Origin of the sequence: Bradyrhizobium sp. AUGA SZCCT0182 (assembly GCF_018130185.1) — a bacterium.
Lineage (GTDB): Bacteria > Pseudomonadota > Alphaproteobacteria > Rhizobiales > Xanthobacteraceae > Bradyrhizobium.
In genome coordinates this window covers 1-56344 of the sequence record NZ_JAFCLY010000051.1, presented here as the reverse complement: position 1 = coordinate 56344, position 56344 = coordinate 1, and the positions used below count along the sequence as shown (strand labels likewise).

The following is a 56344-nucleotide window of genomic DNA, read 5'->3' as shown; positions in this document are numbered from 1 at the left end:
CATGAAGCCGGTCGTTTCGACGATTTTCCAGCCATCGGATTTGAGCTTCTCCGTGGCGGCCCTGGTCGTCATCTGATGCATTCCGTTTCCTGCAGGCGGTCATGTCTCGACAGTCATTTCATCAAACGCGGGAGTATTGTAGTCAAGCGTCATGGCCCGTTCATTTGATGATGCCACCCGGCGAAATATCGCAGAGCTCGTTGCAGCTTTCTCGCGGGCGACGGCGGATGAGCCAGAGCCTGCGCTGAAGCGGGCCGCCGTGGTCATCGCGCTCACCGAAAGCGAGAATGGTGCGGAGGCGGCGTTTCTGCTGACGCGGCGTGCCGCGGGCCTGCGCTCGCATTCGGCCCAATGGGCGCTGCCGGGCGGACGCTGCGATCCCGGCGAGACGCAAGTCCAGTCGGCGTTGCGCGAGCTTCATGAAGAGCTCGGCCTGGCGCTCGGAGAGGGCGATGTGCTGGGCCTGCTCGACGACTATCCGACGAGGTCCGGCTATCTGATCACGCCGGTCGTGGTGTGGGTAAGCACAAAGGCCGCGCCGATGCCGAACCCGGCGGAGGTGGCTTCCGTGCATCGCATCGCGCTTGACGAGATCGAGCAGCAAGACGCGTTCAGCTTCACCAAAATTCCCGAAAGCACGCGCCGCGTGATCCGCTTTCGCCTCGCCGGCCAACACATCCACGCGCCGACGGCGGCGCTGATCTATCAATTCCGTGAAGTGCTGGCGGGCCGCAATACCCGCGTGGCCGAACTGGAACAGCCGGTGTTCGCCTGGAAATAGGGCTCCTTGAGTCCGTCATTGCGACCCGTTGGCTCGCAATGACGATGGGTAGGGTCGTCCGGAACGCGGGTTGCGGATGTCGGCTGTTTCAGCGACCATACGCCAACAAGAACAATGATCCCAAGGGAGTGCTGAATGCGCGGTAACGCTTTGGCCGTCATCATCGCCGTCGGTTTCGCCGCCAGCCTCAACAGCGCGCAAGCTCAAAACTATCCGACGCGAGCGATCACGCTGGTGATTCCGTTCGCACCTGGTGGTTCGACCTCGATCGTCGGCCGTGGCATCGCTGACAAGATGAGCGAACTGCTCGGCGAGAAGGTCGTGGTCGACAATCGTCCCGGCGCCGGCGGCACGATCGGCACCAAGGCCGTCGCCAAGAGCGATCCCGATGGCTACACGCTGGTGCTGGGCTATACCGGCACGCTGGCGATCGGGCCGTCGCTCTACAAGAGCGCCGGCTACGATCCGCGCAAGGATTTCGCGCCGATCGGCCTGATCGGCAATGCGCCGAATTCGCTGGTGGTGCATCCGTCGTTTCCGGCCAAGACCGTCGCCGAACTGATCGCGCACGCCAAGGCCAATCCCGGCAAGGTCAATTTCGGCTCGGCCGGCGCCGGCACGGTCAGTCACATCACCGGCGAATATTTCGCCCGCACCGCCGGGATCACGCTGGTGCATATTCCCTACAAGGGAACCGGTCCGGCGCTGACCGACCTGTTGGGCGGCCATATCCCGATGGCGTTCGCGCCGATCCCGGCCTCGCACCCCAACGTCTCGGCCGGCAAACTGCGCGCCCTCGCGGTGACCAGCACGACCCGCTCCAGCTTGTTGCCGGACGTGCCGACGATGGCGGAAGCGGGCGTGGCCGGCTTCGATGCGTCGCTGTATTACGGCCTCGCGGCGCCTGCCGGCACGCCGCGGCCCATCATCGACAAGCTCAACAAGGTGCTGCGCGACGCGCTTGGCTCCGACGAGGTCAAGAGGCAATTGGCCAATGACGGCACCGAGATCACACCCGGCACGCCGGAGGATTACGCCGATTTCATCGACAAGGATGAAAAGAAGTGGTCGCAATTGATCAAGACCAGCGGTGTCGAGCAGGAGTGAGCGGCACGGCGCTGCGCCGTTTCGGGGCTGACTTGAGCCCGACACTTGCTACAACAAGGCGATGCGCCTGCAATTGATTCGCCTCTATTTTTGCCTTGTCGCGCTCGCGCTTCCCGCGGGCGCGCCGCTGGCTTTGACCATGGACGCGCTGCCGGCCTCAACGGCGGATGCGATGGCGCAGGCGGCCTCGCCGCAGGCGATCGCGGAATATCGCCGCAAGTTGAAAGAGTATCAGGCCGCGCGCGCCGCATTCGAGCAGGAAGCCGAACCCTACTGGACCGCGATTGCCGAAAAACGGCGCGGCCGCAACGCCAAGCGGCGCGAGCGCCAGGCGATCACGCTCGATGATTATGTGCTGACGCAACCGCCGCTTTACGACGGGCCGAAGCGGCCGGTGGATCCGGAGCCCGACGACAAGCCCCGCGAGCGCAAGCCGCTTCCGGTGGTCGCCGATTTCCTGCAAGCCGCCGCGGCGCATTTCCAGTTTACGCCGCAGCGGCCGGCCAGCGAGGTCGAGTTCAAGCGCGCCTATGGCCGCGTCGCATTGGCTTCCGGCCTGACGCGCGAGCAGATCGTGCGGGTCTATTCGTTCGAGACCGGCGGCAACGGCAATCACGACATGCAATCCGGATTGAGTTCCTCGCGCCCGGGCTCGCGCGCGATCTCGACGGCGGTTGGCTACAACCAGTTGCTCACCACCAACACCGTCTCGCTGCTCGCCGAACAGGGGCATGACATCGTCAAGGCGTTGACGGAAAAGGCCTCCGGCCTGTCAGGACCGGCGCGCAAGGCGATGGACCACAAGCTGGCGGTGTTGAAGCGGATGGTGGCGTTCGCGCGCTCGGTGCCGGTGCAATGGTCGGAGCACGAAAAGCTCGCCAACACGCCGCAGGGCTGGGGGGTCCACGCCATGGTGCTGGACATCGACGTCGGCCCGCTGCTGCAGACCCACAAGCTGCTGACCTCGGTGCTGTTCGCGCGCGCCAAGGGCTATACCAGACCGCTCAGCGCCGCCGAACTCGAGATGATGAACCTGACCGGCGACAGCACCGGTCTCGACATGGTGACGATGCCGCAGGCGATGCGCGAGCAGGTGCCGACCTCGAATTTCTTCCAGCGCGGTGGCTACGAGCGCAACCCGGTCGCGATCCGCCACAACACGGTGGCAAAACTGCTTGCGATCACCGACGAGCGGATGGACGTCAACAGCAGCAAGCCAGGTGCGAAGGAACTGGCGGCGGCGTTTTAGTAAAGCTTGCGGTGTCGTCCCGGCGAAGACCGGGACCCATACGCCGAGTCCCATCGTTGGGCAGTGGCGTTAGATACCTTGCTTGAATTACTGGTGCCGCGGAGTATGGGTCCCGGCTCAAGGCCGGGACGACAAGCGGTCGTTAAACACGCCCCTCAATTCGCGCCGAACTTGAACTTGCCGTCGTCTTCGAGGTAGGGGCCGGTCCGCATGTAAAGCTGGCCGTTCTCGCCGACGAAGAACAGCGTGCCCTTCGGCACTTTCTTGGCGCCCTTCAGCAGCGTGCCGGCATTGCTGGTGCCCAACTTGTACGCAAGCGTCTTGCCGTCCTTGCCGTAGGCATAGCCCATGTCGGACTTCAGTTCCCAGGGCGTCGGTGCGGCGGCCTGTGCGAATGCTGACGACGTCAGCACGCTGAGCGCGGCCGCGATCAAAAAGGTTTTGGTTGAAATTCTCGTCATCGTCATCCCTCCCAGCGGCCAAATTGGCTTCCGTCCCATCTCATTGAACAAATCACGAACGTCATTATTCCGTCAATGGTACCTTTGCCGCATCACGCCTTCTCTGCGACTTTGTGATTTCCCGCCTTCGACTTCGCGACTATGTTCCGGTTTCCGGTTACACACGCGCTATTGCCAGAAACGTTTATAGGGATGATTCGGATGAACCTCGTCGTGAAGATCGGTTTTGGTGTTGCGCTGTCGTTCATGACGCTGGCCCCCGCGGTCCAGGCCGACGAATTCAAGCTCAGCAACAACCAGCGGATTGCCTGCAGCCGCGGCCTGAGCCCCGGCAAGCTCAACACCGCGACCTGCAGATCGTACGCGTATGTCTTCAACATCAAGACCTCGGAATATTTCCGCTGCCAGGTCACGCTGGCGCTGACGCGCGACAACAAGGAAGTCATCAACGTGCAGGCCGATGGCAACTGCGCCAAGAAGCCCCGCATCTTCGAGACCGATTCGAACTATTCGTTCGACGCCACCGAAACCGAACCGCCGAACACCAACTCGTTCTTCGGACCCGGCGGCTATGCGGTGTGGGCCAGCGACAACAATGCGCGCAAGGTGCGCGGCTGCATCATCATCTCGTCCGGCCTCGGCTCCGACATCTCGAAATGTCTCGACATGAAGTTCGATTGATGGGCGGCGGGCGTGACAGCCGCCCCCTCCGCGCCGGGCTCGCCACCACCGCCCTGGCCGTTTCCTGAACGGCTTCCGTTTGAGGGGCGCGCGGTGTCCCTCGAACCGCTTCGCGTCGGACACGCGGACGAACTCTGGCGCGCCGCGCAGGGCGCCGACGCGTCCTTTGCCTATTTGCGTTACGGGCCGTTCGCGCAGCAGTGCGACTTGCTGGCGCTGGTCACCGAATTGGCCGGGCGGGCGGATCAGCCGTTCTGGGTGGTGCGGCCCAACAGCAGCGGCGTGGCTCAAGGCTGGCTATCGCTGTGCGATATCTACCCGGCCGAGGGGGCGATCGAAATCGGGGCGATCTGGTTTTCGCCGCGGCTGCAGCGAACCCGGGCCGCGACCGAAGCGATCTTTCTCCTGATGCAATATGCGATGGAGGAATTGCAGTACCAGCGGCTGGTCTGGCGCTGCAACGCGGCAAACCAGGCGTCGCTGAACGCGGCGGCGCGCTACGGTTTTACGCCGGAGGGGACATGGCGTGGCTCGGCCCTCAGCAAGGGGCGTCGCTGCGACGTGGCGTGGCACTCGATCATCGCCGCCGAATGGCCGTCGCGCCGCGCCGCCATCGCCGCGTGGCTCGCGGACGGGAATTTCGATGAACATGGCCGCGCGCGCATGCGGCTGGTTCATCCGTGGGCCAGTTCTTGATGAAGTTCGGCTGAGTCGGGCCGAACGATCCCTCACGGCTTTTGCCCGGAGGGGGATGGCAGCACGGGGGGCGAGCGGGCAAATTTCTTGACCCCGAGCGGCTTGCTGAACAGATAGCCCTGGACCAGATCGAAGCCCATGTCATGCGCGGCGAGAAAATCGGTGCGGGTTTCGACCCCCTGGGCGATGGCGCGCGCACCATGGTCCTGCGCCAGCTCGACGATGTGGCGGCATACCGTCTGCTTCAAGCGGTCATCCGCGCAGCCGGTGACAAACTGATGATCGACTTTCAGCTCGACGAATGGAAAGTTCCGGAGCCCCAAGAGCGCCGGCCATTCCGGGCCGACATTGTCGACGGCAATCGCGATATTATGCAGGCGCACCTGTCTGGCGACGTCGATCACGAGATCCAGATTGTCCATCACCTCGGCGCTGTCGATCTCGATGATCAAACCGCCGAATGCGGGATGGTCGGGCATTCCGAGACACAGGTCGCGCACCGTCTCGCGGCCCCTTAAAAACGAAACCGGCAGGTTGATCGAGAGATCCACCGGACCTTGCTGCTCCAGAAGGTAATGCCAATCCTCGATCGCGCGGCCGATCACGAACTCGGACAGCGCGCGATAATGCGGATCCTTGTCGTCCGGAATGAAATACGCCGGTGGAACGACCCCCCAGGCGGGGTGTCGCATCCGCACCAGCGCCTCCGCGCCGCTCGGAACCAGGGTGCGCGCGTTGATCTTTTGCTGATACCACAATTCGAGCCACCCGGCCTTCAGCGCCTCGGCCACGTCCACCGCCGGGCTCGGCGCCGGTTCGGTGGGCAGCAGTGAAGCGACGCTGGCCCGCAACGTTCCGGCGCTGAAGGGCGTCGGCAGCGAGGGCAGCATCGCGATATCGTATTCCTCGGCAATTTGCCGAACCGCCTTTACCATAATCGAGTCCGGTGGACCGATGATGAGCACCTTGCCGCCGAAATTCTTCCGGACGAGAACTTCGAGAATTTCGCCGACCTCGGTCCCGTTGACGGACACGCCGAGCACGACGAGGTCAGGCTGTTGTGCGTCAAGCACTCCCGACAATTCGCTTGCACAAGCGCATGCGCTGGTGATGAAGCCGAGCTCCTCGAGCGCGTCAGAGAGGAACAGCCGCAGGTGTTTCTTGGCGTCGGCCACGCAGGCGCGGGGCATCACCCTTCGCAGTCCGAAGCCACCGGTGCGCGCATGCGCGTTAGCATTGATCAGATTCATTCCGTCCCCCTGCACAGATATCGACGCTAGTCGTACATCCGCGCAGCGGCGCTAATCATGGAGTTTTAGGGACGCGGTGATGAATGCGCGGGTAAGGTTAAAGCCGCCAATGAAATTAGAATTGTAACGAAAGCGGCAAGTCATCTGGCTGTAACATGGCAACTCGGAAGCCCGATGGAGACCCATCCGTTTGTCGTTGCCGTCGTGGCGTGCGCTATGAACGGATGCGTGCATTTGTGCGCTGTTTCATTGCTGGACGCGCGTTAACGCCTGTGGTCGCTTGTCGGCGCGACCACAGTTTATGTTCGCGCCGAACACAAGAATCGCTTCGACGCGCGGCGTCAGCTGAACGCGATAGTCACTCCGGCTTGATGCCGGCGAACTTGGCCACCTTGCCCCACTTCTCGGTTTCCGCCAGCACGTAAGCTTGCATGTCCGCGGGCGACCCGCCGGCAGGCTCGGCGCCGAGCTTGCGCAGCCGCGCGATGCCGTCGTCGGTCTTGAGAAACTTGTCGACGCTGGCGTTGAGCCTGTCGATGATCTCCTTCGACGTCTTGGCCGGCGCACCGATGGTGAACCAGGATGCCGCCTCGTAACCGGGTACGCCGGCTTCCGCGATCGTCGGCAGATCCGGCAGGCCCGGCCAGCGCCTGGCAGAGGAGACCGCCAGTGGGCGGATCGAGTTGGATTCGGCGAACGGCTGCGAGGCCGGCAAATTGTCGATCGTCAGTTGCACGCGGCCGGCGATCAGGTCGGTCAGCGCCGGTGCGCTGCCCTTGTACGGCACATGGGTCATCTCGACGCCGGTCATCGACTTGAACAATTCGGTCGAGACATGCGCGGTGCTGCCGAGCCCCGGCGTGCCGTAGAACAACTCGCCCGGCTTCGATTTGGCATAGGCGATCAGCTCCGCGACCGATTTCACCGGCAGCGAATTGGTGACCGAACAAAGATTGGGTACCCGCGCGATGATGATGACCGGAGCGATATCCCTGGCCTGGTCGTAGTTCATGTTCTTGAACACGAACTGGTTGATGGCGTGTGTGCCCGGCGTTCCCACCACGAAGGTGTAACCGTCGGGCTCGGCCTTCGCGACGAATTCAGCCGCGATGTTGCCGCCGGCGCCGGTCTTGTTTTCGACGATGAATTGCTGGCCGAATTCCTCCGAGACTTTTGCCGCGACCACGCGCGCCAGGATGTCGGTGGTGCCGCCGGCCGCGAACGGCACGACCAGTTTGACCGGCCGTGTCGGCCATTGATCGGCGCCCGCCCGGCGCGGCAACAGCGACATACCGCCAAAGGCAGCCGCGCCGGTCAGCACAGCGCGGCGGTTGAGGCGGTGCGGATGAATAATCTTCGAAGTCATGTCGGTCCCTCCAAAATTTCGGCGGACCGTATTTGTTAATCGGCGCGACCACCACCCCCGTCGGCGTCATGCCTCGGGGTCTCCGGCATCATGGCGCAAAACCCGATCAGGGCGACGTCAGCGACCGCAGCGAGAAGCAGCAAGCTCAAAGAAATGACCGCGGCCCTTGGCAGGCCGCGGTCAAATGCAATCAAGCAATTGCAGGCTGCCGGCTTAGCCGCCGATGCCTTTTTCCTTGAAATACTTCAGCGCACCGGGATGGAACGGGATCGGCGAGCGGTCCTGCACCTGGTTGTCGAGCGAGAAGCTCTCGGCTTCCTTGTGCACGGCAACGATGTCGGCCTTCTTCTCCACCAGCGTCTTGACGATCGTGTAGGCATCGTCGTTGCTCATCTTGTCGCCGGTCACGATCAGGTTCCAGACCTCGGTAATGGAATTGTCCTTGTCGTAGCCGGGATAGGAGCCCGCCTTGATCTTGCTTGACGTGTAGAGCTTGCCGTATTTGGCGTTCATCTTCTCGGCGAGATCGCCGTGGTCGACCAGCTTCATCTTCAAGCCTGGCGTTGCCGCGAGATCGGTCACCGCCGCGGTCGGGATGCCGCCGACCCAGAAGAACGCGTCGATCTTGCGGTCCTTGATGGCGTTGACGGATTCGGCAACGCCGAGCCGCTCGCGCTTCATGTCCTTGTCCTTGTCGAGACCGGCGGCTTCGATGACGCGGAACGCCATCACTTCGGTCGCGCCGCCCGGAGAACCCGTCGAGACGCGCTTGCCCTTGAGATCGGCCATGGTCGTGATGCCGGTACCTTCGACGGTCACCACATGCATGCGGTTCGGATAGACCACGAGCAGCGCCTGCAGCGGCACCTTGCCACTCTTGAACTTGTCCTGGCCCTGCAGCGCGTCGAGCGCGGCATCGGCCATGGTGAAGCCCATCTCGCTCTGCCCGGTGCCGATCAGCTTGAGATTGTCGATCGAGCCGCCGGTGACCTCGGCCGTGGCCTGCACGTTGGGAAGGGTCTTTGACAGCACGTTGGCGACGGCGCCGCCAAGCGGATAGTAGACGCCGCCGGTTCCGCCGGTGCCGATCGACATCGTTTTCTGCTGGGCGTGGACGATGCCGGCGAAGGCGAGTCCGGCCGCAACAGTCACAGCCAGCACGGCCACGGTCTTTTTCATTATTTTCATCTCAATTACTCCCTTGACCTTATCCTTGACGTTATTCTTGGACTTAAGTTGTAAGCGCCGGTCGTTTCGGCGACCGCGTTCTCGACTGCCACAGCAACACGCCGAAGCCGATGATCAGCCCGGGCACGTAAGTGTAGCTGATATCACGGCCGATCATCCATTCGACGATCGCCTCGATCAAACTCGGAAATACCAGCAGCAATCCGGATAGCAGAAGCAGGCCTCCCTCGACCCGCGTATTTTGTCGCAGCGCCCAGTTCTGGGCAACTGAGGCCAGCGCCAGCAGTCCCAGGGTGGTCTTGATCGTGATTTCGAGGATGTCGAGCCATGATCCGCCCTTGGGGATCGAGAGCAGCAATCCGACGCCCTGCGGATCGAGCACGAACACGAACGGCACCAGGAAAGCCGGCAAGGTGTATTTCCAGGACTGCAGCGTGGTCTTGTAGGGATCGCCGCCGGTGATTGCAGCCGCCGCGAACGGCGACAGCGCGGTTGGTGGCGATACCTCCGACAGCACGGCGTAATAGAAGATGAACATGTGCGCGGCGTAATCGGGCACGCCGAGTTTGATCAGCGCCGGTGCGGCGATCACGGCGCAGATGATGTAGGAGGCGGTCACCGGCACCGCGAGACCGATGATCCACACGATCAGCGAGGTGTAGATCGCCGTCAGCAGCAGGCTGCCGCCGGCATAGCTGATCACGATCGCCGAGAATTTGAGACCGAGGCCGGTCAGCGTCACGATGCCGACCACGATGCCGGCGCAGGCGCAGGTGGTCGCCGCGTTCAGCGCGCCGGTCGAGCCTTCAGCCAGCGCCTTGACCAGTTTGCTCGGCACCAGTGCGGTTTCCTTGCGCAGGAAGCTCAGCGCGAAGGTTACGACGATGGCGTAGAACACCGACAGCGACGGCGAATAGCCGATCACCATGAATACGACCACCGCGAGCAGCGAGATGAAATGAAAGCCATAGCGCCGGGTCATCTGGCCGAGCGACATCTCCGGCGTGAAGTTGACGTCCTTGGCGCCGAATTTTTTTGCGTCCAGTTCGACCATGAACAGCAGCGACATGTAATAGAGACAGGTCGGAATCGTCGCCATCCAGATCACGTCGAGATAGCTGATCTTGAGAAACTCGGCGATCAGGAACGCCGCGGCGCCGAGCACCGGCGGCGACAGGATGGCGCCGAGGCCGCCGGCCGCCAGCAAACCGCCGGCGGCGTTTTTCTCAAAGCCGGCCTTGGCCAGCATCGGGGAGGCCACGGTGCCGATCATCACGGTGGTGGCGACGCCGGATCCGGAGGGGCCGCCGAGCAGGAACGAGGACAGCACGACGGTTCTGCCGGCGCTGTTCGCCTTGCCGCCCATCAGCGCCAGCGAGAAATCGATGAAGAACTTGCCGGCACCGGATTGCGCCAGGAACGCGCCATAGATCGTGAACAGGATGATCAGGGTCGCCGACACGTCGACCGCGACACCGAAAATACCTTCCAGGGTGATGAAGAGATGACCGACCAGCCGGGGCAGATCGTAGCCGCGATGGGTCCATGGCGCCGGCAGATGCGGTCCAAGCATCGCATAGGCGATGAACAATACGGCCACGACGGGCATGATCAGCCCGGTGGTGCGCCGCGTCGCCTCCAGCACGAGCACGATGAAGACGACGCCGACGATGACGTCCCAGCGGTCGGGCGAGGTGGCGCGGTCGGTAAAGTCCTCGCCGCCCCAGAGTGCATAGACGATGGTCGCGACCGCAAAGATTCCCGGCACCACGTCCCACCAGCGCACCCGGTTGCGAAACCGCGTCGCCAGCGGAAACAGCAGGAAGCTCAGCACCAGCGTGAAGGCGACGTGGGTGTAGCGGAGCTCCTGGGTCGGAACGATCGCGTAGGCCGCATAGAGGTGGAACAGACTCATCACCACCGCAATGGTGGTCGAGATCCGCCCCGCCCATCCCATCAGGCGGTTGGCCGCGCCTTCCTCGGCCTCGATGAACAATTCAGCCTTATGCAACGCTTCGTCGGAAACGGCGATGACGTCGTCATTGGGCAAAGAATTGCCTGGTGGTTGACCCTGTGCGGCCATGCTTCCCCCGGAGCGCATTGATATCTCCCGGCTGGATCGCCGGGGCCTTTAACGGCGGCGCATTCATGCCGGTTTGGGGAGGCGTTGCAAGGGCATAAATCGAGAGATTTTGGGATGGTTACATCCATGCGAGGGTTGCATCGGCCGCCACGCGCTGGATGGGTTGACCGCGGGCACATGCCCGTTCAACTTCCCGTCCAAATCAAGGGGAGAGAAGTCGATGGAACGGCTCAAGGGCAAGACGGCGATGGTGGTCGGCGCGGGTTCGATCGGGCCCGGCTGGGGCAACGGCAAGGCGACCGCGGTGACTTTTGCTCGCGAGGGTGCGCAGGTGTTCTGCGTCGATCGCAACGCGGCGGCGGCCGAAGAGACCGTGAAGATCATCACGGGCGAGGGCGGCAAGGCGGCGGCCTTCACCGCCGACGTCTCGCGCGCCGCCGAAGTCGAGGCGATGGTGGCGGCGTGCCTGAAGACCTATGGCCGTATCGATGTGCTCGACAACAATGTCGGCATTGCCGAAATGGGCAGCGTGGTCGAGACGACGGAATCCGAATGGGACCGCGTGTTCGCGGTCAATCTCAAGAGCGCCTTCCTCGCCATGAAGCACGTTATTCCGGTGATGCAGAAGCAGGGCGGCGGCTCGATCATCAATATTTCGTCGATCGCCTCGATCCGTCACGTCGGCATTTCCTACGTCTCCTATGGGGCGTCGAAGGCGGCGATGAACCAGATGACGCGCACCACGGCGGTGCAGTTCGCAGCCGATCATGTCCGGGTGAACTGCATTCTGCCGGGCTTGATGAAAACGCCGATGGTCGAGCACTCCGCAGGGCTTGCGGCGAGTTATGCCAAGGGCGATGTCGAGGCGATGTGGCGGGCTAGGGATTCGCAAGTGCCGATGGGGCACATGGGCGACGCCTGGGATGTCGCCAATGCGGCGCTGTTTTTGGCTTCCGACGAATCCCGCTACGTCACCGGGCTCGAACTCGTGGTCGATGGCGGGATGACGGCGAGGTCCGCATAAGCCAAGCGCGGGTTCGGGCTTCCGCTACTGCGCCATCGCCAATATGCCGCCGGCAAAGGAGTGCCACATCGGCGTCATGCTGATCGGCCAGTTCAGCAGCTTCACGGCGATCAGCGCGGCGCCGCCATAGATATAGACCGGATGCGGGCGGCCACGCGTGCGCCAGTCGTGCACGATGGCAACTACGAGCAGCAGATAGGCGACGAAGGCCGGCGGGATGGTGACCGGCACCGGCGGCGGGCCGAGCGGCCCGGGAGGCGCCAGGAAGGTGAGAAACCAGCGCGCCACGGCCGCATCCAGCAGCGAAATGCCGGCCAGCAGCATCAGCCGCTTGTGGGTTTCGCCCCGGCGGATGTTCGCAATGGCCAGCGCGAACACCACCGCAAAGAAAACAATGCCGCTGAGCGGGACGATCGCAAACGCGACGCCTTCACCGGTCAGCCCCGCCGCCGCCGATCGCTTCATCGCGTTGACCGCAACCAGGAAGCCGAAAATCGTCATCGCGGTCGCCAGCGACACGCCGATCATTCCGATTGCGCGGTGCCGGGTGACATTTCCCGATGCGGCGAGCCAGGTCTGGAACGCAAAGTAGAGCGACCAGGCAAAAAACAGCAGGCCGTGAAAATGGACGACGGGCGAGGCTGACAGCGATCGCGACATCATCGGGAGCCAATAGGTCGGGGCAAAGCCGAGAAACGCGACGGCCGTGCAGGCCAGCGCCATGTAGAAGTAAAAATAGCCGGTTTGGGAATACGCGATCGCGCGCGGCGGAGTCGTGTCGGTCAGGATGGTCATGGATTTGAGTCGACCGGGAAGGGGAAAGGTTCAACGAAAATTCTTCAATGGATAGACACACTTGCACGCGAAAAGCGCGGCTTCCCGGACGTCATGTTTCAGCCAAAATCGAAATTCGCGTTAGCCGCTGTCGGAAGCGCACCTCGCTTGCTAGGATTGTCCGTCGTCGAGAGCGTTTTTCCGGGTCTGTTGATGCGAGGTTGTCCTATCATCCGCAATATTGTCGTCGCTTCCCTGCTGTGGACGGCGTTCGTGCAAACCGCCTTTGCAACCGGCGCTGAGCCAGCCAGGGATCCGCAAGTCGACCCCGCGCCTTGCATTGCGGCGGCGGCGGCCAATGACGACGACAAGACCATCAGCATTTGCGGCGCGTTGATCGGCAACGAAAAGACCGCGAGGTCCGACCGCATCAAGGCATTGATCGCGCGTGGCGGCGCCAACGATCGCAAGGATCTGATCGACCGCGCCATTGCCGATTATGACGGCGTGCTGCGGCTCGATCCGGCGCTGGCCGATATCTTCAACGCGCGCGGCGAACTCTGGCGCAAGAAGGGCGACCGGCCGAGGGCATTGCAGGACTTCGGCGTGGCGATCAAGCTCAACCCGGAGCATCCCACCGCGCGCGGCAATTACAAATCGCTGGCGCAGGAACTCGAGCGTCTCGGCGCGCTGATGGCGGTCTACAACAAGCCGAGCTTCAACTGCGCCACCACGAAGCAGCCGGTGGAAAAGGCGATCTGCGCCAGTCCGGACCTTGCCAAGTTTGACCGCGAGATCAGTGCCGTGAATACCAAGGTGGTCCGCGATGCGAGTGCCGACAGCCCGCGCGCCCGTGCCCTGCAGCGTGAGCAGGATGATTTCGTCGCCCGCCGCAGCGCCGCCTTCGGCCAGCCGGGTTACGATTTGCGGAGGGCCATGAAGGAACGGCTCGACCAATTGCTGGCGATCGAGTCGCGCTGAATGGTGGTCGGGCTTTAGCCGATCGCCAAGTTGTTCCGGCTTGATCTCGCGCCGCTTCCCGTGACAATGCGTGGCAAATATGATTGCCGCCCCGTCGTCATGGCCGGGCTTGTCCCGGCCATCCACGTCTTGCTTATCCAACTGGCAGCAAAGACGTGGATGCCCGGGACAAGCCCGGGCATGACGAGTGGGTGGGCCACGGGAGAAACGCCATGAACATCCACGGAAAGAGCAGGTATCACGAAATCCACGCCCGCTCGCTCAGGGATCCCGAAGGATTTTGGGCCGAGGCGGCGCGTGAAATCGACTGGATCGAGGCCCCAAAGAAAATCTTCGATTCCACGATGGGACCCTACGGCCGTTGGTTCACAGATGGCGTCGTCAACACCTGCTACAACGCGCTGGACCGCCATGTCGCGGGCGGCCGCGCCGATCAGGTGGCGTTGATCCACGACTCGCCGCTGACCAGCACGGTCACCAAATTTACATATGCGCAGATGCTGCAGGAGGTGCAGACGCTCGCGGCCGTCATGCAGGATTTTGGCGTCACCAAGGGCGATCGCGTCATCCTCTATATGCCGATGGTCGCGGAGGCGGTGTTCGCGATGCTGGCCTGCGCGCGGATCGGCGCTGTTCACTCGGTGGTGTTCGGCGGTTTTGCAGCCAAGGAGCTCGCGAGCCGGATTGAAGATGCAAAACCAAAACTGATCTTCTCGGCGAGCTGCGGTATCGAGCCCGGCCGCATCGTGCAATACAAGCCGCTGCTCGACGAGGCGATCCGACTGTCGAGCGTCAAGCCGCAAACCTGCATCATCCTGCAGCGGCCGCAACAGGCCTGCGAACTTAACGAGGGCCGCGACCACGACTGGGCGCAATTACGCAGCGCCGCGCTCGATGCCGGCAAGGCCGCGCCATGCGTGCCGGTCAAGGCGATCGATCCGCTGTACATCCTCTACACCTCGGGAACCACGGGGATTCCAAAGGGCGTCGTGCGCGACAATGGCGGGCATCTGGTCGCGCTGAAATGGTCGATGTTCAACCTCTACGGCGTCAAGCCCGGCGAGGTCTGGTGGTGCGGCTCCGACATCGGCTGGGTGGTCGGCCACAGCTACATCATTTACGGACCGCTGATCCATGGCGCGACCTCGATCATGTACGAGGGCAAGCCGGTCGGCACGCCGGACGCCGGCGCGTTCTGGCGCGTGATCTCCGAGCACCAGGCGGTCGCCTTCTTCACCGCGCCGACCGCGTTCCGCGCCATCAAGAAGGAAGACCCCGATGGCACCTTCATCCGGAAATACGACCTGTCGAAATTCCGTAACCTGTTTCTCGCCGGCGAACGCGCCGATCCGCCGACGGTGGAATGGGCCGAGCAGCAGTTGAAGGTGCCTGTCATCGATCACTGGTGGCAGACCGAAACCGGCTGGTGCATCGCCGGCAATCCGGTGGGGCTCGGCATGCTGCCGGTCAAGCACGGTTCGCCGACGGTGCCGATGCCGGGCTATCAGGTCGACGTGGTCGACGAGGCGGCAAGACCGGTGCCCGCGGGCACCATGGGCTCGATCGTCATCAAACTGCCGATGCCGCCGGCCTGCCTGCCGACGCTGTGGGAGCAGGAGGCGCGTTTCAGGGAAGCCTATCTCACTGAGTTTCCCGGCTATTACAAAACCTCCGACGCCGGCTACAAGGACGAAGACGGCTATGTGTTCGTGATGGGCCGCACCGACGACATCATCAACGTCGCCGGCCACCGGCTTTCCACTGGCGGCATGGAGGAAATCCTGGCCTCGCATCCCGACGTCGCCGAATGCGCCGTGCTCGGCATCAAGGATGCGATCAAGGGCGAGGTGCCCTGCGGTTTTCTGGTGCTGAAGGCCGGGGTTTCGAAGAGCCCGGCGGAGGTCGAGAAAGAAGTCGTGGCGCTGGTGCGCGACAAGCTCGGCCCGGTCGCCGCCTTCAAGCTTGCGATCACGGTCGGCCGCCTGCCCAAAACCCGCTCCGGAAAGATCCTGCGCGGCACCATCAAGAAAATCGCCGACGGCGATGCCTGGACCATGCCGGCGACCATCGAGGATCCCAAGGTGCTCGACGAAATCGGCGACGCGCTGAAGGGCAGGGTGTAGCTGCTAGCACCGTCATTCCGGGATGGTGCGTTAGCACCAGACCTCAGGTGCGCAATTGCGCACCGGGGAATCTCGAGATTCCGGGTTCGATGCTGCGCATCGCCCCGGAATGACGGGTTTCATTCCAGCAAAATGCCTTGATTTCGATGGATTGCCGGGTCAAGCCCGGCAATGACGAAACCGGACCCATGGATCAGTCATGCGACATAACCCCGCTCGACTTCTCATCGCGCTGCTACTCACCGCCCCGCTGCTCGCCGGCTGCCTGGAGAAGGGCCAGCCGACTATGGCCGATACCAGCGCCGACGACGATGCGTTCTGCCGCGCCAACAATGTGGCGCCGGGGTCGAACGACTACGTCATCTGCCGCAAGAACCGCGACGTGCAACGCGGCAATGCCAACGCCCGCACCGACCGTGCCCAGCGAAACCTCGCCGAGCAAATGCTGAACAACCCGACCAGGCCGTGATCAGGAGGTCATCATGAACGAAGACGTTTTCAACACCAGCCTGCGCGGCTTTCTCAAGAAGGTCGGCATCACCTCGCAGCGCGAAATCGAAAAAGCCGTCCGCGACGCCCTCGCCAGCGGCCGCCTCAAGGGCAACGAAAAACTGCCGGCCAAAATGGTTCTCACCATTGGCGGCATCAGCCTCACGCACGAGATTAACGACGAGATCGAATTGGGCTGAGCGAACGCCTTCCTTCCCCTCTCCCCTTGGGGGAGAGGGTGGCTGCGATGCGGAGCATCGCAGACGGGTGAGGGGTTGTCTCCGCGGATAGAAACCCCTCATCGGGCGCGCTTCGCGCGCCACCTTTTCCCACAAGGGGAGAAGGAAGAAAGAAGCACTTCAGCCTTTTTGGAAAGACGTAATTCATGGACATCAAGGTCAGAGATTCCAACGGCGCGCTGCTTGCCGAGGGTGACACCGTCACGCTGATCAAGGACCTGAAGCTGAAAGGCTCATCCACCGTGCTCAAGCGCGGCACCGTGATCAAGAACATCCGCCTCACCGACAACGAAGACGAGATCGAAGGCCGCACCGACAAGGTCAAGGACCTGGTGCTGCGCACGGAGTTTTTGAAGAAGGCGTGAGGAGTTTTGCCGCTACCCTCGCGGATGCAATCCCGCGACGGCTCGGCATCAACGGCGATCGGCGACGCAAGGCGTGTATTCCATCGCGACAAGGCTGGCATTGAAGGCTGTGCGCGGGTGAGCTGCACAGGGAACCGGATTGCGCTTGTCAGACCTCCTCAGAGACTAGATACTGAGAGGGCGAGTGATTTCATTGAAGAATCATCGGAAGAGATTCGAGCAGCAATTTAAACTTAATTGCGTATGCCGACCGGGTTTGCACCATGCGTTCGGAGTTGGCACAAACTGCACAAACGGATGCACCCTCGGGTTCCTTGTCGGTCGCATGGCCACCATGGGCCGTCTCAATCGCGGTCGCGGTCGCTTATTTCCTTGCAGCGCGTCTTAGCCTCGCTCTGACCGACAAGGCGGACGGCGTCGCGGTGTTCTGGCCGGCAGCGGGCATAGCGGCTGGATTCATGGTGGCGCTCGGTTCGACCGCGCGGTGGCCGGTCGTCGTCGGCGTGGTCGCGGCCACCTTCGCCGCCAATCTGCTCGGCGATCGCAATCTTGCCAGCACGGCGTTTTTCGCGGTGGCCAATGCGGGTGGAGGACTCATTGTCGCAGGGCTCATCCAGCGATTTTATGACGCGCCATTTGAGCTCAACAGGCTGCGTCGTGTCTTCGGATTGTTCGGCGCCACGATAGCTGCATCCCTCGTTAGCGGTATCGTCGGCACGCTCGGCTTCGTGTTCTTTGACCCGTCTAGCTCATCCGCCGTGACTATATGGCGCAACTGGGTAGCTTCCGAGACGCTGGGGAGTATTACAGTCGCGCCGCTTGTGATCGGGCTGGCTTCATTCCTGCGTGACGCTCCGCCAAGGCGCGAAATCGTGGAGGGCGCCTTCGCGCTCGCGATCGTCGGTACACTATGTTTGCTCCTGGTCTCTCTTCCCTATGCGCCCTGGACGCTCGAACTGGCGATTGCCTCGCTCTGTCCGCTGTTCGTGTGGATCGCCGCCCGCGTTCGCCCCGCCTTTACGGCCGTCGCAACATTCATGTGCGCGATCACGGTCGTATGGACGACAATATTTGCCGTCGGCCTCTTCGGCGATGCGCGGTTGCCGCTTGAGGAGCGTATCCTGTCCGCCCAGGCGACCATTTTGGCCATCTCGTTCGGCGCGCTGGTTCTGGCGGCGCTGTTCAGCGAGCGGCGGATACACGAAACCGTGATCGTCGAAAGAGAACAGCGGCTGGAAGAAGCGCTTCGGGCCGGCGGCGTAATAACCTTTGATTGGGATCTTCGTACAGGACTGATACGGCTCAGCCAGAACGCGGTGGAAATCCTGGGGCTTGGCCCGAAGCAATCGCTCAGCAGCGATGAATGGCTGCGACAGATCCATCCCGATGATCGCCGGTCCGTCACCGCTCGCTTGAACATCGCCTCACCGGACGAACGCTCGCATTCGCTGACATTCCGGTTTCTGCGGCCGGATGCAGGCGGCGAAGTGTGGTTGGAGCAGGTTGCGGTTACGCATTTTGATGCGGAGGGAAGCCCCGCACGTATCAACGGGCTGACGACCGACGTCACGACGCGGAAGCAGTTTGAACAAGAGGTTTCCCGCGCCTGGAAATCGGCGGCATCGGCAGACCAGGCAAAGACCAGCTTTCTGTCCGCCGCCAGCCATGATTTGCGACAACCGTTGCAAACGCTTCGATTCCTGCAATCGGCGCTTGAACCGCACCTGCCGCACGGGGAGGCGCGCACTCTCGTCGGCGGAATAGCGCGATCCCTCGACACCATGTCCAGCATTCTGTCGAGTCTGCTGGATGTCAATCGCCTGGAGGCCGGAGATCTCCGTCCGTCGAAGAGCGACTTCGCGATCAATGACGTGTTTGATTCTCTGGCAGCCGATTTCCTCAATTCCGTCGCTGACAAGGGGCTGCGGTTGCGCCTGGTCCGGTCCGAACTCACGGTCCGCAGCGACAAGGGGATGCTCGAAGCGATGTTGCGCAATTTGCTGTCGAATGCGGTGAGATACACCGATCGAGGGACAATCCTGCTGGGTTGCCGGCGCGCGGGCGACAACGTTCGGATCGAGGTCTGGGATAGCGGCGTCGGCATCGCGCAAGATCAGTTGCCTCACATATTTCAGGAGTATTATCAGGGTGCGCATGGCACCGAGCGCGGTGGTTTTGGATTGGGTCTGGCCATCGTCAGGCGTATGGGGAAGGTGCTGGACCACAGGATCGATGTGCGGTCTACGCCCGGCACGGGCACCGGGATTTCGATTGAGGTTCCGCGTGGAGACTTAAGCCGCGATGCTGCCGAAAGCGCGCAGACGCCAGGGTTGGAAGGGGCGGACCTCCCCGGCATGATACTCGTCGTCGAAGACGAGACGAGTGTGCGCTCCTCGCTGCACCGCCTGCTGAAAGCGCGCGGTATAGAGGCGATCATGGTTGCAACGGCGGACGAGGCGCTGGTTCGGATCAGCCGGCAGGAGGTTCGTCCCGACTTGCTGATATGTGACTACAATCTTCGCGGATCGGCGAACGGTGTGGACACCGTTAAGATCCTGCGCGCGGCACTTGGCTGGAGTGTCCCGGCCATTGTCATGACGGGTGACATCCGGTCGGAAGTCGTCGACTCGGTTGCTGCGCATGGCATTCCGATCCTGACCAAGCCGTTCCTGACGAGCGAACTGCTGCAGCACATTAAGCGGCTTCATCAGGGATCGGCTTCCAGCAATCCGACCAGTCTGGCTGGAGTGTGATCGCGTATACCGGTGCCGTTCATTACACCTTCGAATCGATGCTATAAGAAGCCCATGGAACCGATTGTCATCAAACTGCTGGGGTTTGCGGCCGCGACGTGCACGACGCTGGCTTACGTCCCGCAATTCGTAAAAGTCTGGCGAACCCGCTCGACGGAGGACATTTCGCTCGGAATGTTTCTCGTCATGGTGGTCGGCATCCTGCTGTGGCTGGTGTACGGCCTGCTTTCCGGAGATGGGCCGTTGATCGTCGCCAATGCCATCACGATCGTGCTGGCCGGCGGAGTTTTGTTCATGAAACTGAAATACGGTTGAGCACCTAGGCATTGAAATACAAAAGCCTGCCAATACAAAAACGCGGCAGGTTGCCCCGCCGCGTTTGAAATCCCGTAACCGGAATACGGGAAACCTATTCCTCTTCGTCGTCCTGCTTCTTGCCGCCGATCCCCTTCAACTTCGCAAACACCGCATCCACGTTGAGGTCGTCGCGCTGCTTTTCGGTCGGCTCGAATTCCGGCTCCTTCTTGGTGGTCTCGGAGGCCGGCAGCAGGGTGGCGCCGCCGTAGGCCGCGGGGACCGGCTTTTCCTTGGCGGCGCGCTGCACCTCGAAATCGAGCTCGATCTGCGAGCACAGGCCCAATGTCACCGGGTCCATCGGGGTCAGGGTCGAGGCGTTCCAGTGGGTGCGGTCGCGCACTGAGGCAATGGTGGTCTTGGTGGTGCCGACCAGGCGCATGATCTGGGCGTCCTTCAGCTCGGGATGGTTACGCACCAGCCAGAGGATCGCGCTCGGCCGCTCATGGCGGCGCGACACCGGGGTGTAGCGCGGGCCCTTTTTCTTGGCCGCCGGGGGCAGGGTAACCTTGCTCTCGCCGAGCTTGAGGCGGTAATTCGGGTCCTTTTCGCCCCTTTCGATCTCGTCGCGGCTCAATTGGCCGGTCGAAATCGGGTCCATGCCCTTGATGCCCTGCGCCGCGTCGCCGTCGGCGATGGCGCGGACCTCCAGGGGGTGCATTTTGGTGAAATCGGCCACCTGGTCGAAGGTCAGCGCGGTATTATCAACCAGCCACACGGCAGTCGCCTTTGGCATCAGCGGTGCATTGCTCATGGCAAATCTCCTTTGTGCCTCGCCCACCTCTTTTGGAGGCGAAGTCTGCGGTCATCGGGGATGACGGGAATTCCGGGCCTATATACCCCTTGAGGGCCTATTGGCGCAATGGCCTGCTAAAGTGCCTTGACAGCGCCCAAAAGCAGCCCCAAGTCCTTATACGAATTGGCCGTTCCCCGCCCACTGGCGAGGGGTGATTCGGTCCCTGAGATAGCCCCCATGTCTTCCTTGTCAGCGTCAGCCAAACCCGACCTGAAAATCGTGCTTTGTTCCCCCCGCGGCTTCTGTGCCGGCGTGGTACGGGCAATCGACACCGTCGAGCGGGCGCTCGCGATCTATGGCGCCCCCGTCTATGTCCGCCACGAGATCGTGCATAACCGCTATGTCGTGGACAGCCTGAGGACCAAGGGCGCGATCTTTGTCGAGGAACTGGCCGAAATTCCCGACAATACCAACGCACCGGTGGTGTTCTCCGCCCACGGCGTGCCGAAGTCGGTTCCGGCGGACGCCCGCGCGCGCAATTTTTTCTCGCTGGATGCCACCTGCCCGCTGGTCACCAAGGTGCACCGCGAGGCCGCGATCCATTTCAAGCGCGGCCGTGAAATCCTGCTGATCGGGCATTCCCATCATCCGGAAGTGGTCGGCACGCTCGGCCAGTTGCCGCCGGGCGCGGTGACGCTGATCGAGACCAACGAAGACGCCAAGACGTTCACGCCGAAGAACCCGGACAACCTTGCCTTCGTGACCCAGACGACGCTGTCGATCGACGACACCGCCGAGATCGTCGCGATGCTGAAGGAGCGTTTCCCGAACATCTCCGGCCCGCACAAGGAAGACATCTGCTACGCCACCACCAACCGCCAGCTTGCGGTGAAGAAGGTGGCGCCGGTGGTTGACGCCCTGATTGTGGTCGGTGCGCCGAACTCGTCGAACTCGCAGCGCCTGCGCGAAGTCGCCGAGCGCGAGGGCTGCCCGGTCTCGGTGCTGGCGCAGCGCGCCAGCGATCTCGACTGGTCGCGGTTCGAAGGCATCAAGAGCCTCGGCATCACGGCGGGCGCCTCCGCGCCGGAAGTGATCGTCGAGGAGATCATGGGCGCGTTCGCGGAGCGCTATACGCTGCATGTGGAGACGGTCTCGGCCGCGGAAGAAAACGAATTCTTCCCGCTGCCGCGTTCGCTGCGGCCCGACGCAGCTTAGGGCGCGTCTGCCATGGCGGTTTACACGGACGTTGCCGCCGAAGACCTCGCGGAGTTCCTCAAGAGTTACGATATCGGCGAATTGCTCTCCTACAAGGGCATCGCCGAAGGCGTCGAGAATTCCAACTTCCTGATGCACACCAGCAAGGGCGCCTATATCCTCACGCTGTATGAAAAGCGCGTGGCGGTGGACGATCTGCCTTACTTCCTGTCGCTGATGGCGCATCTGGCCGAGCGCGGCGTGCATTGCCCGCAGCCGGCGAAAAACCGCCAGGGCGAAGTCTACAGCCATCTCGTCGGGCGGCCTGCTGCGATCATCAATTTCCTCGAAGGCATGTGGCCGCGGCGGCCCAACGCCGCGCATTGCAGCGGCGTCGGCGGGGCGCTCGCCAAAATGCATCTGGCGGGCGGCGACTTTCCGATGTTCCGGAAAAATCCGCTGTCGGTCGAGGGATGGCGGCCGCTGTTCGACCTGTCGGCGCCACGTGCCGACACCGTGCAGCCGGGTTTGGGCGATTTCATCGCCCGCGAACTCGATCACCTCGAGGCGAACTGGCCAAAAGATCTGCCGCTCGGCGTCATCCATGGCGATCTCTTCAACGACAACGTCTTCTTCCTCGGCGACAAGCTGTCCGGGCTGATCGACTTCCCGTTTTCCTGCAACGATATCCTGGCCTACGACGTCGCGATCTGCCTCAACGCGTGGTGCTTCGAGCCGGATCATTCCTTCAACGTCACCAAGGCGCGGGCGCTGCTCGGCGCCTATGGCCGCGAACGGAAATTGTCCGATGCCGAGCAGGATGCGCTGCCGCTATTGGCGCGCGGCTCCGCGCTGCGCTTTTTGCTGACACGTCTGGTCGATTTCCTCGACGTGCCGCCGGGCGCGCTGGTGAAGCCGAAAGACCCGCTCGAATACGTCCGCAAGCTGCGCTTCCACCAGAGCGTCCAGTCCGCGCGCGATTACGGCCTGATGCAGGCGGGATGCGCTGCGTGAGCGATTCCAAGCCGCATGTCACGGTATTCACCGACGGCGCCTGCTCGGGCAATCCCGGCCCCGGCGGCTGGGGTGCGATCCTGAAATTCGGCGACACCGAAAAGGAATTGAAGGGCGGCGAAGCGCACACCACCAACAACCGAATGGAATTGATGGCGGCGATCTCGGCGCTGGAAGCGCTGAAGAAAGCCTGCGTCGTCGACCTCACCACCGACAGCCAATATGTGCGCAAGGGGATCACGGAGTGGATCCACGGCTGGAAGCGCAACGGCTGGCGCACGTCCGACAAGAAGCCGGTCAAGAATGTCGACCTGTGGCAGCGCCTCGACGCGGCGCTGAAGGCGCATGAGGTGCGCTGGCACTGGATCAAGGGCCACGCCGGTCACGACGAGAACGAACGCGCCGATCAGCTGGCCCGCGACGGCGTCGCGATGGCACGGTTGAAGGCGTAGGCTGACGCGCCACGCGATGCCGCGATAACCACAGCTGTCATCACCCGCGAAAGCGGGTGATCCAGTATTCCAGACCCGATTGAGATAAAGCCGAGAGGCCGCGGCGTACTGGGTCGCCCGGTCAAAGCCGGGCGATGACAGTTGTATGTGTGGCTACACCATCAACCCGTCATTGCGAGCAAAGCGAAGGCAATCCATAGAGCGGTAAAGCAAGTATGGATTGCTTCGTCGCTTTGCTTCCTTGCGCAAACGCTTTGCGTTTGTCGCAGGCAATGACGAATAACTTACAGCTGCCCCAGCAGCGTATCGCCGCCGGAGACCTCGACCTTGCCGGGGGCCGGCTCGAGGTTGAGCTTCTTGACGACGCCGTCTTCCACCAGCATCGAATAGCGCTTGGAGCGGATGCCGAGGCCGTTGCCGGAGGCGTCGAGCTCCATGCCGATGGCCTTGGTGAAGTCGGCGTTGCCGTCGGCGAGGAAGGTGGCTTCGTCACGCTGGTCGGTGTCGCGCTTCCAGGCGTTCATCACGAAGGCGTCGTTGACGGAGACGATCGCGATGGTGTTCACGCCCTTGTCCTTGATGGCGTAGGCGTTGAGGAAGATGCTCGGCAGATGCATCTTGTGGCAGGTGCCGGTGTAGGCGCCGGGCACCGCGAACAGCGCGACCTTCTTGCCCTTGAAAATATCGTCGGTGGTTTTGACTTGCGGCCCTTCCGCCGTCATCACGCGAAACTTGGCTTCCGGCAGCTTGTCGCCAACTTGGATCGTCATCGTCAATTCTCCCTCAATGTGCGGATAGGTCTTATAGCGTTTTCGAGCGAAGTGGGTACCGGTTCGCGTGAAGAAAACGCGCCAAAACAAGACTAACCTTTGCGGATGACCGGCACAATATTCGGTGTCCCGGAAACGGCAATGCCGCCTTGCGTTCACCGTTCTGTCATCAGCCGGTAAACCCGCCGGCGTCGAGGAATGCCTGTTCTTCAGGCGTCGTTTCGCGCCCCAGGATGCGGTTACGGTGCGGAAAGCGCCCGAACCGGCGGATGATGTCGGCGTGATGCTCGGCGTATTCCCTGTTTTCGGTATTGGCCGTGCCGCTGAACAATTCGATGCAGCGCAGCTGGTCGGGCAAATGTTCCGAATGCATGAACGGCAGATAGAGGAATTCGAGCAACGCCGGGTCGATGGGCTTGTCGGTGCCCCGGTCGATGGCGCGGGCGGCGACGTCGCGCGCCAGCCTGTCGCTCGCATAGGTCAGGGCGTCACCACGAAACATGTTGCGGGGAAACTGGTCGAGCACGATGGTGAGCGCCAGCGCGCCGTCATCGCTGGCTTCCCAGGACGACAACTCGCCCGCGGCCGCCTTCCGCCACAGCTCGAGATACCGCTGACGCACTTCCACGTCGAACGCATCGTCACGCTTGTACCAGCGGTCGTGGCCGGCTTCGCGCCAGAATTTCAGGATGTCAGCCGGCGTGGTGTCGCGAGCGTCAGTCATGATCCGACGCTCGCTCCACGGCTCGGTCTCAGGCCGCGGCCTTCTTTTCGTCGCGCAGCTCGCGGCGCAGGATCTTGCCGACATTGGTCTTGGGCAGGTCGGCCCTGAACTCGATCTGCTTGGGGACCTTGTAGGCGGTCAGCTGCGTGCCGCAGAACTTGATGACGTCGTCGGCCGTGAGGTTCGGGTCCTTCTTGACGATGAAGGCCTTGACCGCTTCGCCCGATTTTGCGTCCTGGACGCCGATCACGGCGCATTCCAGCACGCCCGGATGGCTGGCGATCACTTCCTCGATCTCGTTCGGATAGACGTTGAAGCCGGAGACCAGGATCATGTCCTTCTTGCGGTCGACGATCTTGGTGTAGCCGTCCGGCGTCATCACGCCGATGTCGCCGGTGCGGAAGAAGCCGTCCGCCGTCATTACGTTCGCGGTCTCTTCCGGCCGGTTCCAGTAGCCGGCCATCACCTGCGGACCCTTGGCGCAGATCTCGCCGGCTTCGCCGAGCGGCACTTCATTGCCGTCGTCGTCGCGGATCGAGAGGTAGGTCGAGGGCACGGGAATGCCGATCGAACCGGAGAACTTGTCGGTGTCGGCCGGGTTGCAGGTCAGCGTCGGCGAGGTTTCCGACAGGCCGTAGCCTTCCGACAGTGCGCAGCCGGTGACCTTGAGCCATTTCTCGGCCACGGCCTTTTGCGTCGCCATGCCGCCGCCGAACGAGGTCTTCAGCTTGGAGAAGTCGACCTTCTCGAAACCGGGCGAGTTCAACAGGCCGTTATACAGCGTGTTGACCGCCGGGAAGCTGTTGACCTGGTATTTCATCAGCTCCTTGATGAAGCCCTGCATGTCGCGCGGGTTCGGGATCAACAGATTGACGCCGCCGGCCCGCACCCCGAGCAGGAAGCACGCCGTCAGCGCGAAGATGTGATAGAGCGGCAGCGCGCAGACGATGAACAGTTCGTCGACATGCGGTGGCTTCTTCAGCGCCGGCTGCAGCCAGGCGTCGTTCTGCAGCACGTTGGCGAGGATGTTGCGGTGGAGCAGCGTCGCGCCCTTGGAAACGCCTGTGGTGCCGCCGGTATATTGCAGGAAGGCGACGTCATCGCGGCTGAGCTGCGGCTTGTTGAGCTTCATGCCGCGGCCGGCGGCCAGCGCGTCGTTGAAGGAGATGGAGCCTGGGATCGACCAGGCCGGCACCATCTTCTTCACCTTGCGGACCACCAGGTTGACGATCACGCCCTTGAAGCCGAGCAGGTCGCCCATGCTGCCGACGATCACATGCTTGACCGCGGTCCTGGCGATCACCTGCTGCACCGTGGTGGCGAAATTCTCCAGCACCACGATCGCCTCGGCGCCGGAATCCTTGAGCTGATGTTCGAGCTCGCGCGGGGTGTAGAGCGGGTTGACGTTCACCACCGCATAGCCGGCGCGCAGCACGGCGGCGGTCGAGACCGGATACTGCAGCACGTTCGGCATCATCAGCGCGACGCGGGCGCCCTTTTGCAGGCCCTTGCTCTGCAGATAGGCGCCAAGGGCAGCCGACATCTGGTCGAGGTCGCGGTAGCTGATCGACTTGTCCATGCAGATGAACGCCTTGCGGTCGGCGAACTTCTTGAAGCTCTCTTCCAGCAACTCGACGAGCGACGAGTACTGATTGACGTCGATATCGGCGGGCACGCCGGCCGGATATTGCTTGAGCCAGATCCGCTCCATGGTATTTCCCCTCTGGTTAGTTCCCGATTTCTCGAATTCTTGGGCCGGGATGCCTTGTTTTGGGCAGTATTGAGAATGCCGCCGCCGATGGCAAGCGGCTGCGCGCTATCGACGCATTGGGAATCGACAAGTCGACGTCCGGAACGGGCGAAAACTGCCTGATTGCGGGGCCTTGCGGGCCCGTTAACCAGCCGGTTTGGATTCGCTCTTAGGTTTTGCGGCGGCCTTGGGCTTGGCGGGCTTCGCGGCCGGCTTGTCGCCCGAAGCGGCAGGCTTCTCGGCAGGCCTGGCGGCGGGCTTGGCAGCTGCAGCAGGCTTTACAGCTGCCACGGGCTTTGCGGCGGCAGCAGGCTTTGCGGCGGCGGTGTCCGGTTTGACATTCGCGTGCCGGGCCGCGGCCGGCTTGGGCGCGGGTTTTGCGTCGGATTTGGCGGCGGTCTTGGCATCAGTCTTGGGCTTATCCGCGTCCGGCTTCTTCGCAGCGACCGCGACCTTCGATTTCTTGCCGCGCCGCGTGGTCTGCTTTTGATCATCCGCGGCCACTGCGGCAATCAGCTCCGGACCGGTCTTCTTCGGGCCGGTATAGACCACCATGGGCTCGCCAGCCGTGTACGCCGTCGCGAGCAATTCCGATGGCTTTGCCGTCGGCGCCTGCAGTCCGGCGGAAAAGAACGCCAGCGCCGGGCTTTCACCACTGGCGGCGGCCAGCGTCGTGTCCGCATCCTCGTCGGTGGCGGGTCGCTTGCGCCTGCCGTTGCACATCTCCTCGCGCAGGTTCGGCGGCGTGGCGTCGATCGGCACCAGATTGTCGACGGTGCCGAGCGAGGGTCGCAACCATCCCAGCCCGTTGCTGGCAAAGCCGCGCTCCAAGAGCTGGGCGGCGCGCACCGCGCGCGCCTGGCCGGAGGTCGAGCCGAGCACGACCGCGATCAGCCGCTTGCCGTCGCGTGTCGCCGAGGCCACCAGATTGTATCCGGACGCGCAGATGAAGCCGGTCTTGAAGCCGTCGGCGCCGGCATAGCGGCCGATCAGCTTGTTGAAATTGTTGGTGGTGCGGCGGCCGAAACGGATCGCCGGGATGTGCATGAAATATTCGTATTCGGGCAGATCGCGAATCACGGCACGCGCCAAAATCGCAAGATCGCGCGCCGAGGTGATCTGGCCATCGGCGGGCAGGCCGTTCGGATTGACGTAGCTCGTCTGCGTCATGCCGAGCCGCTGTGCGGTCGCGTTCATCATCCCCGAGAAGCCGTCGACGGAGCCGCCGACGCCTTCGGCGAGCACCACGGCCATGTCGTTGGCCGACTTCACCATCACCATCGCCAGCGCGTTTTCGACGGTGACTTGCGTGCCCGGCTTGAAGCCCATCTTCGACGGCGACTGCGATGCCGCCACCGGCGAAACCGTCAGCACGCTGTCTAGGCGCAGGCGTCCTTCCTTGACGGCTTTGAGCGTGACGTAAGCCGTCATGATCTTGGTCACCGAGGCCGGATACCAGGGCATCGTCGCATTTTCGGCCTGCAACACCTTGCCGGTTTCGGCTTCGACCACCAGCAACGCCTCGGCGTGCGCGGCGCGGGGCGTTGCGACCGCAAGCGCGGCGACGAGCAGGATCAGGTTCAACAATGGATGGCGAAGCAGCGGGCGAAGAAAATGCACTTTTGCGTTCCGGTCCTTTGAGACCCGCCTTCGAAAAAGGAGGTCCTGAAATCTGACGTTCGGGTTTCAAGCGTGCGATCTTGAAACCAAATTTGCGCCGTCGCTCACGGCGGCTGCAAACCTATACCGGCTTGTTGATCGAGAACAGAGGCCGGGCAATTAAATCGTGGACGAAAAGGCGCAATTTCGCCGATAATTCAATGCGGATGGCGGCGCAGGGGCGGGCTATTGTGTCTCGATGCTGGCCCGCGCGTCGGCCTGCACCATGAACTGGGCCCGCGCGAGTTCCGCAAAGCGGCCGCCTTTGGCCACCAGTTCATCGAAAGTTCCACTTTCGATCACGTGGCCGTTGTCGAACACCAGGATGCGCGTCGCGTTGCGGATGGTCGAAAGCCGGTGCGCGATCACGAAGGTCGTGCGGCCCTTCATCACTTCGTCGAGAGCGGCGTTGACTTTTGCCTCGGTGACCGCGTCGAGCGCGCTGGTGGCCTCGTCGAGGATCAGGATCGGCGGGTCCTTCAACAGCGCGCGCGCGATCGACAGCCGTTGCCGTTCGCCGCCGGACAGCATGCGGCCGCGCTCGCCGGCATGGGTCTCGAATTTCTTGTCGCTGCGTTCGATGAATTCGAGCGCCTGCGCCCGCGACGCCGCGATGCGCATTTCCTCTTCGGTGGCGTCCGGTTTGCCGACGCGCAGATTGTCGGCGAGCGAGCGGTTGAACAGCAGGGCCTCCTGGAACACCACGCCGATATTCCGCCGCAGCGCCGTCAGCTTCAGGCCGCGGACATCCATGCCGTCAATTTTGATGATGCCGGACTGCGGATCGAACGCACGATGCAGCAGCGCGATCGCGGTCGATTTGCCGGCGCCGGTCGGGCCGACCAGCGCGATGGTCTGGCCGGGCAAAGCGGTGAAGGAAAGATCCTCGATCGCGGGCCGCTTGCCGTCATAGGAGAACGAGACGTCGTTGAATTCGATCAGGCCGGAGAGCCGCCCGGTGTCCATTGCGCCGGGCCGGTCGCGCACCGCGGGCACGGCGTCCAGCACGTCGAAGAATTCCTGCAAGCGCGGCGCTTCCATGAACACGCTGTTGATGAAGCTCACCACCTGTTCGAGCTTCTGGATCAGCATGGTCGCGAAGCTCACGAACATCACGATCTCGCCGACGGTCGTCAGCCCCTGCCCGTGCAGCACGATGCCGACGGTGAAGATCGCGAGCACGGTGATGGTGGTGGAGGCGCGGGTGATCACGGTGACTAGCGCCCACCAGCCGAGCACCGGCATCTGCACCGCGAGCAGCTTGTCGGCGACATAGCGCAGGCCCTGCACCTCGGCATCGATGCGCACGAAGCTCTGCACCAGCGCGACGTTGCCGAGCGCGTCGGAAGCGCGCGCGGAGAGGTCCGAGTAATGCTCCTCGACCTCGCTCTGCATGCCATAGGTCTTGCGCACCACCAGCGTGGTCAGCACCGTGAACACCACGCACAGCAGGAACAACAGGATCGCCATCCGCCAGTTGATGTAGAGCGACAGCGGCAGCAGCACCACCAGCGACATGATCGCGGCAAAGTGCTCGCGGAAGAATCCGAGCCAGAGCCGCCACAGTGAATCCGTGCCGTTCAGCATCACCTTCATCAGCCGCCCGGAATGGGTGCCGGTGTGGAAGGTCAGCGGCAGCTGCATGATGTGCTCGAAATAGTCGGTCAGCACCGCCTGGCGCTGGCGGTGCGCCAGCTTGTCGGCATGGAGCGCGACGAGGGCGCTGCAGGCGATAGTGAACAGACCGAACCCCACCCAGGCCGCCAGCAGCGGCCAGGCTCCTGATGACGACAGCGGACCCGGCGCGGGCTTGCCGGAGAGCACGTCGATGATCTTGCCGAACAGCACGGGCTCGGCGAATTGCGCGCCGGCCAGCAGCAGATTGGCGCCGGCCAGAATCCAGCCCAGCCGCGCCTCTTTGCCGAGCAGCTCGAGCACGCGGGTGTAAAGGCGAATCATGGACATGCCGCAAGCAGTGGAGGGGGCAACGGGGCGATCAGTCGAGCCGCATTCTAATCAGGGATCGCCGCCGAGAACCAGCGTCCGCGCGACTTTTACTCAATTGATCAGCCGGCCGTTGACGGGGGGCAGGAACTGGTCGTCGAAAATATCAGCCGCTACCGGCCGCTTCTGGAATTTGAAGCCTTCCGCGAGTTGATCGATCGACCGCTCGAACCTCGCAATATCGATGCCGCCGATGCCGTTGCGCCTGACCTCCCCGGTCAGGATATTGTCGCGCAGGATGGCGTTCAGCCGTTCGAGCTCCAGGTCGTGCGAGCCGCCGTCCATGCGGTTGACGATCTCGGTCACGGCGGCGGCGGGGTCCTTGATGGCCAGGTGCGTGCCGCCGATCACCGCCCGCACAAATCCCTTCACGGCTTCCGGCTTGGCCGCCGCCAGCGCCGGGTTGACGACAATGGCGAAACCGTAGGCGTCGCAGCCATAGTCGGCGAATTTCAAGACCGCCAGATCGTCGGCCGGCACGCCACGGTCTTTCAGGTTGATCGCCGACAGATAGGAAAATCCGGTGACGGCATCGATCTGGCCCGCCGACAGCATCGGCTCGCGCACCGCGGCGCTGATATTGCTTTGCTTGACGCTCGCGATCTTGACGCCGTTCTGCTTCGCCACCGCCGGCCATAGCCGGATCGAAAGATCGCCCTCGGCGACGCCGAGATTCTTGCCTTCGATGTCCGACAGCGCCCGGACGCCGCGGCTCTTGCGGGCGATGATGGCGTAGGGTGCCTTGTTGAACAGCACGAACACCGCCTTGACCGGCGGGACGCCCTGCTTGTCCTTGTCGCGAAAGCGCACCAGCGCGTTGATGTCGACCAGCGCGAAATCGCTGGTGCCCGCTGCGACGCGCGCGATCGCATCCGGCGATCCGCTGGCGATGTTGATGGTGACGGCGAGCCCCTCGGCGGTGAACAGGCCGCCGGTGGCCGCCATCACGAACGGCGCGTCCGTCGCATCGATCGGCCGGTCGAGCGAGAACTGGATCGCGAGCGGCGGCCGTGGTTCGTCCGCGGCAAGGCTCGGCCCCGCACCAAAGCAGGCCACTCCGCAAAGGCCTGCAAGCGAGGCCAGCATCGAGCGAAGGGCGTTGGTTCGGCGTGCACGCATAGAGCTTACGTCACTGGGAGATGGGACACGTTGCCGCGTGGGCCAAGATTGTTGGATCGCAGGTCTGTTTCAGGACAAGAACACCGGCATTACAAGCCTTAAACGCAGGCATTCTGTCGCATCCAACGTGAACGGGCGATGACTGCCACGATTTGGCCAGAGATCGTTCAGCTTGCATTTGGTTTGGGGAACCTAATATCCGCTCGGTGGTTAGCAATTCGAGGCCTGTCAGGCCAAGCTCCCACGGAGGATATTGAGATGTTTGCACGATCAGGAGTGTTTTCATCGATCGGCCGCGCCGGCGCGGTGGCGACGGTTGTCGCGGTAGCCCTGACGGCCTACCAGCCGTCGGCAGCTTTCGCCGGCTCCGCGCCCGCCAAGGGCGTAACGGCCACGACCGGCACCAGCGACGCGACCGACTTCAGCTCGCGCGGCAGGAGATATTATGGCGGCGGCGGCGCTGCGGCGGCTGCGGCCTTCGCCGGCATCGTCGGCACCGGTATCGCGATTGCGGCCACCCAGAACCGCCGTGCTTATTACGGTGACAGCTACGGTTATTACGATGGCGGCCCGGCCTATTACGCTGCTCCCCCGGCCTATTACGGCGGCGGCCCGTACTACGGCGGTGGCTATTACGGCGGCGGTAACCAGTACTATGGCGGCTACAAGAATCCCAACGCCTGGTAATTCCAACGCCTTGTAATTGCGCGCGTTGCTAAGGCCGCTGTTAAACACGAATCCACCGGCCGCATCCGGCCGGTGGATTTTTTTGGTTGTCAAGCCGGCCGTTAACACGCTGGCCACGGCTTTCGATTAGGTTTGAGGGATGAGTGATTCGCTCGAACGGCTCTATCAGGCGGTGCTCGCGGCCAGGGATCTCGATCCGGCAATTTCGCGAACGGCGCGGCTGTTTCAGCGCGGCCCGGCCAAGATGGCCAAGAAGCTGGCCGAGGAAGCCATCGAAGTCGTGATCGACGCCGTCAACGGCGATACCGATGCGGTGGTCCGCGAGAGTGCTGATCTTCTCTACAACCTGACCGTTCTGTGGGCGGCCGCCGGCGTCAAGCCCGAGGATGTCTGGCGCGAGATGGCGCGGCGCGAGCTGATGCTCGGCATCGCCGAGAAGCTGCCGAAATCGACGGTCAAGGCGCCCAAAGCGATTCCTGACAAGGAGGCCTCCGCCAAGGCGTTACCCAAAGCGGTGACACCACCTGCGGTTCGGCGGCGAATTGTCGCGCTGGAAGGCCGCAGCCTGCGAAAGCGGCACTAAATCTTCCAAAATTCAGTCGTTTGCCGGCATGGACAAATCCGCTCCATGATGGTTCATGCGGCCATGCTTAAACGATCTTACGACTGGTTCATCGGCGCCGCCGACAAGCCCTACGCGCTCTGGATTTTGGCGGCGGTATCGTTCGCTGAAAGCTCCTTCTTCCCGATCCCTCCCGACGTCATGCTGCTGCCGATGTCGCTGGCGCGGCCGAAGCGGGCATGGTGGTTCGCGACCGTGTGCACGATCGCCTCGGTGGCCGGCGGCGTGGTCGGATATGCGATCGGCGCGTTGCTCTACGACTCGGTCGGGCAGTGGCTGATCAACGTCTATGGTCTCAGCGGCAAGGTCGAAGCGTTCCGGCAGTCCTATGCCGAATGGGGCGCGCTGATCATTATCGGCAAGGGGCTGACCCCGATCCCCTACAAGCTTGTCACGATCACGTCAGGGTTCGCCGGCTACAATATCTGGCTGTTCATCCTGTGCTCGATCATCGCGCGGGGCGGCCGGTTCTTCGTGGTCGCGATCCTGCTCAACCGTTACGGCGACCTCATTCGCAGCGAGTTGGAAAAGCGCCTCGGCCTCTGGGTTGCGATCGGCGCCGCGGTGCTGGTGCTCGGGTTCGTCATTGCGGTCAAATTGGTCTGACCCGCGCGCGGGGCGCTGTGCCGGCCCAAAGGCTTCAGAACACGCCCGCTTCGGGCTACGCTCGCTCCATGCCTGATCGAATCGGCCATCTTTTCAAGTCATTCGGGACGGCGTTCGCGGTCGCTTGCCTCGCGCTGTCGATGCTGGCGCTCGCCTCGGACGCCGGCTGGTCGCAAGGCGCGCCTCAGCCCTCGCTCGGCGTGCAGTCACCGTCCCAGCAGCCGGTGCCGCAAGGACCGGCGCCGCAGCAGATCGAACCGCCGCCGCAGCCGGAAAATCCCGGCCTGATCAACGAAATCGGCAAGCTGCTCGAGAAATCCAAATCGATCCTGCCGAGCCTGAAGAGCCCGGGCGAGTCCGACCCCAACAGCCGCGCCAAGGATACTGAAAAGGATGCTGCAAAGGATACCGGCGACAGCCGGTCGAACCTAGCGCTTCCGTCGATCATGGTCACAGGACGCGCGGCCTGCCTGGTGTCGGCCAATGGCGCGCCGGACTGCAAGGCGGGGGCCGACAAGCTGTGCCAGACCAAGGGTTACAGGGAAGGCAAGAGCCTCGACACCGACGCGGCCGAGAAATGCTCGCCGAAAGTGTTCATCCCAGGCCGCAAGCGTGAGCCGGGCGACTGCAAGACCGAAAATTACGTGACGCGCGCGATATGCCAATAGCGTATGATGCGGACCCGCAGGGCCGCGTCAGCGCAAAGCGGGCGCCGGTTTTCCCTCGGGACAAACTCGGGAGCGTTTGCCCGGAGATCATGCGCAAAAAAATAGCGCCAAAACGCAATACTTGACACTGGAAAGATTGCCTTGTTGGTATGACGTCTGGCATCTCTTGAGACACCTCTCGGGTCATGCCCATGCCAGTTCCGGAACACGCATAAGGATTGCTTCGAATGTCCATGCCTGCCTTGTTCAAGGGCCGTCTGTCGATCCCCGTCATCGCTGCGCCGCTGTTCATCATTTCCGTGCCTGATCTCGTGATCGCGCAGTGCAAGGCGGGTGTGGTCGGATCGTTTCCGGCGCTGAACGCGCGGCCGCCGGCGCTGCTCGACGAATGGCTGGCGCGGATCAAGGAAGAACTCGCGGCGCACGACAAGGCGCACCCGGAAGCGCCCTCGGCGCCGTTCGCGGTGAATCAGATCGTGCACAAGTCGAACAACCGGCTCGATCAGGATCTGGCGCTTTGCGAAAAGCACAAGGTGCCGATGATGATCACCTCGCTCGGTGCGCGCGAAGAGCTCAACCAGGCCGCGCATGGCTGGGGCTGCATCGTGTTCCACGACGTCATCAACCAGAAATTCGCGCACAAGGCGGTTGAGAAGGGCGCCGATGGCCTGGTCCTGGTGTCGGCGGGCGCCGGCGGCCATGCCGGCGAGATCTCGCCATTGGCCTTCGTGGCCGAGACCAGGCAATGGTTCGACGGTCCGATCGCGTTGTCGGGCGCGATTGCCAACGGCCGGGCCATTCGCGCGGCACGCATACTGGGTGCCGACTTCGCCTATATCGGCTCGGCCTTCATCGCCACGGCGGAGGCCAATGCGGTGGAAGGCTACAAGCAGATGATCACGGCCTCAGGCGCGGAAGACATCGTCTATTCCAACCTGTTCACCGGCGTGCACGGCAACTATCTGAAGCCGTCGATCGTCGCCGCCGGCATGGATCCCGACAATCTGCCGACCTCGGATCCGTCGAAGATGAGTTTCGGCACGGATGCTTCGGGTGAGCGCGCCAAGCCGAAGGCTTGGAAGGAAATCTGGGGCAGTGGCCAGGGCGTCGGCAGCGTGGAAAAAATTCTGCCAGCGGCCGAACTGATCGCAAGGTTCAAGAAGGAATACGCCGAAGCGATCGATCCGCCGCTGTGATGACTTCTCCCTTCTCCCCTTGTGGGAGAAGGTGCCTTCGCGAGAGCGAAGGCGGATGAGGGGGCTCTATCCGCGGAGAGAACCCCTCACCCGTCCGCGATGCTGCGCATCGCGTCCACCCTCTCCCACAAGGGGAGAGGGAAGAAGGCGACGCGCTATCGCCGACGCGCGACCATCACACGTTCAGATTCATCCACACCGCCTTCGGCTCGGTAAAATTCTCGATCGCGGCCGAGCCGTGTTCCCGGCCGAAACCAGAATCGCGCACGCCGCCCCATGGCAAGCGCACGTCGGTATAGCCATAGGTGTTGATCCAGACCGTTCCGGCCTTTGCATTCTTCGCGAAACGCTGCACCCGCCCGATGTCGCGGCTCCACACCCCGGCGGCGAGGCTGTAGGCGGTGCCGTTGGCGATCCGCAGCGCATCGGCTTCATCTCTGAACTTGATGACGCTGACCACGGGACCAAAAATTTCCTCCTGCGAGATGCGCATCTCGTGTTCGACATTGGCGAACACGGCGGGGCTGATGAAATAGCCGCTGGTGCCGACGCGTGTCCCGCCGGTGGTCAGCAGCGCGCCTTCCTGCTGGCCGATATCGACATAATCGAGGATGCTCTTCATCTGCTTTTCGGAAATCACCGGACCCAGCGCCGTGGCGCGATCACCGGGATCGCCGATGCGGATCGACTGGGCGCGTTGCGTCAGCCGTTCGACCACTTCATCGTAGACTTTCTCATGGACCAGCACGCGGGAGCCTGCCGAGCACACCTGCCCGGCGTTGAAGAAGATTCCTGAAGCCGCCGCCTTGCTGGCGGCCTCGATATCGGCGTCGTCGAAGATCACGTTGGCGGACTTGCCGCCGAGTTCGAGCGATACCCGTTTGAAGTTGCCGGCCGCACCGCGCAGGATGCCGCGGCCGACGCCTGGCGAGCCCGTGAACGTGACCTTGTCGACATCAGGATGATTGACCAAGGCGTCGCCGACGACCCGGCCGGGGCCGGTCACGATGTTGAGCACGCCCGGCGGCAGGCCGGCTTCCAGCGCCAGTTCGCCGATCCGCAGCGCCGACAGCGAGGTCAGTTCGGCGGGCTTCATCACGATGGTGCAGCCGCAGGCGAGCGCGGGCGCCAGTTTCCACATCCCGATCATCAGCGGAAAATTCCAGGGAACGATCGCCGCGACCACGCCGACCGGCTCGCGCACCGTGTAGGTCAGCGCATCGTCCCGCGTCGAGACCACCTCGTCGTGGATCTTGTCGGCCCAGCCCGCGTAGTAGGTCAGCGTGTCGATGGCGGCCGGAAGGTCCTGCCGCAGCACGCCTGAGATCGGCTTGCCGGCATCCAGGCTTTCGAGTGCTGCGATTTCGTCCGAATGCTTCTTCATCAGTTCTGCAAGACGGAGCAGGATCTGCCCGCGCTCGGAGGCGCGCATGCTGCGCCAGGGGCCTTCGAAGGCCCGGCGGGCCGCGGCGACGGCGCGATCGACGTCGGCCTCGTTGCCTTCGGCCACGGTGGCAATGACCTGTTCGGTGGCTGGATTGAGCGTCTTGAAGGTGCGCCCGGAGATCGAAGGCACGTGCTGGCCGTCGATCAGCAGCAACCGGGGCCTAGCGGCTGCGATCGCGGGTGCCGTAGCGGCGTAATCATATGCAATAGACATCATATTTTCTCCGTTTCTGTATTTCAAACTAGGAGGATATTCGGCGCAGTAAATATGATATGATCTGCCTATGGACTGCTAATATATGCAGTCCATTTCATAGGTTGAGAGCCAATGCACCACATCGAGATCGAAACCGTCTGGCGATTTCACAAGGAGGGCAGCCCGCAGACAGCCGTGGTGATGCTCGGAATTCTCAACGAGATCCGTAAAACCGGAAAACTCACCAGTGCGGCCACGCACGCCCAACTGTCCTATCGCCATGTCTGGAATCTGGTCGAGCAATGGTCGGATTTCTTTGGCGTGCCGCTGGTCGAGACCCAGCGCGGCAAGGGCACGACGCTGACCGCGTTCGGCGAAAAGCTGGTCTGGGCCGGCGAGCGGATGCAGGCGCGTCTCGGCCCGCAGCTTGAAAATCTCGCGCAGGAGCTCGCGACCGAGATCAAGCCCTTCCTGCACCAGCGTCCGTCCGTGATCCGCGTTCACGCCAGCCATGGCTTTGCGGTCTCGAAGCTGCGCGAACTGCTCGACCGCGAACCCGGGATCGGCGTCGATCTGCGCTATGTCAGCAATCAGAATTCGCTGCTGTCGCTGGCGCAGGGCGCCTGCGATCTCTCCGGCGTGCATTTGCCGCGCGGCGAGTTGCGGGCGCAGGGCATCCGGGCCTGCAAGGAATGGCTCGATCCGCGCGAAGACCGCGTCATCAGTTTCGTGACGCGCGAAATGGGATTGATGGTCAAGCCGGGCAACCCGCTCAAGATTGCATCCATCAAGGATATCGTTGATAGCAAGGCGCGCTTTGTGAACCGCGACCATGATTCCGGAACGCGGCTGCTGTTCGATCAGTTGCTTATCCTGCACAGGATCGACGAAGCGAAAATCAACGGCGCCCAGCAGATGGAATTCACCCACGCGGCGGTCGCCGCCTACGTCGCCAGCGGCATGGCCGATGTGAGCTTTGGCGTCGAGGCGGCCGCACGTCAGTTCGGACTCGATTTCATCCGATTGCTGACCGAGGATTATTTCTTTGTCTGCAAGCGCGCGTTTCTGGAGACCGAGCCGATGCGGCGCGTCATCGACATCATGAAGGGCCGCGAGTTCCAGCGCGAGGTGGCGAGCCTGCCCGGTTATGTCGCGACCAACACGGGTGTGGTCAGCAACGTCAAGGCGTTTTTGGAGAGCGTGGGTAGCGGAGCGGCGTGAGAATGGTATCGTTACGCCCATCCACGCTTGCGACGGACGGGATCGATGACGACCAAACAGGATCTGAGTGCGCGTGTCGCGCTGGTGACGGGTGGCTCGCGCGGCATCGGCGCTGCGATTGCAATGACGCTGGCCGAACTCGGTGCCACGGTCGCGGTCAATTATCGCGAGCGAGCGGATGACGCCGAAGCCGTTGTTGCCAAAATCAAGGCCGGTGGTGGCCGCGCCATCGCCGTTGCCGCCGACGTGTCGCAGGCCGCTGCCGTCGCAAGAATGGTCGAACAGGTCGCCCGCGACCTCGGTCCGATCGACATCCTCGTCAACAATGCCGGCATCGCGATCGTGCGCAGCGTCGACGAACTTTCCGAGGCGGATTTCGACCGCACCATCACGGTCAATCTGAAGTCGGTATTCCTGTGCACGCAAGCCGTGCTGCCGATGATGCGGGCGCGTAAATGGGGCCGCATCGTCAACATCTCCTCTGGTGCCGCACGCGGCGCCGGCGCGATCGGCCCGCACTACAACGCCTCCAAGGCCGGCATGGAGGGACTGACGCGAGGGTACGCGGCGCGGCTGGTGAAGGAGGGGATCACGGTCAACAATGTGGCGCCGTCGCTGATCGAAACCGACATGATGCGCGGCCGCACCGATCTTGCGCGCAATATTCCGCTGGGCCGAATGGGGCAACCTGAGGAAGTGGCGCAGGCCGTCGCGATGGTGCTCGGCAACGACTACATGACCGGCCAGACCATCATCCTCAACGGCGGCATGGCCTTCATTTGACACGAGGCGTGAGTGCGTTGCGTGCGAATGGCGCACAGGGGTCTGTGCCGCCGAGCTCTCGACTCGCGCGAGCGGAGCGGGCAGAAAAGCGCTTTCCTTCTCAAGGGATCATTGATTGATGGACGCTATCTTTCGCGTGGACGGCAACAGCGTCCTCACCAGCCCCCACGCGGCGGGGCCGTGGGATCCGAGCATGCAGCACGGCTCACCGCCGGCGGCATTGGTGGTCTGGGCAGCAGAAGCGTTGCCGACGCCGGTACCGATGCGGATCGCGCGGGTGACGGTGGATTTGATGCGCCCGGTGCCGGTCGCGCCGCTGACGATCGTGACCGAGATTCTGCGCGAAGGCCGCAAGATCCAGCTCTGCGCGGTAAAACTTCGCGCCAATGGCGTCGTGGTGGTCGCGGCCACTATTTTGAAGATCAAGGAGCAGGCCAACGAATTGCCGCCCGAAGCGGACATCGAACAGGTCACGCTGCCGGGACCGGAGCAATCGCGGGTCGAGCCCGCGGATTTTTCTTCCAGCCCGTTCGTGACAGGCATGTCGCTGCGCGCCGCACGCGGCCGGTTCGGTGTCCCCGGTCCGGGCGCGATCTGGTATCGCGTCGATCGCCCGATCGTCGAAGGGGCGGCGGTCTCTCAGGCAATGCGGGCGATGGTGGCGGCGGATTTCTGCAACGGCACTTCGGCGGTGCTGGATTTCCGGCAATGGACGTTTCTCAATGCCGACCTCACGGTCAATTTCGCGCGCCAGCCGGTCGGTGACTGGATGCTGCTCGACGCCGAATCCTGGATCGGCCCCGACGGCGCGGGCCTCGCGATGGCGCGGCTGGCCGATGAACGCGGCTATTTCGGCCGCGCCGTCCAGAGCCTGGTGATCGAGCGGCGTTGACGCGAGGGCGATCGGGTGGTCAGCCGATCCGGCTTGGCAAACCGATCAAATTGCCACCACTTTTGCTGATCGCAACCGCTCGCCTGTAACTTCGGGTAGCTCTCGTGTCGCTCTTCTGGCGCCACGCGGTCGCTGAATGAGTTGTCATAATTAATCAACCATTAACCAAATCAGTCCCATCCTTAATTATTCAGTAACCAGGAATGGGTGGATCCACCATGCAGGCAACAGCGGGGGCAACGCGACAATTGGTTCGCATGCGAGGCCGCTCGTATGTCGCCTTCGTGTTCACGCCGGAGATTCCGATTCTTGGCTGGCTCGAGGAGATCGATGCGACACTGGCGCGTTCGCCGGGCTTCTTCGTCGGCAAGCCTGTCGTGCTCGACCTGGCGGCGCTGGACCTCAGCCGCGCGGCCATCACCCACCTCGTCAATAATCTGGAAGAACGCAACATCCGCGTGCTGGGGATCGAGGGCGTGGATGCCGAGAAGCTCACCACCAGCATGCCGCCGCTTTTGACCGGCGGTCGTTCCTGCGTCATCACGCGAACCGAGCCTGCGGAAAAGCCCGAGGAAAAGGTCGAGGCCAAGCCGAAGCCGAACTCGCTGCTGCTCGACAGCCCGGTCCGCTCGGGCCAGTCGATCGTCTTCACCGATGGCGACGTCACCGTGCTGGGCTCGGTCGGCTCGGGTGCGGAAATCGTCGCCGGCGGATCAATCCATGTTTACGGCACGCTGCGCGGCCGGGCGATGGCCGGCGTCAACGGCAATTCGTCGGCCAGGATTTACTGCCAGAAGATCGAGGCGGAACTGCTCGCCATCGACGGCTACTACCAGACTGCTGAAGAAATCGACGCCTCGCTGCGGAATCGCCCGGCCCAGGCCTGGCTGCAAGGCGACACCATGAAAATTACACCGCTGAATTAATCGGCTACGGAGATCAATTATGGCAAAGGTCCTGGTCGTTACATCAGGCAAGGGCGGCGTTGGAAAGACGACGTCCACGGCCGCGCTCGGTGCGGCGCTGGCCCAGGCCGGCGAGAAGGTCGTCGTCATCGACTTCGACGTCGGCCTGCGCAACCTCGATCTGGTGATGGGCGCGGAACGGCGCGTGGTGTTCGACCTCATCAACGTGGTGCAGGGCGTCGCCAAGCTTCAGCAGGCGCTGATCCGCGACAAGCGCCTGGAGAATCTGTGGTTACTGCCGGCCTCCCAGACCAGGGACAAGGACGCGCTGACCGACGAAGGCGTCGGCCGGGTCATCGCTGAGCTGCGGACCAAGTTCGACTGGATCCTGTGCGACAGTCCCGCAGGCATCGAACGCGGCGCGATGCTGGCGATGCGTTATGCGGACGAAGCCGTGATCGTCACCAACCCGGAAGTCTCCTCGGTGCGCGACTCCGACCGCATCATCGGGATGCTCGATTCGAAGACCGTCAAGGCGGAGCAGGGCGAGCGGGTGACCAAGCACATCCTGATCACAAGGTTCGATCCGGTGCGCGCGGCGCGGGGCGAGATGCTCAGCATCGATGACATCCTCGAAATTCTCGCAACCCCGCTGCTCGGCATCATCCCCGAGAGCCAGGATGTGCTTCGCGCCTCGAATGTCGGCTCTCCCGTCACCCTGAACAATGTGGCCAGTGCACCGGCCCGCGCCTATACCGACGCGGTCCGCCGCCTGATGGGCGAAACCGTCGACATGGTCGTGCCGGCCGAACGCAGGGGATTTATGAACCGATTGCTCGGACGGAGGGCGGCATGAGTATGAATCTGCTTCGCCTGTTCAGCGGCCGCAAGGCAACCGCCCCGGTGGCGCGGGAGCGGCTGCAGATTCTGCTGGCGCACGAGCGCGGCCTGCGCGGTCAACCGGACCTGCTGGCGACGCTGCGCGAGGAGATCCTCGCCGTGGTCTCTCGGCACATCCAGCTCGATCCTGACAAGGTCACGGTCAAGCTTGACCGCGGCCCGGCCGTGTCGACGCTGGAAGTCGATATCGAAGTGCCGAATAATTTCGAGAAGACCAAGGCTCACGCTGAGAGGCGAGCTGGGGCGGCTTGATACCGCCATGAGGCCGGGCGATGGCGCTGCGGCGGGGAGCGCCGTTCGCCGCTTGCCGTGAAGCCGGCCCCTAGCCATGTCACCAAAGGTTTCCGGCTGCTGGCCGGAAAATGGCGCGATGTGATCGGAATTTCCCTTCCTGGTTCCATCTCCGGGGAACCCCCTGATATCGCCGGAGTTGCCCTCCGTTAGGGGCCTCATGAACGCAGCCGGAATACCCACCGACAAGGCAAAATCGGGCGTGTGGGGCCTGGACGACATCCTGTCCGGCGGCTTTACGCGTGGCCATCTGTTTCTGCTCGAAGGTGAGCCCGGCACGGGCAAAACCACCATTGCGCTGCAATTCCTGATGGAAGGCGCGCGCGCCGGCGAAAAGTGCCTCTACGTCACGCTGTCTGAAACCGAACGTGAGCTGCGCGAGGGCGCGGCGTCCCATGGCTGGGCGCTCGACGAGCGTATCGACATCTTCGAATTGTTGCCGCCGGAGAGCCTGCTCGATTCCGAGCAACAGCAGAGCCTGCTGTATTCGTCCGATCTCGAACTCGGCGAGACCACCAAGCAGATATTCGAAGCCGTGGAACGCTTGCGGCCGGCCCGGGTGGTTCTGGACAGTCTTTCCGAAATCCGGCTGCTGGCGCAAAGTTCGCTGCGGTATCGGCGTCAGATCCTGGCGCTCAAGCATTATTTCGCGAAGTTCAATACCACTGTCATGCTGCTCGACGATCTGACCGCCGAGGCTGCGGACAAGACCGTTCACAGTGTGGCACACGGCGTGGTGCGGCTGGAGGAGCTGGCGCCGGCCTACGGCGCAGAGCGACGGCGGGCGCGCGTCGTCAAATATCGTGGCGTGAAGTTTCGCGGCGGCTATCATGACGCCACCATCACGACCGGCGGGATGAATATCTTTCCGCGGCTGGTGGCCTCGGAGTTTCGCAGGGCGGTTGAGCGAACCACGATGTCCAGCGGCATCGCGGAACTCGACAGGCTGCTGGGTGGCGGCGTCGAGTCAGGATCGAGCACCCTGATCCTCGGGCCTGCGGGAACCGGCAAGTCGCTGGCCGCGATCACCTTCATTGTCGCGGCGGTCGCGCGCGGTGAAAGGGCGGCGTTGTTCGTGTTCGACGAAGAACTCGGGCTGTTGTTTTCGCGCATGATCGGGCTCGGCATCAATCTCGAGGAAATGCAGCGCAGCGGCAGCCTGTTCATCGAGCAGGTCGATGCCGCGGAGCTGTCGCCCGGCGAGTTTGCCCATCGCGTCCGCAAGCGGGTCGATGACGACCGAATCAAGACGGTCGTGATCGACAGCCTCAACGGCTATCAGGCCGCCATGCCCGAAGAAAATTCCCTGATCCTGCACGTGCATGAATTGCTGCAGTATCTGAACCGCCAGGGTGCTGCGACATTCATGACGGTGGCACAGCATGGACTGATCGGAGATATGAAGGCGCCGGTGGATGTCACGTACCTTGCCGATACGGTTGTGCTGCTGCGCTATTTCGAAGCGCTGGGCAGCGTGCGGCGTGCGATGTCGGTCATCAAGAAGCGTACCGGCATGCACGAATCGACGATTCGCGAATATCGCATCGGCAATCGCGGACTGACGATTGGTGAACCGCTGGACGGTTTCCATGGCGTTCTGCGTGGCGTTCCGGTTTATGTCGGCGAAGGGCAGCCCTTGCTGCAGGAACGCCGCTTGTTCGAGGAGCAGCAGCCGTGAAACCGGGCGCATCGTCTGAGCGCGCCGTCATTCTCGCACCGACCGGGCGCGATTCGTCCGTGGCCACTACGCTCATCAGGGAAGCGGGGTATTACGCCAATACCTGCAGCGATCTTGCCGGCTTGATCCATGAGATCGAAAGCGGGGCTGGCCTTGCGGTCGTCGCTGACGAGGCGATCAAGACCGCGGATCTCCGGGGATTGGTAGATTGGCTGAGCAGCCAGCCGCCGTGGTCGGATTTCCCGATCGTGCTGCTGACGCGACAGGGTGGCGGTCCCGAGCGCAATCCGGATGCGATGCGGCTCGGGCAAATCCTGGGCAATGTCACCTTCATCGAGCGCCCTTTCCATCCGACGACGCTTGTGAGCATTGTCGGTTCTGCGGTCCGGGCCAGGCGCCGCCAGTACCAGACGCGCTCGATCCTCGCCGATCTGACCGAAAGCGAAGGCCTGCTGCAGACCGCGCTGAATGCCGGTCATCTCGGGGCGCTTGAACTGCATTTGCCGGAATACAAACTCGAAGCATCGGAAACCTGCGCGCGCTTTTTCGGCCGCAAGCCGGGCGAGTCTTTCACTTTTCAGGATTTGTCGGCTGCGGTTCATCCCGACGACCGGGAGCGCCGTCTCGAAGCCATCGATCAGGCGATCAAGACCGGTGGGGATTACCGCATCGAATATCGGATTATCTGGCCCGACGGCTCGCAGCACTGGTTGGACACCCGCGCCCGCGCGGTACGGTGGCCGGACGGCAGCATCAAGTCGCTGGTCGGCGTCTGCTCCGATATCACCGCGCGCAAGGTTGCGGAAATCGAGCGCGAGGCCCTGCTCGCGCAACTCGCCGCCGAACGCACCGCGCTGGCGGAACTGACGGCGACACTGGAGCAGCGCGTCGAGCAGCGCACCGCCGATCTGATGAAGGAAGTCGCCGCGCGTGAAAAGGCGCAGGAACAGTTGCGCCAGGCGCAGAAGATGGAGACGATCGGACAGCTTACCGGCGGCGTGGCGCATGATTTCAACAATTTGCTGATGGCCGTGATGGGTAACCTTGATCTGCTGCGCAAGCGCATGCCCGACGATCCCCGGCTTCACCGCCTGGTCGATGGCGCCATGCAGGGCGCGGAACGGGGTGCGTCATTGACCCAGCGCCTTCTGGCCTTTGCGCGTCAGCAGGATTTGCGCACGGTCTCGGTCGACCTCCGTTCGCTGATTCAGGATATGACCAACCTGCTGGAACGCTCGCTCGGCCCGCGCGTCGCGGTGCGGTTGGACATCAAGGACGGCCTGCCTCCGGCGCGTATCGATCCCAACCAGCTTGAGCTTGCGATCCTCAATCTGGCGATCAACGCGCGTGACGCGATGCCCGACGGCGGTCCGATCGACATCAGGCTGGACGAGCAGAAGATCACCAGGGATCCGGTGTTGAAGCCTGGCCGTTATCTCAGGCTGTCCGTCGTCGATACCGGCACCGGCATGACATCAGAGACACTGGAGCGGGCGATTGAACCCTTCTTTTCGTCCAAGCCACTCGGCAAGGGCACCGGCCTTGGCCTGTCGATGGTGCACGGCCTGGCGGTGCAACTCGGTGGCGCCTTGCGGCTTGCAAGCGCGGTCGGAAAAGGCACCACCGCGACGCTGATACTCCCGATAGCTACCGCTGCACCGGAGGTCGAGGCTCCGGCGCCGGCGACGCAAGGCACCAAACGCTCGGCCGTGATCCTGTTTGTCGACGACGATCCGCTGATTGCCATGTCGACCATGGAGATGCTGGAAGACCTCGGTCACCACGTGATCGGCGCCAATTCGGGCCTGCATGCGCTCGACATCCTCAGGAGCGAGCAGCCGATCGATTTGATGATGACCGATCACGTGATGCCCGGGATGACCGGCATTGAACTCGCGGCTGCGACGCGCCAGGTGCGCCCGTCGCTGCCCATCCTGCTGGCAACCGGTTATGCCGAATTGCCCGAAGGCGCGCAGCTCGATCTGCCGCGGCTTGCAAAACCTTATCACCAGGACCAGTTGCGCGAACGGCTCGATCAGTTGCTGGCGTGAGCCGGAAATTTACCCCACCATCCGGTCGCGGCCGGTCCAGAAGCCTGCCTTCAGCACCTTCTTGTCGACCTTGCCGACGCCGGTCATCGGCAACTCGGTGACGAATTTGATGTGCTTTGGCGCGTGCGCCGAGCCTTTTTTCGTTTTCACGAGATTGATCAACTCATCCGCATTCGGCTTCGCACCTTCGCGCGCCACCACCACCGCGGTGACGGCCTCGCCCCATTTATCGTCGGGAACGCCGACCACGGCGACCATCGCGACATCGGCATGCTGCGACAAGACGTCCTCGACCTCGCGCGGAAAAATGTTGAAGCCGCCGGAGACGATCATGTCCTTCTTGCGGTCGAGGATGAACATATAGCCGCGCTCGTCCTTGCGAGCGATATCGCCGGTATGCAGCCAGCCGCTCTTGAGCGTTTCGGCGGTTTGCTCCGGCCGCTTCCAGTATTCGGCCATCACATGCGGCGCGCGCACGCAGATTTCGCCGGCCTCGCCGGTCGCAACCTCCTGGTCGTTGTCGTCGAGCACCTTGACCTCGCACGCCGAGATCGGGAATCCGCAGGACGTAAACATTTCCGGCGTCTTCGGATCGTGGTCGGCCTTGCGCAGCACCGACACCGGATAGCACTCGGTCTGGCCGTAGAGCTGCGAGAACACCGGCCCGATCCGCTCGATGCCCTCGACGAGGCGGCTCGGCGACATTGCGGATGCGCCATAGAGCAGCAATTCGAGCGAGGAGAGGTCGGTCCTGTCGAGCGATGGATGATCGAGCATCACGTAGATCATCGTCGGCACGAACAGCGTAAAATTGATGCGCTCGCGCTCAATGGTCTTGAACACGGCTTCGGGATCGAAACCCTTCAGCATGTGCACGGTGCCGCCGCGCATCAGCGTCGGCAGCACTTTGGTGCCGGCGACATGGCTGATCGGTGCCACCGTGAGATAGCTCGGCCGATCCGGGATTTCGAAGTCCGCCAGGATCGCGCTGGCGGCGCCGCTATTCTCGCGGTGGGTGCGCAACGCGCCCTTGGATTTGCCGGTGGTGCCGCCGGTGTAGTTCAGGGTAGAGAGATCGTTCGGCCTGGCAAGGCAGCGTGCCGTGGCGCTGCCGGCAGCCTCGACTGCCGTCAATAGATCGACTCCATAGCTGGCGGGCCCGAGCGTGAACACGGTTTTCAGGCTAACGGCCCTGGCCGCGAGTTCGCCGCCGCGATCGCGAAAGGTGACGCCGTCGACCACCAGCATCTGCGCTTCGGAGTCCTCCAGCTGGAACAGCTGATCGTCGAGCGAGCCCAGCGGATGCAGCCAGGTGATCGAAAGCCGCGACAATTGCGCGGCGACGCCCGCGCACCAGGCGTCGGCGCGGTTGGCGGTGAGGAAAGCGACGCGGGTACCGGGCTCGAAGTTCAGCCGCATGAACACGGCTTGAATGCGGCCGATCAGCTCGGTCGTGCCTTGATAGGTGATCGATCCGCCGGGCCAGCTGAACGCGGTCCGCTCCGGGTAACGCGACAGCGCCCGCAGCGTCTGCTCGCAAGCGACCGGAGACGCGTACAGCGGATTGTTCATTTCAAAATTCCTCCCGCAACTTTTGTAATTGGCCCTTGATCGTGCCAATGTTGATCCTATAGCGTTTTCAAGCGAAGTGGATACCGGTTCGCGTGAAGAAAACGCGTCAAAAAAATAAAGCCGCTAGCACACCAAGGCCACGGCTCAAGTTGCGATGATGCATACATCCGATCTTCTCGCGCGCTTTCAGGATCGTCTCAGCCTGCCGCTGATCGCGGCGCCGATGTTTCTCGTTTCCGGCGTCGAGCTTGTGGTCGCCGCATGCCGCAACGGCGTGATCGGCTCGTTCCCGACGGTGAATTGCCGCAGCCACGAACAGCTCGAAGAATGGCTCAGCGAGATCGAAGGCCGTTTGCAGCGTCATTCGGACGAGAGCGGCAAGCCCGCCGCGCCGATCTGCGCGAACCTGATTGTGCATCGCTCCAATGCGCGGCTGGCGCAGGATCTGGCGGTGCTGCTGCGGCACAAGCCCGAGATCGTCATCACCTCGGTCGGATCGCCGGCACAGGTCGCGGCGCCGTTGCATGATGCCGGCGCGCTTGTCTTCGCCGACGTCGCCAGCATCCGCCACGCCGAACGCGCGGTCGCTGCCGGCGCTGATGGCCTCGTACTGCTGACCGCAGGCGCGGGTGGCCAGACCGGCTGGCTCAATCCGTTCGTGTTCGTGCGTGCGGTGCGCGGCTTCTTCGACGGGCCGCTGGTGCTCGCGGGCGGCATCAGCGACGGACATGCCTTGCGCGCGGCGCAGGCGCTTGGCTGCGACCTCGCCTACATGGGCACCAGGTTCATCGCCACGCGCGAGAGCATGGCGGATCCGAGATACAAGGATATGCTGGTCGCCAGCAGCGCCGACGACATTTTGCTGACCACGGCTTTCACGGGCTTGCAGACCAACATGCTGCGGCCATCAATCGAAGCTGCCGGCCTCGATCCCGACGATCTGCCGGCGCGCGGCGCCATCGATATTGGCAAGGACATCGACATCGGCGCGCGCGAAAACCGCCCAAAGCGCTGGAAAGACATCTGGAGCGCCGGCCATTCCACCTCGGGCGTGACCGAAGTGCTTGGCGTCGATGAACTGGTTGCACGGACGCTAGTCGAGTATCGCGCCGCGGCGGCGAAAATCCAGCTCACCTAGTTCGCCACAAAATACCAATTCTTGTCGTAGTGAACGAGCTGGCTCGGCGGTTTGTCGTCGAACTCGAAGAAGTCTTTGGGATCGCTGCCTGGCGGCACGTGCAGGAAGCCGGTGAAATAGTGTTTCAGGCCGCGCGAGGTCAGGAACAGCACGTAGGTGCCTTCTTTGGCCGTGTCGATGACGATGTCGTTTCCGCCGGCGGAAACCTTGGGCTCGTTTGCGCCCAGCGCGATCATGGATTTGTTGTAGGGGACGTTCGGCTTGAGCTCGCCGGCCTCGACGCGGGCCACGATCCGTTCGCGATCGGCGCGGTGCCAGTGGAAGTTTCGCTGCAGCGCGACCTTCTGCAGTGGTGCGTAGACCAGCAGCGCCAGCGTCGCCGCGCACATCAGGAACGGGATCGCGAATTTTGTCCCGCCCCGTGGGATGCGAAGCAGCAGCGTCGCCGTCCAGAGGCAGCAACCGAAGAACACCAGCGCCGTCAGCGGCAGGATGCCGAGCAGGACAAAGCCGGACGGCCACTCGGCCATCGACAATTCGAAGGTCGCGAGCAGCAGCGTGCCGATCGAAATGCCCGCGGCCGCCAGCAATGCGGCGCGGACCGACGGCCCGTTCGTGGCGGTCGTCGCTTCCTGAGTTGTTTCCGCCATGCAGGGTTGTTTCTCGTGCCGTTCCCGGATTAACGGGCCATTAACCAAATCCGCCCCAACAATAGAACCACAGGATAGCCGGCCGCACCGCCGGGCGATCCGCAAATAAGGGGGCGCAAGATGGATTTCGATCAGTTTTATGCCAAAACCCCGGCCACCATCGACGAAATCAGGTGGCGGGTGACCCGCGCGCTGGACCGGCACCCGCTCTGCCGCAACGTCGAATTCGACATCCTCAGCATGCCCCGCACCGGCAAAAGCAACTGGACCATCAGCCTGCGCTCGGTCGCCCCCGACGCGCTCTGGGAGGCCTCCGATATCGTGGCCGACATCCAGGAAGCCTACGATCTGGCCGCGGCGGCCTGATTTTTTGCCGATTCGACGCGATTCTCGCGCTTTTCCGGGGGCACTAACCCCTTGAGCGGCATGGTAAAGCCTTAATTACCGTCCAGCTTTCGGGCATCCTCGGTAGCGTTTTCGAGCGAGGTGGATACCGGTTCGCGTCAAGAAACGCGTCAAAATATAAAGACTGGAGCCGACAGGCTCTGGGATCGGCGGAATGGAGACGTTGTTGACCAAAGTCATTACGATCGTTGCGTTGACCTGTTTCCTCGTGGTGGGCGCCGCCGCCACCGCAATTCTCGGCCGCGACACCCTGTTCGCCGCGCATTACGAACTGGCCTCCGCACCAACCGCGGTCCAAACTCCGGTCTCGAACAAGGAAAGCAAGAAGGACAAGCTCGCCATCGCGACGATGGCGCTGGCCGCGTTTGAACCGCCGCAGGCCGCCCCCGTACTGAGCGAGCCGCTGCGCCAGGCCTATGCCTCGACCGGGCCGGCCGATCTTGGAATTCCGAAAGTCGCGGCACCCGCCATGGCGCCTGCTGCGGCACCGCCCAAGCCCAAAGCCGCCGCCAAGCCGGCCCCGCAAAAGAACTACGCGCTGCTCAGCGACATCCAGATCGCCGGGATCAAGGAGCGCCTCAAGCTTTCCGCCTCGCAGGAATCTTATTGGCCGCCGGTGGAGACCGCGTTGAAGGCTGTCGCCCGCAAGATTCACGCAAAGCGTCAGGCCGATCCCAATGCGGCGGGCGGCATTCCGATCGATCCCGAGGCTGAAGAAGTCCAGCAGCTGAAATCGGCGGCGATGCCGTTGTTGTTCCAGTTGCGCGAAGATCAGAAGAGCGAAGTGCGCTCGCTCGCCCGCATCATCGGGCTCGAAAAAGTAGCCTCCATGATCTGAGCGATTGCGGTGGCCGCAGCGCACGCCGCCGGTTCCATCGTTTCCACATTTTCCCATATCGGAACATCGGCTCCATCAGCGCGTTTTCCCGCGTGGTATCAAGGAGCCGAACCATGCGCACTTCGACGGCATATTTTGCAGGCGTGGGAACCGTGGTCGCGGCTGTTGTCGCGGGCCTTGGCGGCGGCATGTTGATTTCGAACATCGTCAGCCCGCATGCGCCCAGGATCGAAACGAGCAAGCTTGAGCTGCGGATGTCGGAGAAGCCGATCCCGGCGAAGGCTTCGTCGGAACCGGCACCGAACGTGGCGGCGGTCGCACCGAATGCAGCGCAGAACCAACCGCAGAACGAACCCGTCACGACCACCTCGACCCAGGCGCAGCCCGCTGGAGCTGCAGCGAGCACGCCGCCTGCAGCATCACCACAGCCGACGACCGCCGCACCCGTGACGCAGGCAGCTGCGCCCGAAAAGACAAATCCTGAGTCGATCAGAACGCCCGAAGCCGCTTTTGCCAAAACGCGCGATAGCGATATCAGGGCGCGCGATGCCGACGTGAAGTCACGCGACGCCGATATCAGGCGAGAGGCAAGACGCGCCACTGAGGAGAAGCGCAAGGCCGAGCGTCGTCAGAACTGGGTTGAACGACGCCGGCCGCGGCAGGATCAGGAGCTTCGCGAGGTCGAGGAGAAGGTCCGCGAAGAGACCGAGCCGCGGCAGGTCTTTGCGGCCGAGCCGGCGCGACTCGAGACGCCCCGGATCAGATTGTTCGATCTGGACTGATCGATCTCCTTCCCACGCGTTTTTCGAGCGACGTCGCTGAGCTTCGCTTCTGATGCACGCAGAACGAAGCTCTGGATCGCTTCACCTATCCGCCACGCGATTCCACCACCTTGCGGCAGGGGTCGGACAGTTTCGACTTGTTGTCGCGCAGGCAGGCGTTCATCTGCGGCGGCTTGCCGATATGCTCGGCGCAGAATTTCCCGGCATCGGAACGGCAAGCCATCTGCTCTTCGCGGCTCGGCCCGGATTGGGCTGACGCCAGCGCACTGCCGGCGAGCAGAAAAATCAGCGAGACGAGGGCGGTTGCGGCAGGCGTGGATTTTTGAACTGGCTTTTTCATGGATCACCTTGGCTGGGGCGTTGACGGGTTGAACGACGGTTCGCGGAAACTCGTCGAGGCCGGCTGCGCGGTCCATGCCATGTTCATGGCAGCGAAAATTCCCCTGCAAACGCCCCGCGACATCGACACACCATCTTCATGGGATGTTGCCGCGCGCCGGTCTGGCCCAAGTACCTCTCCACGTCGGCTGCGGTGACCGGTCGGTCCATCGCAAGGCTGCACGGCAAAATAATCAGGAGAGGTTACATGTTGAGGATTTCTGGATGGCTGAGCGCCGGTCTGACCGTGGCGGCGCTTTCGCTTCATACCGGCTCGGCCCAGGCGGCGGTGGTCTATTGCAAGACGGCCGGCGTGCCGCAGGGCTGCGTGGTGCGGCCGACGCCGGTGGCCGCCGCCGTGGTCGCGACGCCCCGCGTCGGCGTGGTTGGAGTCGGCGCGCGCGGCGTCGGTGTCCGCCCCGGCACAGCGTGGAATCGTGGCGGCCCCGTCAACCGCGTCGGGCGGCGCTGAGGCATGATGTTCTTTTTACCTCGCCCCGCTTGCGGGGAGAGGTCGGATCGCATCGCAGATGCGATCCGGGTGAGGGGGTACAGGTCCATCGATAGATCGAGATGGAGGAGAGAGCCGCTCACCCCAACCCTCTCCCCGCAAGAGCGGGCGAGGGAGAAGTACGCCGCTCTCATGCTCGGTCGATTCAACCATTCGCGTCGCTGTCGGGAAAGCGGTGCGGCAAGGTCAGCCGCACCCGCGTGCCGTCGGCGCCGGATGTCATTTCCAACCCGGCGCCGCAGCGTGCGGCGCGGCTTCTCATGTTGCGCAGGCCGCGTCCCGTTTTGGCGCCCTCGGCGGGTGCTTCGCCATCGGGCGCCAGCGCAAAACCCCTGCCGTCGTCCGCAATCGTGATGCAGCCCTGATCGAGGCCGTCAGGCTCGCGTCGCGTCTCGATGCTGACGGTGATGCGGCGCGCGCGGGCGTGCTTGACTGCATTGGTCAGGGCTTCGTCCAACAGCCGCATGATCTGGATCACGTGCCAGGGCCGCAATTCCGGATGCACCGGCAGGCCCGGCGGCGTGATCAGCCAATCGAGTTCGATATCATGCGGCCGGAGCTGCGCCATGGCGCGCTCGCGCCACGATCCCAGCGCCAGCATGAGGTCGCCGCCGATGTCGTCCATGGAGTCGATGACAAGGCGCAGATCCTTCAGCGCCGCCCGGGCGGCGTCGCCGATACCAGCGCTCGCATCATTGCCGCGTTCGCTGAGCGCCACGATGCTGACGAGCTGGCCGCCGAGGCCATCGTGCAGGTCGCGCATCAGCCGGGTGCGCTCGCGGGCCAGCGCCGCGGCGCGGGCACGTTCTTCCTCGCGGACGAAACTGGCCTTCAATTTGTCTTCGGCCTCGCGCACCTGGGTGACGAGCCGGCCGGCAAAGCTGTCGACCTGGTTGAGCGCGCGCGCGAACCGCCAGGTCAGCGCCGCGCCGATCGCCACCAGCATCGCCGAATAGGACAATCGCGAGAAGAAGATGCGTCTATCAGGGACGATCTGCAGCACGGAGAGCATGTCGTGAATCCAGCTGGTCAGCACGATGGTGACCGCGCAGCCCAAGAGGATGCTGGCGGCGTCCTGCCGCCGCAGCACCGCATTCCCTGATATCAGCGCCATCATCACGAGACAAAGTCCGACGGTCGGCGTGCCGATGAACAGATACAGCGACCGGACCGAGGCCTGGCCGCCGATCAGGCCGGCAGTGGCAAGGATCACGCTGGGTGCGAAGATGACCGCGCCCCAGCGCGGCCATTTGCGGCCAAAAAACAAAATGCCAAAGGCCAGAACAAGCCCGCTCTCGAGCGGCGCGGAAGCGATCGCGATGGAATTGAGCGTGGCGTAGCGGGACTCGTCGAGCGGGGTCGACAGAAATGCCTGCAGGACGCCGACCGCCATCGCCGCCGCCAGCATGCCGTAAGCCGGTTCATGCCGTCGCATCACCCACATGATGGTCAGAATCACCGCGAGGATCGCTTGCCAGGCCGAAAACACGATCGGCAACGTGACGAACAGCAGCGCCCGCCGGTCGTAATAGGGACGAACGACATCGTCAGGTCCAACGTAGGGCGTGTCGAGAAACGCCGAGATCGGGCCCCACACCAGCACGCGAATGGTGAGTTCGTTCGAACCGCCGTGCAGCAGCGCTGACGGGATCACGGCGATCTGCGGCGTGGAGCGGTCAGGCCGGTTGGCGACCGGATCGCGCCTCGTGTCCAGCACCACGACGCCGTTGACGGCGACTTCGGCGGCATTGGTGAAGCGCGGCAGATAGATCGACCAGGCGCGCGGCGGTTGCTCGGCCGGAAATGTGAACCGGCCGGAATAGGTTGGCTGATCGTCGGCGGGCGACCGCGCGCTGGCGAAGTGCGGCGACGTGACGGACCGCTCGGTGTTGCCTTGCCTCAGCCTGAACTCGGTCACGGCATAATTTTCAGGCGGCGCGGGCAGCGGCTGTCGCAGGATGAAGCCGCAGGCGGCGGCGATCAGCACCTGCAGGAGCACATATTGCAACAGGCGGGAGACCTGCAGCCGCCGGCGCACCTCGCCGGGAGGAGCCTCGATTGCGGCGTCCTCGGTCACAGCCGGATCAGGCCTTGCTGCACTGCCTCGAACACCGCTTCGCCCCGGGTGTGCACTTCGAGCTTGCGATAGATGCTCTTGATGTGCCCGGGCACGGTCTGCCGCGACAGGCCGAGATGGCCCGCGATCTCGGCGTAGCTGAAGCCCTTGGCGATGCCCCAGAGGATATCGATCTCGCGCGGGGTCAATTTGGCGGTGTTGAGCGGCGGGCCGGGCGGCGGCTCCGGATTGTTCTGGGTCCGGCGCACGATGAAACGCGCGATCGAGGCCGAGATCGGCGAATGCCCGGCCACGAGGTCGCGGACGGTGGCCGCGATGTCGGTCGGAAACGCGTCCTTGAGCAAATAGCCGGTGGCGCCGACGGTGATCGCCGAGATCACGCTCTCCTCGTCGCCGAGGATCGATATCACCATGATTTCGGTGTCGGGAAAGCGCTGGCGCGTCTCGCGGATCAGATCGATGCCATGCCCGTCAGGCAATTGCAGATCGGTCAGCAGCACCTTTGGCGCGCCCTGCGCCAGGCCGGCCCTGGCCTCGGCCAGCGTCGCCGCCGCGCGCACCTGATATCCGGCCTTGGTCAGCGCATCCTGCAGCCGCCACAACGTCGGCGCGTCGTCTTCGACCAGCAAAACGGAAATGGCCTGCGAAAGCGGTTCATCGCTCAACGGCGTCATGGAATTGGCTCCGGCCGCCTGTCCCCGCGCGGCCCTGCGCGAGTTTAGCCTTTCGACGGCGTTTTGGGACAGCCATATTCATGGGGGAGGTCACATAGGGGAGGGACCATACCCTCCCGGTGAACCTGCGGCGCCAAACCGTTAAGTTACGGGATAAAAAAGTAATCCGGTTGCAAGGAACGCGTTCCACACTTCGGGGCAGCTCATCAGGGCCGGATCAGGGATCCTTTCCAAGTGACGCCCAAGAATGAAATCCAGGCTGATCGGATCCGAAAATACCTCGGTCATTTGACGTCGCATGCGCGCAGCAGCCTGCTCGTCGAAATCGAGCGGATGCAGATGTATGACGAGGACATTTCGGGCTTCGAAATCATCCTGGCAGAACTGCGCGCCGAGTTTCGCAAAAGCGGCGAGACCCACAACCGGATCGGCAATCCGTCGCGCTACTTCTTCAAGCCGATCGAAGCATTGTTCGTCGACCGCTCGCCCGAGCGCGCCAATTCCGGCCAGATATCGCGCGGGTCGCTGTCGGCGATCTGGGAATGGATCAACCAGGATCAGCTGCCGTCGATGGCGCGCGATTATTGCGAGCAGATGAAGCAGCTGATCGTGAAGGACAATCCGGACGAAGCCAAGCTGATCGTCGCCGGCTTCCAGTCCAAGGTAGTCAAGACGATCGAGGGGCTTCTCGGCTCCGAGCAGGGCGTTGCCGACGTACGAAGAGCTCTTGGCCAGTATACCGGCTCCCGCGCCAGCTTTGACGATCTCAAGAAGATCCTGCTGGCGTTGCGGCTCCGCGACGCCATCGTCGCCTTCAATGAAGCGTTGCCATCCAAGGTGGATGATTTCGACGGCGACGCGCTTTCCAGGATACGCGGTCATCTCGACACGTTCGCGGCCAAACATCCCGAAGCGATGCCGTTTGCCCTGACCATGGTGACGAAGCACCTCAAGGTGCCATGGCAACTGGCCCGTCTCGCGACCAGGTCGGCGCGCAGCAAGAATGCCGCCGAGATCGCGGCGACCCGCTATGCGATCAGCATCGCCATGGTGCTCGACCATCTCGACGACCAACGAATAGAGCTGAGCCACGCTTTGAAGCGCAACCGTATTTCGATCGCCAGGGACATTCTCACCGACATCTACGATATCGAACACGTGCTGCGGACCTCGATCGATCGCATCGACCAGACCGATTGGGGACGAAAGCTCGACGCCGTGATGGCTGCGGTAGCGTCCGATTTGAAGGCTGAGCTGCAGTCCCTGCCGGGAAATCTCCACCACGTCCTTGAATCGCGCACGCTGCATCGTCATCACGCCGAGCCGGTGGGACTGGCGTTCCTGGTGCAGAAGGGCCGCAATTTGATCGGGCTTGGGCAGAGGTAGGATGGGCTGATCCCTCCCGCGGACCGATCAGCATCGATGCACCCGCGACATTCTGACCCGACGGGCAAATCACTTCCGGTTTCCAGAAATCGTGTCAAGACCCAAGATGAAAAATATTTCTGTTTACCAGAATCAGAATCAGGAGTATGTGTTTGGCCATCCCGTCCTACTCAGAAGGGCGTCGGCCGTCGTCACGGACGTTGGACGGGTTGCGGTGGACGCTGGTTTGCGCTGAGACGACGGCGTGGACTAAGCGTACGGTAAAACCGTGTGGTCCTGGCGCCCGTTGCAGGCGTCAAGCTGTCGGAGAAGCGCAAGCGGGAACGGCAGCGACGGAGTCAACCAAGAACTCGTCTCCGGGGAGATCACGGCATAAGCCGTAAAGCCATTGCGCAGGGAAGGCCG

Annotated in this window: 55 protein-coding genes (1 of these 55 cut by a window edge); 35 read left to right on the top strand and 20 right to left on the bottom strand. The window is 63.1% G+C overall.

Annotation, left to right across the window (positions count from 1 at the left end; translation table 11 throughout):
* Window positions 1-72: the 5' end (the start) of a PaaI family thioesterase gene (locus tag JQ611_RS35400; protein WP_212265339.1), read on the bottom strand. The gene continues 357 nt to the left of window position 1, outside the view; 72 of the gene's 429 nt are visible here — the first part of the coding sequence; the start codon lies at window positions 70-72; the stop codon falls past the left edge of the window.
* A 79-nt stretch (window positions 73-151) separates the two neighbouring features.
* Here JQ611_RS35400 and JQ611_RS35395 point away from each other — a divergent pair, with 79 nt between their 5' ends.
* The 3 genes from JQ611_RS35395 (at window position 152) to JQ611_RS35385 (ending at window position 3137) form a co-directional block, all read left to right on the top strand.
* Window positions 152-781 (top strand): CoA pyrophosphatase, encoded by a 630-nt coding sequence (locus JQ611_RS35395; RefSeq protein WP_212468056.1) that lies wholly within the window; start codon window positions 152-154, stop codon window positions 779-781.
* A 135-nt stretch (window positions 782-916) separates the two neighbouring features.
* Window positions 917-1888 (top strand): tripartite tricarboxylate transporter substrate binding protein, encoded by a 972-nt coding sequence (locus tag JQ611_RS35390; RefSeq protein ID WP_212468055.1) that lies wholly within the window; start codon window positions 917-919, stop codon window positions 1886-1888.
* Window positions 1889-1949: 61 nt separating this feature from the next.
* Window positions 1950-3137 carry a hypothetical protein gene (locus JQ611_RS35385; RefSeq protein ID WP_212468054.1) on the top strand — a complete coding sequence of 396 codons (1188 nt, stop codon included), beginning with the start codon at window positions 1950-1952 and terminating at the stop codon, window positions 3135-3137.
* A gap of 155 nt (window positions 3138-3292) precedes the next feature.
* Here JQ611_RS35385 and JQ611_RS35380 read toward each other — a convergent pair whose 3' ends face one another.
* Window positions 3293-3598 carry a hypothetical protein gene (locus tag JQ611_RS35380; RefSeq protein ID WP_212265208.1) on the bottom strand — a complete coding sequence of 102 codons (306 nt, stop codon included), beginning with the start codon at window positions 3596-3598 and terminating at the stop codon, window positions 3293-3295.
* A 201-nt stretch (window positions 3599-3799) separates the two neighbouring features.
* On the opposite strand from JQ611_RS35380, the gene JQ611_RS35375 reads away from it, so the two are divergent.
* Entirely contained in the window at window positions 3800-4279 is a 480-nt protein-coding gene (locus JQ611_RS35375) for a hypothetical protein (protein WP_212468053.1), read from the top strand.
* 93 nt (window positions 4280-4372) lie between these two features.
* Entirely contained in the window at window positions 4373-4975 is a 603-nt protein-coding gene (locus JQ611_RS35370; protein ID WP_212468052.1) for a GNAT family N-acetyltransferase, read from the top strand.
* Between the two features lie 32 nt (window positions 4976-5007).
* Here JQ611_RS35370 and JQ611_RS35365 read toward each other — a convergent pair whose 3' ends face one another.
* The 4 genes from JQ611_RS35365 to JQ611_RS35350 form a co-directional block, all read right to left on the bottom strand.
* Window positions 5008-6225, bottom strand: coding sequence for an EAL domain-containing protein (locus JQ611_RS35365; protein WP_212386376.1), 1218 nt, complete (start codon window positions 6223-6225; stop codon window positions 5008-5010).
* Between the two features lie 358 nt (window positions 6226-6583).
* Entirely contained in the window at window positions 6584-7591 is a 1008-nt protein-coding gene (locus JQ611_RS35360) for a tripartite tricarboxylate transporter substrate binding protein (RefSeq protein ID WP_212468051.1), read from the bottom strand.
* A gap of 213 nt (window positions 7592-7804) precedes the next feature.
* A complete protein-coding gene (locus JQ611_RS35355; RefSeq protein WP_212468050.1) occupies window positions 7805-8779 on the bottom strand; it encodes a TAXI family TRAP transporter solute-binding subunit in 975 nt (324 codons plus the stop codon).
* Between the two features lie 43 nt (window positions 8780-8822).
* Window positions 8823-10862, bottom strand: coding sequence for a TRAP transporter fused permease subunit (locus JQ611_RS35350; RefSeq protein WP_212468049.1), 2040 nt, complete (start codon window positions 10860-10862; stop codon window positions 8823-8825).
* 220 nt (window positions 10863-11082) lie between these two features.
* On the opposite strand from JQ611_RS35350, the gene JQ611_RS35345 reads away from it, so the two are divergent.
* A complete protein-coding gene (locus JQ611_RS35345) occupies window positions 11083-11886 on the top strand; it encodes an SDR family NAD(P)-dependent oxidoreductase (RefSeq protein ID WP_212265201.1) in 804 nt (267 codons plus the stop codon).
* A gap of 24 nt (window positions 11887-11910) precedes the next feature.
* On the opposite strand, the gene JQ611_RS35340 is transcribed toward JQ611_RS35345, so the two are convergent.
* The gene (locus JQ611_RS35340) at window positions 11911-12681 is read right to left on the bottom strand and encodes a hypothetical protein (protein WP_212468048.1); all 771 of its coding nucleotides are present in this window, start codon (window positions 12679-12681) and stop codon (window positions 11911-11913) included.
* Between the two features lie 192 nt (window positions 12682-12873).
* Between JQ611_RS35340 and JQ611_RS35335 the strand changes: the two genes are divergently transcribed.
* From JQ611_RS35335 to JQ611_RS35305, 7 genes are all read left to right on the top strand, one after another.
* Window positions 12874-13641: a hypothetical protein gene (locus tag JQ611_RS35335; protein ID WP_212468047.1), complete on the top strand. Its 768-nt coding sequence runs from the start codon at window positions 12874-12876 to the stop codon at window positions 13639-13641.
* 212 nt (window positions 13642-13853) lie between these two features.
* The gene (locus JQ611_RS35330) at window positions 13854-15764 is read left to right on the top strand and encodes a propionyl-CoA synthetase (RefSeq protein WP_212468046.1); all 1911 of its coding nucleotides are present in this window, start codon (window positions 13854-13856) and stop codon (window positions 15762-15764) included.
* A 199-nt stretch (window positions 15765-15963) separates the two neighbouring features.
* Window positions 15964-16233, top strand: a complete 270-nt coding sequence (locus JQ611_RS35325) for a hypothetical protein (RefSeq protein ID WP_212265197.1) — start codon at window positions 15964-15966, stop codon at window positions 16231-16233.
* Window positions 16234-16246: 13 nt separating this feature from the next.
* Window positions 16247-16453 (top strand): DUF6494 family protein, encoded by a 207-nt coding sequence (locus JQ611_RS35320; RefSeq protein ID WP_212209855.1) that lies wholly within the window; start codon window positions 16247-16249, stop codon window positions 16451-16453.
* 185 nt (window positions 16454-16638) lie between these two features.
* Entirely contained in the window at window positions 16639-16857 is a 219-nt protein-coding gene (locus tag JQ611_RS35315; protein ID WP_212265195.1) for an alkylphosphonate utilization protein, read from the top strand.
* A gap of 263 nt (window positions 16858-17120) precedes the next feature.
* Window positions 17121-19610, top strand: coding sequence for an ATP-binding protein (locus JQ611_RS35310; RefSeq protein WP_212468045.1), 2490 nt, complete (start codon window positions 17121-17123; stop codon window positions 19608-19610).
* Between the two features lie 54 nt (window positions 19611-19664).
* Window positions 19665-19925, top strand: a complete 261-nt coding sequence (locus JQ611_RS35305) for a SemiSWEET transporter (RefSeq protein ID WP_192735299.1) — start codon at window positions 19665-19667, stop codon at window positions 19923-19925.
* A 94-nt stretch (window positions 19926-20019) separates the two neighbouring features.
* Here the strand turns inward: JQ611_RS35305 and JQ611_RS35300 are convergent, their stop codons facing one another.
* Window positions 20020-20718, bottom strand: coding sequence for a DUF1013 domain-containing protein (locus JQ611_RS35300; RefSeq protein WP_212265193.1), 699 nt, complete (start codon window positions 20716-20718; stop codon window positions 20020-20022).
* 219 nt (window positions 20719-20937) lie between these two features.
* On the opposite strand from JQ611_RS35300, the gene ispH reads away from it, so the two are divergent.
* Genes ispH through rnhA form a run of 3 tightly spaced genes read left to right on the top strand, consistent with a single transcriptional unit; the run spans window position 20938 to window position 23360 of the window.
* A complete protein-coding gene (gene ispH, locus JQ611_RS35295) occupies window positions 20938-21915 on the top strand; it encodes a 4-hydroxy-3-methylbut-2-enyl diphosphate reductase (RefSeq protein ID WP_212265192.1) in 978 nt (325 codons plus the stop codon).
* Window positions 21916-21927: 12 nt separating this feature from the next.
* Window positions 21928-22908, top strand: coding sequence for a homoserine kinase (locus tag JQ611_RS35290; protein ID WP_212265191.1), 981 nt, complete (start codon window positions 21928-21930; stop codon window positions 22906-22908).
* The gene (gene rnhA, locus JQ611_RS35285; protein WP_212209851.1) at window positions 22896-23360 is read left to right on the top strand and encodes a ribonuclease HI; all 465 of its coding nucleotides are present in this window, start codon (window positions 22896-22898) and stop codon (window positions 23358-23360) included. The genes JQ611_RS35290 and rnhA overlap by 13 nt, the downstream gene beginning before the upstream one ends.
* 284 nt (window positions 23361-23644) lie before the next feature.
* Here the strand turns inward: rnhA and JQ611_RS35280 are convergent, their stop codons facing one another.
* The 6 genes from JQ611_RS35280 to JQ611_RS35255 form a co-directional block, all read right to left on the bottom strand.
* On the bottom strand, window positions 23645-24130 hold the full coding sequence (locus JQ611_RS35280) for a peroxiredoxin (protein ID WP_192735294.1): 486 nt from the start codon (window positions 24128-24130) through the stop codon (window positions 23645-23647).
* A gap of 169 nt (window positions 24131-24299) precedes the next feature.
* Window positions 24300-24854: a DUF924 family protein gene (locus JQ611_RS35275; protein WP_212468044.1), complete on the bottom strand. Its 555-nt coding sequence runs from the start codon at window positions 24852-24854 to the stop codon at window positions 24300-24302.
* Window positions 24855-24882: 28 nt separating this feature from the next.
* Window positions 24883-26565, bottom strand: coding sequence for a long-chain fatty acid--CoA ligase (locus JQ611_RS35270; protein WP_212265188.1), 1683 nt, complete (start codon window positions 26563-26565; stop codon window positions 24883-24885).
* Window positions 26566-26748: 183 nt separating this feature from the next.
* Entirely contained in the window at window positions 26749-28224 is a 1476-nt protein-coding gene (locus tag JQ611_RS35265) for a D-alanyl-D-alanine carboxypeptidase family protein (RefSeq protein ID WP_212386385.1), read from the bottom strand.
* Between the two features lie 225 nt (window positions 28225-28449).
* Entirely contained in the window at window positions 28450-30228 is a 1779-nt protein-coding gene (locus tag JQ611_RS35260) for a glucan ABC transporter ATP-binding protein/ permease (RefSeq protein ID WP_212468043.1), read from the bottom strand.
* Between the two features lie 93 nt (window positions 30229-30321).
* On the bottom strand, window positions 30322-31386 hold the full coding sequence (locus JQ611_RS35255) for an ABC transporter substrate-binding protein (protein WP_212468042.1): 1065 nt from the start codon (window positions 31384-31386) through the stop codon (window positions 30322-30324).
* Window positions 31387-31644: 258 nt separating this feature from the next.
* Between JQ611_RS35255 and JQ611_RS35250 the strand changes: the two genes are divergently transcribed.
* The 5 genes from JQ611_RS35250 (at window position 31645) to JQ611_RS35230 (ending at window position 35165) form a co-directional block, all read left to right on the top strand.
* Window positions 31645-32073, top strand: a complete 429-nt coding sequence (locus JQ611_RS35250) for a hypothetical protein (protein ID WP_212265184.1) — start codon at window positions 31645-31647, stop codon at window positions 32071-32073.
* A 139-nt stretch (window positions 32074-32212) separates the two neighbouring features.
* A complete protein-coding gene (hisE, locus tag JQ611_RS35245) occupies window positions 32213-32656 on the top strand; it encodes a phosphoribosyl-ATP diphosphatase (RefSeq protein WP_212265183.1) in 444 nt (147 codons plus the stop codon).
* 45 nt (window positions 32657-32701) lie between these two features.
* Window positions 32702-33301, top strand: a complete 600-nt coding sequence (locus tag JQ611_RS35240) for a YqaA family protein (protein ID WP_212265182.1) — start codon at window positions 32702-32704, stop codon at window positions 33299-33301.
* A 68-nt stretch (window positions 33302-33369) separates the two neighbouring features.
* Window positions 33370-33969 carry a hypothetical protein gene (locus JQ611_RS35235; RefSeq protein ID WP_249133702.1) on the top strand — a complete coding sequence of 200 codons (600 nt, stop codon included), beginning with the start codon at window positions 33370-33372 and terminating at the stop codon, window positions 33967-33969.
* 227 nt (window positions 33970-34196) lie between these two features.
* On the top strand, window positions 34197-35165 hold the full coding sequence (locus JQ611_RS35230) for a nitronate monooxygenase family protein (protein WP_212265181.1): 969 nt from the start codon (window positions 34197-34199) through the stop codon (window positions 35163-35165).
* Between the two features lie 175 nt (window positions 35166-35340).
* On the opposite strand, the gene JQ611_RS35225 is transcribed toward JQ611_RS35230, so the two are convergent.
* A complete protein-coding gene (locus JQ611_RS35225; protein ID WP_212468041.1) occupies window positions 35341-36825 on the bottom strand; it encodes an aldehyde dehydrogenase family protein in 1485 nt (494 codons plus the stop codon).
* Between the two features lie 114 nt (window positions 36826-36939).
* Between JQ611_RS35225 and JQ611_RS35220 the strand changes: the two genes are divergently transcribed.
* The 8 genes from JQ611_RS35220 to JQ611_RS35185 all read left to right on the top strand — a co-directional run bounded on the left by JQ611_RS35220 (window position 36940) and on the right by JQ611_RS35185 (window position 45528).
* Window positions 36940-38028, top strand: coding sequence for a substrate-binding domain-containing protein (locus JQ611_RS35220; RefSeq protein WP_212386388.1), 1089 nt, complete (start codon window positions 36940-36942; stop codon window positions 38026-38028).
* Window positions 38029-38073: 45 nt separating this feature from the next.
* On the top strand, window positions 38074-38811 hold the full coding sequence (locus JQ611_RS35215) for an SDR family NAD(P)-dependent oxidoreductase (protein WP_212468040.1): 738 nt from the start codon (window positions 38074-38076) through the stop codon (window positions 38809-38811).
* A 118-nt stretch (window positions 38812-38929) separates the two neighbouring features.
* Entirely contained in the window at window positions 38930-39703 is a 774-nt protein-coding gene (locus JQ611_RS35210; protein ID WP_212468039.1) for a thioesterase family protein, read from the top strand.
* A gap of 218 nt (window positions 39704-39921) precedes the next feature.
* Window positions 39922-40629 (top strand): septum site-determining protein MinC, encoded by a 708-nt coding sequence (gene minC / locus JQ611_RS35205; protein ID WP_212209838.1) that lies wholly within the window; start codon window positions 39922-39924, stop codon window positions 40627-40629.
* Between the two features lie 19 nt (window positions 40630-40648).
* Entirely contained in the window at window positions 40649-41464 is an 816-nt protein-coding gene (gene minD, locus JQ611_RS35200) for a septum site-determining protein MinD (protein WP_192735279.1), read from the top strand.
* Window positions 41461-41760: a cell division topological specificity factor MinE gene (gene minE / locus JQ611_RS35195; protein ID WP_212036347.1), complete on the top strand. Its 300-nt coding sequence runs from the start codon at window positions 41461-41463 to the stop codon at window positions 41758-41760. Before minD ends, minE begins: the two co-directional genes overlap by 4 nt.
* 199 nt (window positions 41761-41959) lie before the next feature.
* Window positions 41960-43477, top strand: coding sequence for an ATPase domain-containing protein (locus JQ611_RS35190; protein ID WP_212468038.1), 1518 nt, complete (start codon window positions 41960-41962; stop codon window positions 43475-43477).
* 59 nt (window positions 43478-43536) lie between these two features.
* Window positions 43537-45528, top strand: coding sequence for an ATP-binding protein (locus JQ611_RS35185; RefSeq protein WP_312012338.1), 1992 nt, complete (start codon window positions 43537-43539; stop codon window positions 45526-45528).
* Window positions 45529-45537: 9 nt separating this feature from the next.
* On the opposite strand, the gene JQ611_RS35180 is transcribed toward JQ611_RS35185, so the two are convergent.
* Window positions 45538-47100 carry an AMP-binding protein gene (locus JQ611_RS35180; protein ID WP_212468036.1) on the bottom strand — a complete coding sequence of 521 codons (1563 nt, stop codon included), beginning with the start codon at window positions 47098-47100 and terminating at the stop codon, window positions 45538-45540.
* 157 nt (window positions 47101-47257) lie between these two features.
* Here JQ611_RS35180 and JQ611_RS35175 point away from each other — a divergent pair, with 157 nt between their 5' ends.
* Window positions 47258-48238 carry a nitronate monooxygenase family protein gene (locus JQ611_RS35175; RefSeq protein WP_212468062.1) on the top strand — a complete coding sequence of 327 codons (981 nt, stop codon included), beginning with the start codon at window positions 47258-47260 and terminating at the stop codon, window positions 48236-48238.
* Here the strand turns inward: JQ611_RS35175 and JQ611_RS35170 are convergent.
* Entirely contained in the window at window positions 48235-48888 is a 654-nt protein-coding gene (locus JQ611_RS35170) for a hypothetical protein (protein ID WP_212468035.1), read from the bottom strand. The two genes, JQ611_RS35175 and JQ611_RS35170, sit on opposite strands and share 4 nt — an antisense overlap.
* A 120-nt stretch (window positions 48889-49008) precedes the next feature.
* On the opposite strand from JQ611_RS35170, the gene JQ611_RS35165 reads away from it, so the two are divergent.
* From JQ611_RS35165 to JQ611_RS35155, 3 genes are all read left to right on the top strand, one after another.
* The gene (locus JQ611_RS35165; RefSeq protein ID WP_212265170.1) at window positions 49009-49254 is read left to right on the top strand and encodes a hypothetical protein; all 246 of its coding nucleotides are present in this window, start codon (window positions 49009-49011) and stop codon (window positions 49252-49254) included.
* Window positions 49255-49459: 205 nt separating this feature from the next.
* Window positions 49460-50131: a hypothetical protein gene (locus JQ611_RS35160; RefSeq protein ID WP_212468034.1), complete on the top strand. Its 672-nt coding sequence runs from the start codon at window positions 49460-49462 to the stop codon at window positions 50129-50131.
* 113 nt (window positions 50132-50244) lie between these two features.
* Window positions 50245-50913 carry a hypothetical protein gene (locus tag JQ611_RS35155; protein WP_212468033.1) on the top strand — a complete coding sequence of 223 codons (669 nt, stop codon included), beginning with the start codon at window positions 50245-50247 and terminating at the stop codon, window positions 50911-50913.
* 85 nt (window positions 50914-50998) lie between these two features.
* Here JQ611_RS35155 and JQ611_RS35150 read toward each other — a convergent pair whose 3' ends face one another.
* The gene (locus tag JQ611_RS35150; RefSeq protein ID WP_212468032.1) at window positions 50999-51253 is read right to left on the bottom strand and encodes a cysteine rich repeat-containing protein; all 255 of its coding nucleotides are present in this window, start codon (window positions 51251-51253) and stop codon (window positions 50999-51001) included.
* 246 nt (window positions 51254-51499) lie between these two features.
* On the opposite strand from JQ611_RS35150, the gene JQ611_RS35145 reads away from it, so the two are divergent.
* Entirely contained in the window at window positions 51500-51763 is a 264-nt protein-coding gene (locus JQ611_RS35145) for a hypothetical protein (protein WP_212468031.1), read from the top strand.
* A gap of 184 nt (window positions 51764-51947) precedes the next feature.
* Here JQ611_RS35145 and JQ611_RS35140 read toward each other — a convergent pair whose 3' ends face one another.
* Both JQ611_RS35140 and JQ611_RS35135 read right to left on the bottom strand, forming a co-directional pair.
* Window positions 51948-53879 (bottom strand): ATP-binding protein, encoded by a 1932-nt coding sequence (locus JQ611_RS35140; RefSeq protein WP_312012337.1) that lies wholly within the window; start codon window positions 53877-53879, stop codon window positions 51948-51950.
* On the bottom strand, window positions 53876-54553 hold the full coding sequence (locus tag JQ611_RS35135; RefSeq protein ID WP_212265165.1) for a response regulator transcription factor: 678 nt from the start codon (window positions 54551-54553) through the stop codon (window positions 53876-53878). Before JQ611_RS35135 ends, JQ611_RS35140 begins: the two co-directional genes overlap by 4 nt.
* A gap of 234 nt (window positions 54554-54787) precedes the next feature.
* On the opposite strand from JQ611_RS35135, the gene JQ611_RS35130 reads away from it, so the two are divergent.
* Window positions 54788-55939 (top strand): hypothetical protein, encoded by a 1152-nt coding sequence (locus JQ611_RS35130; protein WP_212468030.1) that lies wholly within the window; start codon window positions 54788-54790, stop codon window positions 55937-55939.
* The last annotated feature ends 405 nt before the right edge of the window (window positions 55940-56344 follow it).

Excerpts from the sequence above, each read along its gene's own strand:
- JQ611_RS35395 (WP_212468056.1), top strand. The coding sequence starts at position 152 with ATGGCCCGTTCATTTGATGATGCCACCCGGCGAAATATCGCAGAGCTC.
- JQ611_RS35390 (WP_212468055.1), top strand. The coding sequence starts at position 917 with ATGCGCGGTAACGCTTTGGCCGTCATCATCGCCGTCGGTTTCGCCGCC.
- JQ611_RS35385 (WP_212468054.1), top strand. The coding sequence starts at position 1,950 with ATGCGCCTGCAATTGATTCGCCTCTATTTTTGCCTTGTCGCGCTCGCG.
- JQ611_RS35380 (WP_212265208.1), bottom strand. The coding sequence starts at position 3,598 with ATGACGAGAATTTCAACCAAAACCTTTTTGATCGCGGCCGCGCTCAGC.
- JQ611_RS35375 (WP_212468053.1), top strand. The coding sequence starts at position 3,800 with ATGAACCTCGTCGTGAAGATCGGTTTTGGTGTTGCGCTGTCGTTCATG.
- JQ611_RS35365 (WP_212386376.1), bottom strand. The coding sequence starts at position 6,225 with ATGAATCTGATCAATGCTAACGCGCATGCGCGCACCGGTGGCTTCGGA.
- JQ611_RS35360 (WP_212468051.1), bottom strand. The coding sequence starts at position 7,591 with ATGACTTCGAAGATTATTCATCCGCACCGCCTCAACCGCCGCGCTGTG.
- JQ611_RS35355 (WP_212468050.1), bottom strand. The coding sequence starts at position 8,779 with ATGAAAATAATGAAAAAGACCGTGGCCGTGCTGGCTGTGACTGTTGCG.
- JQ611_RS35350 (WP_212468049.1), bottom strand. The coding sequence starts at position 10,862 with ATGGCCGCACAGGGTCAACCACCAGGCAATTCTTTGCCCAATGACGAC.
- JQ611_RS35345 (WP_212265201.1), top strand. The coding sequence starts at position 11,083 with ATGGAACGGCTCAAGGGCAAGACGGCGATGGTGGTCGGCGCGGGTTCG.
- JQ611_RS35340 (WP_212468048.1), bottom strand. The coding sequence starts at position 12,681 with ATGACCATCCTGACCGACACGACTCCGCCGCGCGCGATCGCGTATTCC.
- JQ611_RS35335 (WP_212468047.1), top strand. The coding sequence starts at position 12,874 with ATGCGAGGTTGTCCTATCATCCGCAATATTGTCGTCGCTTCCCTGCTG.
- JQ611_RS35330 (WP_212468046.1), top strand. The coding sequence starts at position 13,854 with ATGAACATCCACGGAAAGAGCAGGTATCACGAAATCCACGCCCGCTCG.
- JQ611_RS35325 (WP_212265197.1), top strand. The coding sequence starts at position 15,964 with ATGCGACATAACCCCGCTCGACTTCTCATCGCGCTGCTACTCACCGCC.
- JQ611_RS35320 (WP_212209855.1), top strand. The coding sequence starts at position 16,247 with ATGAACGAAGACGTTTTCAACACCAGCCTGCGCGGCTTTCTCAAGAAG.
- JQ611_RS35315 (WP_212265195.1), top strand. The coding sequence starts at position 16,639 with ATGGACATCAAGGTCAGAGATTCCAACGGCGCGCTGCTTGCCGAGGGT.
- JQ611_RS35310 (WP_212468045.1), top strand. The coding sequence starts at position 17,121 with ATGCGTTCGGAGTTGGCACAAACTGCACAAACGGATGCACCCTCGGGT.
- JQ611_RS35305 (WP_192735299.1), top strand. The coding sequence starts at position 19,665 with ATGGAACCGATTGTCATCAAACTGCTGGGGTTTGCGGCCGCGACGTGC.
- JQ611_RS35300 (WP_212265193.1), bottom strand. The coding sequence starts at position 20,718 with ATGAGCAATGCACCGCTGATGCCAAAGGCGACTGCCGTGTGGCTGGTT.
- ispH (WP_212265192.1), top strand. The coding sequence starts at position 20,938 with ATGTCTTCCTTGTCAGCGTCAGCCAAACCCGACCTGAAAATCGTGCTT.
- JQ611_RS35290 (WP_212265191.1), top strand. The coding sequence starts at position 21,928 with ATGGCGGTTTACACGGACGTTGCCGCCGAAGACCTCGCGGAGTTCCTC.
- rnhA (WP_212209851.1), top strand. The coding sequence starts at position 22,896 with ATGCGCTGCGTGAGCGATTCCAAGCCGCATGTCACGGTATTCACCGAC.
- JQ611_RS35280 (WP_192735294.1), bottom strand. The coding sequence starts at position 24,130 with ATGACGATCCAAGTTGGCGACAAGCTGCCGGAAGCCAAGTTTCGCGTG.
- JQ611_RS35275 (WP_212468044.1), bottom strand. The coding sequence starts at position 24,854 with ATGACTGACGCTCGCGACACCACGCCGGCTGACATCCTGAAATTCTGG.
- JQ611_RS35270 (WP_212265188.1), bottom strand. The coding sequence starts at position 26,565 with ATGGAGCGGATCTGGCTCAAGCAATATCCGGCCGGCGTGCCCGCCGAT.
- JQ611_RS35260 (WP_212468043.1), bottom strand. The coding sequence starts at position 30,228 with ATGTCCATGATTCGCCTTTACACCCGCGTGCTCGAGCTGCTCGGCAAA.
- JQ611_RS35255 (WP_212468042.1), bottom strand. The coding sequence starts at position 31,386 with ATGCGTGCACGCCGAACCAACGCCCTTCGCTCGATGCTGGCCTCGCTT.
- JQ611_RS35250 (WP_212265184.1), top strand. The coding sequence starts at position 31,645 with ATGTTTGCACGATCAGGAGTGTTTTCATCGATCGGCCGCGCCGGCGCG.
- hisE (WP_212265183.1), top strand. The coding sequence starts at position 32,213 with ATGAGTGATTCGCTCGAACGGCTCTATCAGGCGGTGCTCGCGGCCAGG.
- JQ611_RS35240 (WP_212265182.1), top strand. The coding sequence starts at position 32,702 with ATGATGGTTCATGCGGCCATGCTTAAACGATCTTACGACTGGTTCATC.
- JQ611_RS35235 (WP_249133702.1), top strand. The coding sequence starts at position 33,370 with ATGCCTGATCGAATCGGCCATCTTTTCAAGTCATTCGGGACGGCGTTC.
- JQ611_RS35230 (WP_212265181.1), top strand. The coding sequence starts at position 34,197 with ATGTCCATGCCTGCCTTGTTCAAGGGCCGTCTGTCGATCCCCGTCATC.
- JQ611_RS35225 (WP_212468041.1), bottom strand. The coding sequence starts at position 36,825 with ATGTCTATTGCATATGATTACGCCGCTACGGCACCCGCGATCGCAGCC.
- JQ611_RS35220 (WP_212386388.1), top strand. The coding sequence starts at position 36,940 with ATGCACCACATCGAGATCGAAACCGTCTGGCGATTTCACAAGGAGGGC.
- JQ611_RS35215 (WP_212468040.1), top strand. The coding sequence starts at position 38,074 with ATGACGACCAAACAGGATCTGAGTGCGCGTGTCGCGCTGGTGACGGGT.
- JQ611_RS35210 (WP_212468039.1), top strand. The coding sequence starts at position 38,930 with ATGGACGCTATCTTTCGCGTGGACGGCAACAGCGTCCTCACCAGCCCC.
- minC (WP_212209838.1), top strand. The coding sequence starts at position 39,922 with ATGCAGGCAACAGCGGGGGCAACGCGACAATTGGTTCGCATGCGAGGC.
- minD (WP_192735279.1), top strand. The coding sequence starts at position 40,649 with ATGGCAAAGGTCCTGGTCGTTACATCAGGCAAGGGCGGCGTTGGAAAG.
- minE (WP_212036347.1), top strand. The coding sequence starts at position 41,461 with ATGAGTATGAATCTGCTTCGCCTGTTCAGCGGCCGCAAGGCAACCGCC.
- JQ611_RS35190 (WP_212468038.1), top strand. The coding sequence starts at position 41,960 with ATGAACGCAGCCGGAATACCCACCGACAAGGCAAAATCGGGCGTGTGG.
- JQ611_RS35180 (WP_212468036.1), bottom strand. The coding sequence starts at position 47,100 with ATGAACAATCCGCTGTACGCGTCTCCGGTCGCTTGCGAGCAGACGCTG.
- JQ611_RS35175 (WP_212468062.1), top strand. The coding sequence starts at position 47,258 with ATGCATACATCCGATCTTCTCGCGCGCTTTCAGGATCGTCTCAGCCTG.
- JQ611_RS35170 (WP_212468035.1), bottom strand. The coding sequence starts at position 48,888 with ATGGCGGAAACAACTCAGGAAGCGACGACCGCCACGAACGGGCCGTCG.
- JQ611_RS35165 (WP_212265170.1), top strand. The coding sequence starts at position 49,009 with ATGGATTTCGATCAGTTTTATGCCAAAACCCCGGCCACCATCGACGAA.
- JQ611_RS35155 (WP_212468033.1), top strand. The coding sequence starts at position 50,245 with ATGCGCACTTCGACGGCATATTTTGCAGGCGTGGGAACCGTGGTCGCG.
- JQ611_RS35150 (WP_212468032.1), bottom strand. The coding sequence starts at position 51,253 with ATGAAAAAGCCAGTTCAAAAATCCACGCCTGCCGCAACCGCCCTCGTC.
- JQ611_RS35145 (WP_212468031.1), top strand. The coding sequence starts at position 51,500 with ATGTTGAGGATTTCTGGATGGCTGAGCGCCGGTCTGACCGTGGCGGCG.
- JQ611_RS35135 (WP_212265165.1), bottom strand. The coding sequence starts at position 54,553 with ATGACGCCGTTGAGCGATGAACCGCTTTCGCAGGCCATTTCCGTTTTG.